Below are 57,002 nucleotides of genomic sequence, written 5' to 3'. Positions count from 1 at the left end.
GGCGCGTCCCTCGACGGATCCGGGCCGTCCGCCGACGGCGTGGCGCGGCAGCTCCGGGACCGGGCGCAGGGCGCGCTCGGCGAGGTCCTCCGCGGCTTTCAGGCGGCGGATACGCAGGGCGGCGACGTCGCGTGCGCCGGCTCCGCCGAAGGGCGGCGGCGCCTCCGCGCCGGCCTCGTGTCCGCGTTGATGCGGCTCATCTTCCTCCTCTACGCCGAGGCGCGCGGCCTGCTCGCCGGCGTGGAAGGCGGCGGCGCGCCGCTCGCTCGGCTCTTCGAGGATCTCCAGGAAGAACGGCGACGGCAGGGAGACGACCTCGAGCGCCGCCACGGCGCGTGGGCGAGGATCGCGGCGCTCTTCCGCGCGCTCCGCGATCGCGGTCCCGGGGGCGCGCGCGGCGGCCTCTGCGATCCGGACGCCCATCCCTTCCTGGAGGGGAGACCGTGGCTCAGCGACGGCGCGCTCCACCGGGTGCTCTCGGCGCTCCTCGCGCACGACGGCGTGCCGCTGCGCTACGGCGAGCTCGAGGTCGAGCACCTCGGCACGCTTTACGAGGGCCTGATCGCCTTTGACCTTGAGATCGCCGAGGGCGAGTCGATGGCGCTCTTGCCGTCGCACGTCGTCGTCGATCTGGAGGCGCTCCTCGCCCTCCCCGGCCGTGACCGGCTCGCGCGGCTCGAGGAGGCGGCGGACCTGAAGCTCGGCGCGCGGCCGGCAGCGCGCGTCGCCGCGGCCGGAAGCGTGGCCGAGCTGTCGCAGGCGCTCGCGCGACGCGCGTCCCCGCGGCACCCGGACCGGATCGCGCGGGGCGCGCTCTACCTGCAGCCGGGGCAGCTCCGGCGGCGCGCGGGCTCGTACTACACGCCGCGGGAGATCACGTCGCACGTCGTCGAGCGCACGCTGTCGCCGCTGCTCGACAGGGACGGCCGGCCGGCGGCGCCCGCGGATGTCCTCGCGCTCGCCGTGTGCGATCCAGCGATGGGGTCCGGCGCGTTCCTGGTGGAGGCATGCCGCCAGCTCGCCGCGCGCCTCGTCGAGGCGTGGCAGAGCGCCGGCGCGGCGCCGCCGCTCGCGCGCGACGAGCCGCCGCAGCCGCCGCTCGCTCGCGCGATGGCGCTCGTGGCGGAGCGCTGTCTGCACGGCGTCGACCTCGACCCGCTCGCGGTCGACCTCGCCAGGCTATCGCTGTGGCTCGTCGTGCAGGACGCGCGCCTCCCGCTGAGCTTCCTCGACGGCAAGCTCCGCTGCGGCGATAGCCTCATCGGCGCCGAGCGCGCGGAGGTCGGCGGCTTCCCGGCCGCCGCGAAGCTGCCCGGCGGCAGCGGGGAGCGGCAAACACGGCGGGCCCTGCTGCGGCAGGCTCCTCTACCCCCGCGGCCGGAGGGCGCGACGCCGGAGGGCGCCGAGGGAGCGCCCCGCAACGGGCCGGAGGGCGCCGAGGGAGCGCTCCGCAACGGGTCGGAGGGCGCCGAGGGAGCGCCCCGCGGTGGGCCAGAGGGCGCCGAGGGAGCGCCCTGCGGTGGGCCAGAGGGCGCCGAGCGAGCGCTCGGCGATGGGCTCGAGGGGGCGGACCAGGCGGCGCTCGACGCCTGGATGGCCCTGTGGTTCTGGCCGCCGGCGGGCGAGCTCGCGGCCCTGGCGCCGGCGCCTGCCACGTTCGCGCGCTACATGGCCGCCGCGCGCGAGCCGGCCGATCCGCGGGCGGCGCTGTCGCGGCGCATCGCCGAGGAGCGCCGGTTCCTGCACTGGGAGCTCGCGTTCCCCGGCGTCTTCGATCGCCCCGAGCCGGGCTTCGACGCCGTGATCGGCAATCCGCCGTGGGTCGCGTACGTCGGCCGCGCGGCGCAGCCGATCGCGCCCGAGGTCTTCCACCTCCACCTCCGGAGGAACCCGGCGTTCCACGGTTACCGCTCGCTGCACGGCCTGTTCGTGCACCGGGCCGCATCGCTGCTGCGGCCGGGCGGGCGGCTCGGCCTCGTCATCCCCACGTCGGTGTCGGATCTCGATGGATACGGCCCGACGCGGCGCGCGCACGACGCGCTCTGCGCCGTGGACTCCGACCTTCCGAGCTTCGGCAGCGGCGCCTTCGACGGCGTGTTCCAGCCGTGCATGGGCCTCCTCTCGACCCGCCTCTCCCCCGCCGCCCCGCGGGCGGCTGCGATCGCCTCGTGGCCGCTCGCGCGTTCGGATCTCGACGTCGTGTCCCGCCGGCTCCTCGATCGGCTCGGCGCGCTGCCCCCGCTGCCGGCGGCCCTGTTCGGCGAGCGCGGGTTCCAGACGACGACCGAGGACGCCGAGCGCATCCGGCGCGCGGACGCCCCGGAGCCGCCGTATACCTGCCCCATCCGGGAGGGCGCCGACGTGGGCGAGCTCGTCGCGCGCGCGCCGCGCCACCACGTCGATCGCGCCGGCGTGAAGGGCCGCTTCCGGAAGGACGAGGACTGGAAGGCGGTGCGGCTGCTCATCCGCCAGACCGCCCGCTATCCGATCGCCGCGCTGAGCGACGGCCTCCCGTTCCGCAACTCGATCCTGGCCGGCTTCTCCGACGCCACCTGGAGCGAGTTCGCGCTGCTCTGTTATCTCAACTCCTCTCCTGTCCGCTGGTGGCATTACACCCGTCACCGGGACGCGCGCGAGGGCATGCCGCAGGTGAAGATCGCGCACCTGCGCGCGATCCCTGCGCCCCCGCCGGCGGGAGCCGCCCTGATCGCGGCGCTCGACGCGCTCGGACGGGAGCTCGGCCCGGCGAACGCGGGCCTGCCAGCCGACGCCCGGCGCCACCTGGACGGGACGGTGGCGAGCATGCTCGAGATGACCGAGGAGGAGCGGGGCTGTGTCGCGCGCTGGGCGGCGGCGACCCCGCTCCCGCGGCCGGACGGCTGAGCGGCGGCCCCGGCGCGCGCAGGCGCGCCCCCTCGTCCAGTCCACGTCAGTCCTTGTCAGTAGCCGCCGTCGAAGCCGGGCGCGTCCTTCAGGTTGAACAGGACGCTGCGGAGGTCGTCCAGATCGAACGGCTTCTCGAAGACGGCCGAGGCGCCCAGGCTGCGTGCGGCTGCGTGGAGGTGCGGGTGGCCGAACGCGGTGATCAGGATGACCGGCGGCCGCCGCCTCACCTCGGCGAGGCCCTCCAGGATCTCCATCCCTGAGAAGCAGGGCATCTGGATATCGCTGACGATCGCGTCGATCGGCTTCGGGGGCTCGTTCCCACCGAGGCAGGGCGCCACCTTGTCGAGCAGCTCGAGGCCGTTTCGCGCCTCGGACACCTCGAACCCGTCGCTGCGGAGCGCCATGGCGATCGTGGACCGGAAGTCATCGTCGTCTTCGGCCAGGACGATATGCTGACCTTTGCCGAACAAGCCGCAAGGCGGGACCAGGGGCTTATCGCCAATCCAGCTTTCCGTCAGGTTCATGGCAACTTCTCCTTCTTCTGGCCCGCCAACGCTGTGTCGTTGGACCGTTTACCGCGGTCCTCGGAGCTCAGCCCCGCAGGATTTGCAGCGCCCGTGCCATGCTGTCCTGCCTTGCGGTGGAGCGGCCTCGACGGGTTCGACCCCGCTCCTTGGCGGGGCGCTGTTCGAGGCGTAGGCGGCGCCAGCGGGGGGCTCCCTTCGGGGCGGCAGGGGCAATTTGCCGCGGAAGGGGCAGATCACGCCCATACGGGGGCATACGGTGTCCACGCGCGTCGAGGAACGTTCCGTCCTGAGTACGAGGTGGCCATCCCGCCAGGCGCGGCGAGGAGGAGGCGGCGGAGGGCGGAGGGGAGGCTGGAAGGGGGAGGGGAGGCCGGGAGGGGGAAGAGGCTGGGCCAGCGTCGGCGGCTCTCCAGGCTGGTCGCTTGGAGCGGGCGCTGGCCCCGGGGGCGCTCGCGACTACGTCTCAGCGGCCGCAGCCGCGGTCATGGTCGCGATCGTTGCGGTTGTCCTCGCAGTCAAGGTCGTCGCGGTGGGGGGCGCAGAGATAGCCGTTGTTGTACTTGTCGAGTCTCTCGGCCAGGGGCTCGCCGGTCGCCCAGGGCGCGTTCCTGCTGCAGTTGTCCTTCACGTTGCTGCCGAGCGGGTACTTCTTGAGCCAGGCGTCGGCCTTGGCGATGGTGTCCTCGATGCAGCTCGACTGGTTGCCGATACCGACGTTGAGCTTGGCGACGATGAGGTGCTTCGCGATGATGTAGGTGACGTCGCCCCGCGTCGGACGGCTGATGATGTCGAGCAGCTGGGACTTCGTGTACGTCTTGCCGCCGATGGTCAGCTTCGTGATCTTCCAGGCGTTCGGGTGGTTCTTCCAGTAACCGGGGGAGCCGGTGCCGGGGGAAGAGCACTTGCAGACGCCGCAGTCGGCGGCGCAGCTCGAGCAGTTCTCGACGCCCGCCTTGCACACCCCATCGCCGCAGACCGGCGGGCAGGCGCCGCAGTCGCCGGCGCAGTTCGAGCAGGTCTCACCGACCGCGCAGACCTTGTCGCCGCAGACCGGCGGGCAGATGCCGCAGTCGCTCGGGCACTCGAGGCAGTTCTCGCCGGCCTCGCACCTGTCGTTGCCGCAGACCGCGGGGCAAGCGCCGCAATCGCCGGTGCAGTTCGAGCAGTCCTCACCGTTCTCGCAGACGTTGTTGCCGCAGACCGCGGGGCAGGCGCCGCAGTCGTCCGAGCAGGTGCCGCAGTCCTCGCCGGCCTCGCAGGTGCCGTTGCCGCAGACCGGCGGGCAGGCGCCGCAGTCGGCCGCGCAGGTGCTGCAGCTCTCGCTGCCGTTGCAGGTGCCGTCGCCGCAGACCGGCGGGCACACGTCGCAGTCGGCGCTGCAGCTGCCGCAGTCCTCGCCGATCTCGCAGGTGCCGTTGCCGCACTGGGGCGGGCAGACGCCGCAGTCGACAGCGCAGCTGGAACAGCTCTCGCCGCCGCCGCAGACGCCGTTGCCGCAGGAGAGCCGGTAGCCGAAGTCCGCGTCGAGGAGGTCTTGTGCCCAGCCGAGCGAGACCACGCCCACGTTGTCGAGCCCGCCGTCGGGGTCGGCCGTCGGCTCCTGCCCGGCGAGCGGACCGCTCGTCATGAAGTTGTCGGGCGTGATGACCACCGAGTAGGTGCCCGCCGGGAGCGTGTCGAAGAGGTAGAAGCCGGGCTGGCCGGTGTAGGGGCTCGTGCCGGTGATGGTGAAGTCGATCAGCTGGGCCCCCTGGAACAGCTCGACACGGACGCCGTTGACGCCGAGCTCGCCGGTCTCCGGCTCGTAGAGCCCGTCGGCGTCGCTGTCGAGCCAGACCGTGTCGCCGATCGACGAGTAGGTCACGTAGCCGAAGTCGGCGTTGGCCACGTTCTCGCCCGCGTCGAGGGACACGCCGAGCGGCTCGTCGTCGCTTGTCAGGATGTGGCCGAGCGGGAGCGTCGCGTCGTCGACGTCGACGGCGTAACAGCCCGCCTCGAGCTCGGTGAAGCGGTAGACCCCGTTCGCGCCGGTCACGGCCGTCTGGAGCAGGGCGCCGTCGGCGACACCGTCGCAGTTGGCGTCGCCGAAGAGGTCGACGACGACGCCGGAGATGCCGAGCTCGGAGGCGTCCTCGACGCCGTCCGCGTTCGCGTCGAACCACACCTTGTCGCCGATCGAGCCCTTCGGCGCGGTGTAACAGACCTCGAGGAGAGGGCGGTAGCCCAGGTCGGTGTGGGCGCTGCCCTTGTACGATGTCTTTCCGCTGGCGCCCTCCTCGAGGAGGATCCCGTAGCTCGGCGACGTCCCGTTCACCCAGTCCTGCACGATGCCGGTGAGATCGACCGTGCTCCACCCGGTGACGTTGGGCACGAACGAGGTGAACGCGGCGGGGTCCATGCCGCCGAAGTTGTTCCACGTCACGAGCTCCTCGCTCCAGGGGGCTAGTACCTGGTGGACGTACACGGTCTTCGCGGTGCTCGTGTACGTCAGGGCGTAGAAATTGGCCGACGTGACGAGAGAGCCGGCGGGGATGGAGCTCAGATCGAAGCGGAACAGGGCGCGCTTCTCTCCGACCGAGCTGGAGTACCCGGTGTTGACCTCGAACGGGGTCGGGACGTGGTAGCTCGGGGCGAGGCTCCAGATCTCGGCGTTGTAGACGTCGCCCAGGACACCCCGCTTGATCACGGTGCACGTGGGAGACGGAGCGGCGGTGTTGGCGAGGCCGGTGGCGGTGATGAACAACGTGGCGAGGGCGGCAGAAGATGCGATTGCAAACTGCTTCATGGGTAGCTCCTTGAGGTCCTCACGGGTGAACCATTGATGGAGCGCCATCCGAATAGCAGGCACCATGACACACGGGTCAGGCGAGGTCGGTTTCGCGGGCTCCGGTCGGAATGAGCCCCCGCGGGCTGATCAGGATCGGATCAAGTACGCGGGTGCTTTTGCTTCGATCGGAAAGCGGATGCGCAAGGTGACAGTGTTCAAGTTAGCAACTCAGAGATGAAAGTGTCCAGATCTTTTTGGCGATAGACGCGAGAAAGTTATCGAGTTGTACGGTGACAATTTTGGGTCGTGCGGTGACGCTTTTCGTCGTCTCGCGGCTGCTCGCCGTTTGCTCACGGTTCGTGGCGACGAGCGCAGTCTGGCGCATCGAGTTCGATCGCCAGAACACTCGCCAGCTCGACGGTCGGTGCGCAAGCTCGCGGCTCGCGGGGGGCTCTGGGCGTTCGGCGGCGTTCGGCGGCGTTCGGCGGCGTGCGGCGGCGTTCGGCGGCGTGCGGCGACGCTGAGCAGCCCTCTCCGACCCTTCGCAGGGGTCGAGGGACGAACAGGATCGGATCAGGTACGCGGGAGTGCCTGACGAGATTTGATGCAGAACGCACACAGGACCATTTTTAAAGATAACGAGTCTTTGCTTTGCCTGTCTAGATCCTTTTTCGGGGCGTGAGCATTTTGTGTGGCTCTTGGTTTCGGGTACGGGTGGGCCCGGGCGTTGCTTGTCACGCGGCGCTCGTTAGGCGGAGCGAGCAGGCTGCGTCGCGGTTCGCTGCGATCATCTGGCGTCAGTTGCACCCCGCGCACCCCGCGCACCCCGCGCACCCCGCGCACCCCGCGCACCCCGCGCACCCCGCGCATCCCGCGCCGCGCGGGCGGCGCTCCAAGCCTGCCGGCTGCCGCCCGCGCGCGGGCGCTGCTACGGTTCGGCTGTGCGACGCCCGCTGCTCGCCTCGTCCGCCCTGTTCCACGCGCTTCGCCTCGCGTCGCTCGCGTCGCTCGCGTCCATCGTCCTCGCCGTCCCCCGCGCGGGCGCCGCGCAGGACCTGCCGACGCTGAGCGGGTCCTGGACGGCGAGCGCGCTCACGGAACAGTGGTCGGTCGCCGCCTGGGGGCAGGCGTGCGGGCCCAGGCCGCGCCCGCAGGGCGCCCCGGGCGGCGCCGTGCAGATCCAGCAGCACGGCTCGGAGCTCTCGATCTCGGGCGCCGGACGGTCGTGGAGCACCGCCGAGTGCTGGGAGCAGATGCCCGGGCTCGCGCGGAGCAAGCACTCGGCCTCTGGCAACGCGCGCTCCTGGCAGACCCGCTGCACGACGCCGGCCAGCGACCCCCGCCGGGCCGTGGTCACCACCACGACGCAGGCGACCGACGCCAGCATCAACATGGTGGAGACGGGGCAGTACCAGTTCATCATCCAGGACACGACCTGCAGCGCGTCCGTGACGAGGACGCGGACCTACACGCTCGTCCGGCGCGAGGGCGAGGCGCCCCCCGCGGCGAGCGCCCCGCCGCCGGTGGCGAGCGCCCCGCCGCCGGTGGCGAGCGCCCCGCCGCCGGTGGCGTCCGCGGCGCCCGCTGCAGCCGAGAAGAAGCCTGCAGCCTCGCGCACCTGCGACGCCCCCGGCGAGCCGGCGCGCCTCGAGGTCACGCCGTCGCGCAAGCTCATGCGGCCGGGCGAACGCTTTCAGTTCCGCGCGCTGGTCATGGATGCGGAGGGGTGCGCGCTCCCGACGAGGCCCACGTGGTCGATCGCGCCGGGGCCGCTCGCGTCCGCCGCGACGGTCGACGCGACAGGCGCCCTCTCGCTCGGCGCCGGCGCGGGCGAGGGGGCGCTCGGGCTCGTCGCGTCCATCGCCGGAAAGGGGGTGACCGTCGCGATCGAGGTGACGAGCCCCGATCGTTACGACGCGCTCCTCGCGACGAGCGGCCTCAACGAGGCGGGCGAGAGCGAGCAGGCCGCCGTCGTGGTGATCGCGGCCGGCACCATCGGCGGGCGCACGACCTCGGGCGAGGATCTGGGACGCCAGCGCAAGAACCTGTTCGTGGCCATCGTGGGTGGGGTCGCGGCCTGCCTCGGATTTGCCGGGTTGATCCTGCTCCGCCGAGGCCGGCGGCGGACAGGAGGCGAGGTGGAAGGCCCGGCCTCCATGGCCGGCGCCGCCGGCGAGCACGACAGCGCAGGCGCCGAGGGAACCCCGGCGCCCGCAGAGGCCTCGTTCGGGGGCGTCGCAGGGCCAGCCGCGGCGCCGGTCCGGCCGACGCTGCGGGCTCGTGGAAAGATCTGCCCCACCTGCGGCGACCGCTATCCGAGCGAGGCGATGTTCTGCGGGAAAGACGGCACGCAGCTGCTCCTGCTCAATTGATCGCGCCACACTGCGCGCTGCGGCCGCGCGGGGACGTGGACGCGCGCTGCGTCATCGGGCGGCGCTGCGCCGGCGCGATCATAAAAGAAGTCGCCGCCTTGATCGGCCTCGCGCCGTCCCGCTATTCTGCGTCGACCGACCGGGCCGCGTGAACGTGCGCGTGTGTGGTCGTTGAACCCATGCCCGCATGCCGGAACGGGAAGGGCGACAGTCGCATGAAGATTACGTGTGAGTCGTGCCAGGCCAAGTACACGATTGCCGACGAGAAAGTCGCCGGCAAGACGGTCAAGATCAAATGCAAAAAGTGCAACCACTCCATGGTGGTCCACGGCGCGAATGAGGCTACCCCGGCCGCGCCGCAGGACGCGACCGCGGAGCAGCAGGGCGACCTGTCGGATGACGCCGAGGCGAAGCTCGTGGCCGACGCGGGCGGCGCGTCCCCGGCGGCGGCGCCCGACACGTGGACCGTCAACGTCGCCGAGGGCGACGAGCGGACCATGACGACCGCCGAGCTCGTGGCCGAGTACGCGCGCGGAGGCCTGAGCAACGACACGTACGTGTGGAAGGACGGGATGGGCGACTGGCTGCCGATCGCCAGCGTCCCGGAGCTCAAGGAGCGCTTCTCCTCGCGGGACGACGCGGCTCCCGCGGCCGCAGCAGCCGTCGCCGCGGCGGCGCCAGCTGCCGCGGCGCCCGCGATCGCGACGCCTGTGTCAGCTGCAGCTGCGCCTGCCGCGGCGGCCGTCCCTGCTGCAGCTGCGCCGGCGGCCGCAGCGGCGCCTCCGCCCGCAGCGGTCTCTGCGCCGGCCGCCGCTCCAGCGCCTGCGGCTGCGGCGGTCCCCACGGCTCCGGCGCCTGCTGGGCTCAGGTTCGGGCCCGAGGGGACCGTGGTCATGAAGGACTCGCGACGCGCCCTGAACCAAGCGGGGGCCGCGACCCCGGCGCCTGCAGCCGTCGCATCGGCGAAGGCCCCTGAAGCTGCGGCGCCGGCGAATCCAGCGGCCGCGGCGCCGGCGAATCCAGCAGCCGCGGCGCCGGCGAATCCAGCGGCCGCGGTGCCGGCGCCAGGCGGCGCAGCGGCGCCAGCGGCTGCGCGTCGCGCGGCCCGGGGGGCCGCGGTCGACGTCTTCAGCGCCGCGGAGCGCGCCGAGGACCCCGGCGCGTCCGCCCCGCCGCCGGGCCTCGATCGCCAGGTGGGCGAGCGCAACGAGAACTCGGTCCTCTTCTCGCTCTCGGCGCTCACCGCGACCGAGAACGCTGCGGCCAAGCAGAAGGAAGAAGACGAGCTCCCGTCGGGCCGACGTCCCTCGAACCGCCCCTCGAAGAACAACGGTCGAGCCGGATATGACGACCTGCTGAACCTCGGCGGCGGCCCCATCGCCTCCGCGCCGATGCTCGCGCCGCCGCCGTTGCTCGCGCCGGTGACGGACTCGCGGCCGCCTCCCTCGATGCCGTTTCCGTCCAAGGCGTCGGTGCCGCCCGCGTCGCTCTCGTCGCTCTCTCCGCTCGCGGCGCCGGAGGCCTCGCCCAAGAAGGGCCGCACCGGTCTCATCGCGGCCGCGGTCGCCGCGGTCGTGCTGATCGGCGGCGTCGCCTTCTTCTTCATGCAGTCGCCGAAGCCGGAGACGTCGACGGCCACGCCGGAGCAGGCGAACACCGCCCCCGCCGAGGTGCCGAGCCCTGCGCCGACGCCGACGCCCGCCGAGACCGCTGCGGCCGCAACGCCGTCCACGGCGGAGACGGCGGCGCCGTCCGCGGAGCCCACCGCCAGCGCCGAGGCGCCGAGCGCCGCGACGCCTGCTGCCGCCGCGGCGGAGAAGCCGGCGCCCGCGCCCGCCGCTGCGGCAGAGAAGCCGGCGTCCGCGCCCGCTGCCGCGGCAGAGAAGCCGGCGGCACCGAAGCCGGAGCCGGCGGCGTCCGGAGGCGCCGAGTTCAACCGTGGCGCCGCGAGCTCGGCGCTCGGCGCCGCCGCTGGTTCTGCCAAGAGCTGCAAGAAGGCCGGCGGACCGACCGGGACCGGGAGGGTCAAGGTCACCTTCGCGCCGAGCGGCAGCGTCACGTCGGCTGAAGTCCAGGGGGCGCCGTTCGCCGGGACCAGCGTCGGCGGCTGCGTCGCCAGGCTGTTCCGCGGCGCGCGGGTGCCTGCCTTCGGCGGGGGCCCGGTCTCCGTCAGCAAGTCCTTCACCATCAACTGATCAAGGTCGTCGCGGGAGCGGCACCCTGTAGGCGGCCGGGCTTCTGCTTGCGGTCCCTTCCGCGTAGCATCGTGCCCCGTGACGCTCGTCCTTAGGAGCAGCGCGCCGGACCTCCGCGATCTCGCCCAGGGCCGGCCGGTGCTCGCCGACGCGCGCACGGGCGCGCCTTCCGGGCTGCGCCTTGTGCGGTGGATCGGCGCGGGCGGCATGTCGGCAGTGTTCCTTGCCGAGCGGGATCCGACGGTTGGATCGAGGCACCTCTCCGACATCGCGCCGACGCTCCTCGCCGTGAAGATCGTCAAACCCGAGACGGAGCACTGGCTCGCTCAGCTCGGGATGAGCAGCATGGACCTCGCCCTCCGCGAGATCGAGGCCCTCGTGCGGGTGAGGAACCTGCGTCCACCGAGCGAGTTCGTCATTGGCCTTTACGGCAGCGGCAGTGCGCTCGTTCAGCTCGAGAACGATTCGGCGCTGTCCTTGCCCTGGATCGCGCTCGAGTACGTCGAGGGGTCGAATGCTGGGACGACGCTGGCCGAGCGAATCGAGCTCGCCGGGGAGAGCGGTGTCGACCCGGTGCGGGCTCACCGGCTGGCGCGCGGGATGATCGAGGGCGTGCGCGTGCTGCACCGGCTCGGCGTCATCCACCGCGATCTCAAGCCCAACAACGTCTTCGTCGCTGGCCCCGTGGACGTCGAGACCCCGAAGATTGCCGACTGCGGTATCGCGCGGGTCGAGGGGCTGCGGCTCGCCACGGTGCAGGCGATGACGCCGGGCTATGGCGCGCCCGAGCAGAGCCTCTCGGCGCTGCGACCCAGCCACCAGAACCCGCTGGTCGGGCCGTGGAGCGACGTCCACGCGCTGGCCGCGACGATCTTCTTCGTGATCGCCGGCGAGGACTGGTGCCGCTCGGAGCCGGCCTGGAACGCCGGCGAGCGCCGCAGCCTGCGCACGTCGCGGCGGCTGCACCGGGGGGGTCCTCGCGGACGGCGACCTGCTTGATGCCCTCGACCGGGCGCTCCGCGCGGGCGCATCGCCGAAGCTGCCGCCGGGGACGTGGGATCGGGAGGGCGCGAGCTTCTACGAGGGGCGCGCGCGCCAGCTCTTCGGTGCGTCGGTGTTCGGCGATGCGCCGGCGCGGTATGCGAGCGTCGACGAGCTCGCCGCGGCGATCTTGTCGCCGCTCGAGGCGGTGGCGGCGCGGTGGATCGAGCGCGAGAGCAAGGGGCAGCGGCCGGTGACGCAGTTCCGGCGGACTCGAATGGTCGCGTCGGACGAGGGCGCGCACGCCGCCGTGGAGGTGGTCCCGCCGTCGTCGATCCCCGGAGGTCGCGCGCTGCACCTCGCGCCGGGCGAGGTCGTCTTCCAGCCGGGGAGCTTTGCCTTCGCGTGCAGCGGGGGCGGGCTCTACTGCTTCTCCCAGCGGGAGCCGCAGCTGTTCGAGGTCGACGTGCCGGAGGAGGTGCTCTCGCACTTGGCCGCGACGAGGTGGCTCGCGCGCGGGCCGGGCGGCGGGGTCGCGCTGGTCGGCCCAGCACACGTGCTCCTGATCCGCGGCACCGAGCCCGCGCTCATGTCCCTGCCGTGTCGCCCGGGTGGGGGCGCGGTCGGACCCATCGTCGCCGTGCTTGGCGACGGTCGCACGTTCGGCGTCGTGACGGCGGAGACCGAAGACGGCGAAGGCGGCCCGGAGCTGTGGCTGTCGCAGGACGGTGAGCGCTGGAGCGATCCGCTGCTGTTGCTGCTAAAGGGCGAGGTTCACGCCGTCGCATCGGGGCCGCTCGGCTTCTTCGTGGCGGGAAGTTACCGGGGCAAGCGCGGCCGGGCGATGTGGCTTGGCTACGATGGCAAGGCGCAGGTGTTCGCGACGGGCATGACCGACGCGCCACCGCTGGAGGTGGCCGTCGCGGGCGCCGATGGCGCGGCGTGGGCCGCGGGCGCCGGGGTGGTCATGCGCTTCGATCAGAGCGGCGCCGCGATGGAGGCGTCGGAGGGCGGCAGCTGCCCGGTGGCGATGGGCCTCGACGAGGATGGGGTGCCGTGGCTCGTGACCGAGCGCGAGGTGCTGCGCCGGCACGGCGCGGGGGTGCCGGTCTGGAGGCGGTACCATGCGCAGCCAGAGGGGGCGCCCAGGCTGGTGGCGATCGGGTTCCATCCGACCGGTGTGCGCGTGGTCGACGCTCTCGGCGGCGGGGTGGTGCTGCGGCCGGCGGATTTCGCGACGACGCGGCCTTTCGGCGGGTGAGGGCTTATTCGCCCCGCCGGCGCCGCCGGTCCTGCATTTCCTCTTCGAGTTCGTCTCGCAGCTTCGCCCTGAGCTCCAGGCCGACCCCGGTCAGGTCGGGGAAGAGCACGCTCGCCGTCATTCCCTGACTCGCGAGCTGCTTGCGGATGCCGTCTGCCGCCGCCCGGGGAATGATCACCTTGGTGAGGAGCTCTCTGCCGGACGACGCCTCGGCGCCGAGGATTGGCGCCAGGTGATCGAGCGCGAAATCGTGGTCGTTCCTCTAGATAGACCGAGAAGATGCCCTGTTGCCGCTCGATGCGGGCCACGTCGAGCGGGGCCCGGAACACGACGAGCGCGGAGTCGACGGCGGGCGGCGCGGCCGTGGCGTCCTCGCGGGGCAGGATGCTCGACACGGGCGTGAAGAAGGGCGGTGTCCTGCCGCCGAGGAAGGAGCGGAGGTTCTCGATCCGGAAGGCGCCTTCCGGGAGGCGCCGGCCGAGCGCCGCGGGAAAGGGGTAGTCCGAGAGGTTGAGTCGATAGATGGCCGCGTCGTCGGGCGAGCGCTCCGAGAGCGCGAAGAACGCCGCGACGAGGGGGTTATAGGTCCAGTCGAGAAGGCGGGTCGGTACGCCGTGGTGCTGGGCGAGGCACAGGGCGCGCCACTCGTCGGCGAGGACGTCCGGCTCGCCGCGCGCCGCCAGCCGAAAGCGACGCGCGATGTCGCGCTCGCGCGGGCCGAGCCACTCGCCGTCGACGGGCGAAAGCGGGGGCGAGGTGCGCTCCACGTCGCGGTAGAGCGTCGGCACCAGGCTCCACGCGGCGCTCGTGTGGCCCCGGTAGCAGAACCGCGAGCCGGGCGCGGCTTCGAGGAGGGCCATGAGCTCCGAGAGGCGGGAGATGTGGAGGGTCTGCACCGGGGAGGAGGATACGGCAGGTGAGGCGGGCGTGATCAGGGCTGAGCGGAGCGGGCGATCTGGGCCCGAGGCGAACCGCTCCGAGGCGACCCGAACCAGGTTGGGTTGGCAGCACTGGCGTGCGCGAAAGACGATTGAGAGATGAGATGGTTTGCCTCGCCGTAATTGCGCGACACCGTTCGATGTCATCTCATGAATCGCATCCAAAAATAAATTTCCTTTTCATGGTCAATCCATCTGTGACTTGCTAGCGAATCGGCCTCGGAGACGGCGCGCCGCCGAGCCCGTGTTCGGCGGCGCAAGGCCGACGTTTGTCCTTCCGCGCCGCGGAGGCGCTTGCCCCATCACGACGGCCGGCTGCACACGTCGGCCAGCCGCGGAGCTCCGGGCTTACGCGATGGCCATCGGCCGTGACGAGGCGGCGATGCGCGAGATCGGCGAGCTCGCCGGCACGGAGAGCGCGGGCGGGGAGTGAGTCTCGATGACGCCGACCCCTCACGACGCCCTGTTCAAGTCCACGTTCAGCCAGCCGGAGCACGCGGCCGGGGCGCTGCGCGAGGCGCTGCCGGCGGCGCTTGCGGCCCAGATCGACTTCGGGTCGCTGACGCTGCAACCTGGCAGCTTCATCGACGAAGCGCTCGTGGCGAGCCACAGCGACCTGCTCTTCACCGCGAGGCTGGAGCAAGGGTCGCGGTTCATCTACGTGCTCTTCGAGCACCAGAGCACGATGCACCCGCTGATGGCGTCCCGGCTGCTCGCGTACATGGTGCGGATCTGGCAGGGCTACCTGGAGCGTCACCCCACGGCGACGCTCCTCCCGGGGATCCTGCCGGTGGTGCTGTATCACGGCGCGATTGCCTGGAACGCGCCGGTTTCGTTCCAGGATCTGCTGGATGTGCCGCCGGAAACGCTGGCGCAGATGGCCGAGCATGTGCCGCAGTTCTGTTTCGTGCTGGACGACATCAGCCACGAGACGGACGAGGCGCTGCGAGCGCGGGCGATGACGGCGCTGGGGCGGGTGGTGCTGTGGTGCTTCCGGCATTCGAGCGACTTCGACGAGCTGTGAAGCTCCTGCCGGCGTGGCGCGACGTACTCGAGGAGGTGCGTCGGGCGCCCAGCGGAGGGGCTGCGCTCGCGCGCTTGTGGCATTATATGTTCAGCATCGCCGACCTGCGCGACCCCGAGAAAGTGCTGAATGCGCTGCTCGCGGCAGCGGGACCGGAGGCCAAGGAGGAGATCGTGACCATCGCAGATTACCTTCGCGAAGAGGGGCGCCGGGAGGGCCGGCTGGCGGGCGAGCGAGAGGGCCGGCTGGCGGGCGAGCGAGAGGGCCGGCTCGAAGGGCAGCGGAGCACGTTGCTGAAGCAGCTCCGGCTGCGCTTCGGCGAGCTGCCGGAGCCGATCGAGGCGCGCATCGGCGCCGCGGATGCCGCGCAGATCGAAGGCTGGACCGAGCGCGTGATCACCGCGCCTACGCTCGACGACGCGCTGACCGAGCGCTGATGCGGTGCCCCCGCTCGACGACACGTTGGCCGAGCGCTGACGCGGCTCCCTAGTGCATGTTGTCTCCAGCGTCGCGTGTCGCCGGGACACCGCGGGGACGTTGGCGCTCGAATCGATGCGCGCGCCGTTGGTGGGCCGATGCTGATTGCACCAAGAGACGGCGTCTCCTGCATTGCCGGACGATCGATCAGAGCTACCGACGCTGGGCGGAGACTCGGGCGCCGCAGGTCCTCACGGCGCCCGAGGTGAGTCAGCTGCCGGGAGCTCTCCGGGACCCTCTCGGAGCAGCTCGGCCTCGCGCTCGACGCTCAGCGTGAACTCGGGCGCGCCGCCCGACGAGCGGTGCGCGCCTCCGGCGGCGCTCGAAGCGCGGGTGTTCTTGGCGTTCTTGGTCCTGGAGGAAGCAGCGGTGGGTGCGTTCGGTGCCATGGCGACGCGATGTCTCCTTGTCGAGGTCAGCGCCCCTCGAGCGGAGGGGCGGTCGCTCAATGGGGAAATCGGCGCCGCGGAGGATTCGGGTCACAGGAGAGCACGATACCGACGCTTTCGTCGCAAGGTCGCAAGGAGACAGAGGCGCCGCGCAAGCGGACGCCGAGGCTGCGCAGCAGCGGCGGCGACGGCCATGCGCGGGCGTCGAGTCATAGTAACGCAGACCACCAACTGGGCGCGCAGGAGGATGCCGGGGCTGCATAGGAGCCACATGATCATGAGATAGGACACAAAGATGGGCGCGCAGGAGGGCCGCGGGGGCCGCGCAGGAGGCGTGCGATCGTACGGTAGGACACAAAAATGAGTGCGCAGGAGGGTCGCGGGGGCCGCGCAGGAGGGCGCCGAGGCCGCGCAGGAGGGCTGCCGGGACCGCGCAGCAGGACCGCCGGGGTTGTGCAGGAGGGCGCCGAGGCCGCGTAGCAGGGTCGCGGGGGCTGCGCAGGAGGGCCGCCGGGGCTGCGCAGGAGGGCGCCGAGGCCGCGCAGCAGGACCGCCGGGGTTGCGCAGTGTACGAGCGGAGCCCTGGTAACACTTCTAACCGGGAGCTGCGGTGACACTTCCTTGAGCTACAGGCCCATGCTCCGGGAGGACTGGAAACAGGGACCGGATCCTCGTCGGCGCGACACGCTCGCCGCGCTTTCTCGGACCGCCTGGATCTAACCACGAACCGCTCTCCGTGGTCGCGGTACACACGAGCCTCTTCTCACGATCCGGCGTGAGTTCGCGCAGATCACCGCGCCCTGACCAGCTTCAGCTCCTTGTTCTTCAGGGTGACCTGCGTGAGCAGAACCGGGCCGTAGTACAGCTCCCAGACGTCATCGGCGATCGGAGTCAGCCCCACGGGCTCGCCGGCGAGCAGTGTGGAGACGTTGGTCTGCGCGCCCCCGAACAGCATCCGTCCTTGCTCGTCCAGGCGTCGAACGGCCATCGTGTCCGGGTACTCCGGCGACGAGGACTTGCTCGGCATCGAGCGGCGCGAGGGCGTGTAGCGCGAAGCCGGCGTCCTCTGGCCGAGCGCCTCGTGCGGACGCTGATCATTGTACTCGTGCCGAAACCGGTCGAAGACGCGCTGCTGCGCTGCCAAGTTGGCTTCTGGCGGCGATGTCGCCTCCGCCTTCAACGTCTTGTGCATTCGCTCGTGGCGGCCGTTCTGCTGCGGCTTGCCGGGCTCGATCCGCTCGGGATGAATGCCGAGCTTGATCCAGCTGACCGAGAGCGCCGAGAGCCCACCGATGCCAATCGTGGCGAACGGCGGGCCGTTATCGGAGCGGATGCGGTGCGGCAGCCCGAACTCGCGGAACGCGCGCTCGAAGTGCGGCCGCACCGAGGCCTCGTCCGGCTTCGCCACGCCCTCGCACTTGAGCAGGTACCGCGACGCCTGGTCCGTCAACGTCAGCGGGTGGCAGCGCGTCCTGTCGCCGAGCGCGAAGTGCCCTTTGAAATCGGCGCACCACGTGTCATTCGGCTGCTCCGCTGGAGCCAGCGGCGACGGCATCGCGGTCGTCGGCGTCACTACGCGGCGCCGACGGGGCCGGATCAGCCCGTGCTTCTTGAGCAACTCGCCGATGGTGCTCGTTGCTGGCAGCCCCTCGACGCCCAGGCTCTCCAGCCGCGCACGCAGCTTCTTCGGCCCCCACGTGGGGCACTCCTTCCGCAGCTCGATCAGCGCGTCGATGAGCGCCGCTGGCGTCGCATGCGGGAACGAGCGCGCCACGGGCCGCCGCTCCTCCAGCCCGCTCGGTCCGGCCTGCTCGTAGCGCTCCACCCACTTGTACCCCGTCTTCCGGCTGATGCCGAACCGCCGGCACAGCTCCGCGAACGTCTCGTCCGACTCGTTGACCTGCGCGATGAATCGAAGCCTCTCGTCCACTGAACATGTCTCTTTCCAGGGCACCGGCGCTCCTCCGTCGCCGGTCCTCTACGACATGTGTCACCTAAGCTCCCGGTCCGTCCGGGTGCTACCCAGGCTCCCGGTCTGAACCGTTACCCAGGCCACCGGTCCGTACCGCTCCCTCACGATCTGGAACGGGCCGATGCGGCCTGGATTCGCCCGATCGAGCAGCTTCTCGAGCGGCTTGCGCCGGTCGCGGTCGGCGTGGCTCATGGACTGCTGGAACCCCGGAAGGCCTTTGCGCGCGTCGAGCATCGAGCACCCCCCGAGCACCGCCGGTACGACGGTGAGCCTCCGACAACCCGCCGCTTCTCGGCGTCTACCCCCGGCTCCGGCATGCTGCATGTAGGATACCGGCCACGGCGCCAGAGGGGAAGGAGCCCCGCGGGAGAGGGGCGGGGTATGCCGCGCTCCGCGGGACGTGGCCCGGCGCGGCAGGTAGAACCGCCGGCTGGCCGCCGCCGTGCAATTCGCCGGAGCGAAGCGGCGCAGTGAGGCTGACACCGCAGTGGTAGCCTCGCGCGATGCGGCGTCCGCTGGGTGCGACCCTCTGGTTCTTTTTCTTTTGCAGCCTGCTGGTGCTGCTCCTCGCCTGCTCCGGATCTGCACCGCCGCAGCCGGTAGAGCCGTCCGCGGCCGGGACGGCGCAGCGTCCGCCACCACCGATGCCGCCAGATCCATGCCAGTCAGCCGGGGAGCTGCGCAAGCTCGTGCCCACGCTGCTCGGCAAGGGCCGGCTGGATCGGACGGTGCGTGTCATCGGAAAGGCCAACCGGCTGTGCCCCGCGACGGCCGCGGCGACGTGGGCCGCGGAGGTCGAGACGCTGGCGGAGCTTGGGCGTTACGCCGAGGCGCGGCGGGTGGCGCAGGAGATCGAGGCGGCGAGGTCGGCGCCGGAGGACGCCAGGAAGGCGGCGACGGCGGCGATGGAGAAGAGCGCGCGGCTCGACAGGAGCTTTGCCGAGACGGACGAGGCCAAGGCGGCGATGCGCCGGCTGTACGGGGAGGCCGACAGGCTGTACGCGAAGGGCGATGAGGCGTCGCTGCGAGGCGCGATGGAGAAGTTCGTCGCCGCGTGGGAGGCGTGGCGACCCAACGGGCAGGCGCTGGTTGCCGCGGGGGAGTGCGCGAAGAGGGTAGGGGCTCGGCCCATGGCGCAGCGGCTGTTCGATCGGGCGATGGTGGACCTGGAGAAGGCGACGGGGGAGGCGCTTTCGCTGGAAGTGCCCGATGGATTCTCGGGACCTGTCGCCTCGGTTGCCTGGTCGCCCGATGGGACGCGTCTGGCCGTTGCTCACGGAGGTGAGATTTCGATCGTCGATACCACGACTCGGAGGGAGCGAGCTCGCCTGCGGGCGCACTCCATGCTGGTGAATGCGGTGGCGTTTTCTCCGGACGGCAAGCAGCTCGCCTCGGGGGCCAGGAGCGGGGTCGTGCAGCTGTGGGAAGGGAGCACGGGAGCGCTGCTCAAGACCCTGGAGGGGCACACCGGCGGGGTGACAGCGGTGGCGTTCTCGCCGGATGGCAAGCGGCTCGCCTCGGGGTCTGGCGATGGGACCGTGCGGCTGTGGGAAGGGAGCACGGGAGCGCTGCTCAAGACCCTGCAGGGGCGTGGGGTGACAGCGGTGGCGTTCTCGCCGGACGGCAAGCGGCTCGCGTCGGGGTCCAGCAGCGGGGTCGTGCAGCTGTGGGAAGGGAGCAGAGGAGCGCTGCTCAAGACGCTGGAGGGGCACACCGGTGGGGTGATAGCGGTAACGTTCTCGCCGGACGGCAAGCGGCTCGCCTCCGGGGCTACGGACAATACCGTGCGGCTGCGGGAAGCGAGCACGGGCGCGCTGCTCGCCACGTTGAGCGGGCACCCCCGCCGGCTGCTCACGGTGGCGTTTTCGCCGGACGGCAAGCGGCTCGCCTCGGGGGCCACGGACAATACCGTGCGGCTGTGGGAAGCGAGCACGGGCGCGCTGCTCAAGACGCTGGAGGGGCACACCGATGGGGTGACAGCGGTGGCGTTCTCGCCGGACGGCAAGCGGCTCGCCTCGGGGTCCGGGGACAAGAGCGTGCGGCTGTGGGAAGGGAGCACGGGAGTTCTGCTCACCACCCTGAGGGGACACACAAGCCCTGTGACGGCGATGATGCTTTCGCCGGATGGCAAGCGGCTCGTCTCGGGATCTCATGATGGGACGGTGCGGCTGTGGGAAGGGAGCACGGGCGCGCTGCTCAAGATGCTGAAGGGGCACACAGATGGAGTGACGGCGGTGACGTTGTCGCCGGATGGCAAGCGGCTCACATCGGGAGCCTTGGACAATACGGTGCGGCTGTGGGACGTGAGCACGGGCGCTCTTCTCAAGGACCTGAAGGGGCACACAAGCCTGGTGAGCACGGTGGCGCTGTCGCCGGATGGCGCGCGGCTCGCCGCGGGGTCCTGGGATGCGACCGTGCAGCTGCGGGAAGCGAGCACGGGCGCGCTGCTCAAGACGCTGGAGGGGCACGCCGGCGGGGTGACAGCGGTGGCGTTCTCGCCGGACGGCAAGCGGCTCGCCGCGGGGTCCTGGGACAAGACCGTGCGGCTGTGGGAAGCGAGCACGGGCGCGCTGCTCAAGACGCTGGAGGGGCACGCCGACGGGGTGACAGCGGTGGCGTTTTCGCCGGACGGCAAGCGGCTCGCCTCGGGAGATCTGGACGCTACCGTGCGGCTGTGGGAAGCGAGCACGGGCGCGCTGCTCAAGACGCTGGAGGGGCACGACCGCGGGGTGACAGCGGTGGCGTTCTCGCCGGACGGCAAGCGGCTCGCCTCGGGGGCTGCGGACAATACCGTGCGGCTGTGGGAAGCGAGCACGGGCGCGCTGCTCGAGACGCTGGAAGGGCACACGAGCCGGGTGACCGCACTGGCGTTCACGCCGGATGGCAACGTGCTCGTGTCCGCTGCAGAAGACGGATCGGCGATGCTCCATCGCGTCGCCGGCGGGAGTCGACTCGCCACGCTCCGCGCCATCGAGGACAAGGACGCCGGCTACGTCTTCACCAGAGAGCACATCGATTTCACGGGGGCCGATCTGTGCGCCGCCCGCGTCTACCCGATCTGCCGCTTCGGTCCGCTGGCCTTCCCCATCGACGTGTGCGAGGAGCGCGTCTACGTCAAGGACCTGCTCGCGAAGGTCCAGGCCGGAGACACCTCCTCTGCCGAGCCGGAGTACGTCGCCGACCCGAGCCCATGCACGGCCGCTTCCGTCGCGTCGGAGTGACACACACGGCCGTGCGCCACGCGACGACCTCCTCGCCGCGTGCTACGCCCGCGACGACGCCCTCGCCGCGCGGCTACGCCCTCCGCCGCCGGCAGAGCAGACCCGCCAGCGCGAGCCCGGCGAGCCAGCCGGCGCTCCCATCCCGGCCTCGCGGGCTCGCCGCGCAGGGGCCGAGCATGCCGCTGCCGGCCGCATAGAAAGCCTCCGGCACCACGGCCACCTCGGTCGGCGGCGCGCCCGGGGCGTCGCCGTTGCCGTCCGTCGGATCGTCGCTGACCGGCGCGCCGAACGCGCCAGCAGCGGAGATCTTCGCCTGGTTCTTGATGAGGTCCGGCGCATCCGCGTCGACCGTCACCTCGAAGCGCACGGTGACGCTGCCGTCGACAGGGATGCTCCCGCCTCGCGCGCTGTCCGCCCCATCCCCGAGCCAGAACGTGATGGTCCGCGTCGCGGGATCGTACTGCCCGAGGTCGTCGCCAGGCGCGTCCGTCTGGGGACCGGCGTTCGGCCCGTCGACGATCGACAGCGAGCCAGGGACGAACGTCACGCCGGCAGGCAGCGCGTCCGTCAGCACAGCGCCCACGGCCTCGTCATTGCCCGTGTTCGTCGCCGTGATGCGGTACTCGACGGCGTCTCCGCGGTAGGTCGGCAGCCCGCCGAGATCCGTGGCCACCTTGCTCGATTTGCTGAAATCAGGCCCGTAGTTGGAGATCGACGTCACCCACCCCGCGAGGAAATAGAGCTCGTCCTTGCTCGTGGCGACGAGCGTGGCCCGATCGTCCCCCGGCTTGAGCTTCGCGCTGACATCGACGATGTCGATGTCGACCCCCGACATGCTCTGAGGCGTGCCCGGGATCCTCGGGAGATCGCCCTCGACCGACACCGCCTTTCCGAGCGCCGAACGGGTGCTGTTGAAGAAGTTGTCCGCGGGGTTCAGCTCGTCGCTCAGCGCCTCGGCCAGATCGGGCTTCCCCGGGTTCTTCGGGTTGAAGAACACGCTGTCGCCGGTGTTCGAGTTGTCGCCCTCGAACGCGACGATGCCCAGCTTCGCCACGAAGCCGGCGTCGGGCACCTTGAAGCCCGAGAGCTCGACCTGCTGCCATCCCACGTCGGAGACCCGGTCGAGCCCGTCGAACAGCGCGAGGTTGCGCATCGGCGATCTCGGCGCCTCGTAAAACACCACCATCCACCACGCGACGAAGACCACGTCGTCGTCGCTGTCCCTCACGTCGACGACGTCCACGCCGCCTACCCGGTAGGCCCCGGCGCCGCTCTCCTTCACGATCGAGGTGATGTCGGCGACGGACTGGTAGTTGTGCGACTCGTTGGGTTTCCCCTGGTTGATCACCGTCTCGACCGAGTCGATGGCGGTCACCGTGCCGTCGTAGCCGCCCTCGTGGTGGAGCTCCACGTCCGGATCGGCGCCGGCGGTGTTGCGCGCGGCCCAGTACAGGAACGCGTGGGTCACCGTCGCCCCCTCGGGCAGCGTCAGCACAGCGGTCGTGCGCGCCATCTCCGGGGTGATATCGAGGCTCGCCTCCGCCCTGCCGGCGGCAGGCGAGTCGGAGCGCCAGAAGAGATCGGGCCCCGACTCGACGGTCGACTGGCCGCATGCGCCCACCGTGCCCTCCGTGGGCCTCGGCGTCGCGGAGCGGCACTCCTGCCCGAGCGAGCTCCCGATGAGGGCGAAGTCGCCCTGCTGATCGACCTGTACGCGCAGCTTGGGCTCGGCCGTCGCGCTGGCGGTCGTGAGCCCGATCAGCGTGAGGGACGCGAGCCCCGTGATGCTCAACTGCCTTCTCATCGATCCTCTCCGGTCTCGGCCTGCGGCTTGTACGCGGCCTGCTTCATGATGTTGAACTGGACTCGTCGGTTCCGCTGCCTCCCGGCCTCCGTCGCGTTGTCGTCGATGGGCTGGTCCCGGCCGTAGCCCTGGGCCGTCAGTCTCGTCGAGTCGATGCCGCGGCGGACCAGCGCCGTCATGACGGAGTTGGCGCGGTTCTGCGACAGGACCCTGTTGTGCTCCACGGTGCCCCGGTTGTCGGTGTGACCCTGGATCTCGATGAGCTCGATCTCCGGGTGCTCCTTCAGCACCTCGGCGACCTCGTCGAGCAGCGGATCGCTGACCGGCTTGATGGTGGCCTTGTCCGTGTCGAACTGCACCTGCTGGAGGATCACGACGTGCTTCTCGGTCACCCGCACCGCCTTCGGGCAGCCGTTCTTCTCGGGGTCAGGATCCGCGAAGCCCTTCTCCCTCGGGCAGGCGTCCTTGTCGTCGCGGAACGAGTCGCCGTCCGTGTCGCGCGGGCAGCCGTTCTTCTCCGGGTTCTTCGAGCGGAACCCCTTGATGTCGGGGCACGCGTCCTCGGCGTCGGCCACGCCGTCGTCGTCCTGGTCCGGCGGGCAGCCGTTCTTCTTCGGGTCGTCGCTGCGCACACCGGCGACGGCGGGGCAGGCGTCCTCGGCGTCGACGATGCCGTCGGCGTCGCGGTCCGGCGGCGGCGGGCAGCCGTTCTTCTTCGGGTCGTCGCTGCGCACGCCGGCGACGGCGGGGCAGGCGTCCTCGGCGTCGACGATGCCGTCGGCGTCGCGGTCCGGCGGCGGCGGGCAGCCGTTCTTCTTCGGGTCGCCGCTGCGCACGCCCGGCACGCTCGGGCACGCGTCTTCGGGGTCGCCGATGCCGTCCCTGTCCTGGTCCGTCGGCTGCTCCGGCGTGAAGGCGGCCATCGCGACGGCGCGCACGTCCGGCGTCCCGATCCCCGAGGTGATCCCCGGACCGACGCCGATGCCCGCCTCCATGAAGGGCAGGAATCGATACCTCGCGTCGAGGAGGAGCTCCGCGTTGGTCGAGCGGCTGCTGAGGTCCTCCAGCACCATCGCGGCGCTGAGCTCCGGCCCCACCTGGAGCCGGCCGTCCGCGGCGAGGAACCCGACGCCGCCGCCCAGCGTGAGCATCGTCCCCTGCGCCACGCCGCCGAACGACTGGGAGCGCCGGACCTCCGTGCCCAGCGCGGTCGACCAGACGAGCCGCTCCATGCGGCCGCCCACAGCGACATACGGCATCGCCCGGACGCTCCCGTCGCTCACGAACGAGTCGTCCGCGCCGGTCGGCAACCAGAGGTACGCGCCGACGGCGAGCTGGAACGGGTCGTGGTACGTACCATGGAGCTGCACGCGCGCGCCGAGCCGCACGTCGCCGAGCGCCGCGCCGCTCGGCGACGGGAACTGCTGGCCGCCGCCGCTCGGGCTCTCGCCCGACTGCACCGCGGTGAGCGGCGCATCGAGGTCGAAGCTCACCTTGTTCCAGAGCGGGAGCGACGCGCCCAGGCGGAACGTGAGCTGATCGCTGACGACCGCGCCGATCTCCGCGCCGTCGCGCTCGCGCCGCAGGACCAGCGGGTTGCTCGCGTAATCTGCGAGCAGCATTACATGCGGCGTGAGGTGCCCTGCCGCGAACGGCGACGGCACGCTGAACATGCGGTCCCCGGCCGGCGCCGGCACGAAGCGGCTCAGGGCCATGCCTCCGGGGTTGACCGGCGCGTCCTGCGCGCGCGCAGGCGCAGGGGGGAGGAGGAGGGCGACGACGAGAGCGGCCAGCGCGGCGGTAAGCGAACGGAGAGCCCAAAGTCTCATGAGGTGGCACCCTGCATCGGCGGGTTTCGCATGACGATATAAGACGCTGTCGCGGACGAGTATACAGGTCGGCAAGTGCGGAGTCTTGAGCAACGAGCGACGTCGCCGGCATGTTCGTAGGACTTGCGCGCACCTCCCCGGACCATTCCCCGACCATTCCGCGCCACCCCCAGCGCATTCCCCGATCCGCTGAACGAACGAGAGGCTATCGCGCGCGGGCGGCGCGCGCTCCATCGCAGGGACGCTGCGGCGAGCGGGCCGTGCCGCTGCAGCGCGGCCGCGATCGCCGCGGGCCTCTGCCCGCGTGGCACAACAAGACAGGAAATCAGGCCAGTCGACCTCGGCGGAGAGCGGTTATCCCGCGCTGCCCGCCGGACGACTGGAGGAAGAGAGGGACCGTCGAGTCGACGAGAGGGCCGGGAGAGCCCCTCTCGTCGCGGCGGCCCCGGCGCGAGGCGGGCGCCTGGGCCGGCAGGCCGGGGTCGCCCGCGGCGCGGCGGCGCGTCGCACACCTCGCCCGGCGCATCCCTCGTGGCGCCTGCCCGCTGCCCGCCGAGCGCGCTCGGCGCACGCCGCACACCGAGCTCCTGGTGCGCTGGGCGCGCGAACCGCCGCGGCCCTCGAGGGCGCGCTTCGAACGGCGCAGGGTCGGATCGGGACGGAGGACCTGCCGGACGGGACAGGGGGCGCTCGGGCGCCTGCGCTCCGGACGCCGAGCGGCTATGGTTGGCGGGACATCGCGATGGGCACCCTCCTCAAGCGTGCGCTCGACCAGGCGGCGGTCTGGCATCGAGCCCAGAAGCGCAAGTATCCGAACGCCGACGTCCCCTACATCAGCCACCTCGCCGGCGTGGCGGTCCTGCTCGCGCGCCACGGCTTCGACGACGAGGTCGTCGCGGCCGGCGCGCTGCACGACGCCATGGAGGACCAGGGCGTCACGTTCGACGAGCTGAGCCAGCGCTTCGGCGATCGCGTCGCCACGCTCGTCCGCCACGTGACCGAGCAGGACAGGGCGCTGCCCTGGGAAGACCGCAAGCGGCTCTATCTCGAGGCGTTCCCGAAGAAGCCCTGGGAGGCGCAGGCGATCACGCTGGCCGACAAGATAGACAACTTCCAGTCGATCATCGTCTGCGCGCGCGAGCACGGCGATCCGTGGTCGATGTTCAAGCGCGGTCGGGACATGCAGATCGCGAGGTTCGAAGAGCTGCGCGCGATGTGCCGCGGCCTGCCGCCGCACCCGCTGCTCGACGAGTACGGGGCCGTGCTCGACGAGCTCCTGTCGACGGGCTGAGCGCCGGATCTGCGGGGCTCGACGACGCGCTCCGGAGCGTCGGCGGCGAGCGGAGCTCCGCCCGCGGGAGATCCCGAAGACCGAGGCCTCGGAGACACGGTGTGTCTCGAACGTGAACGAGGCGAGGGCGGCGCGCGCTGGATTCCGGAGTGGCCCTCTCGGGGATGCGCGATCGGCGAGAGCCAGCGTGAAGGGACCAGAGCTCCCGTGAGCCACACTGCCCCGCTCCGTGCCGGATCGGGCTCACTCGGGCCCTCCGCTCCCTTCCTGTGAGCACGACGAGCACCCCTCCTGCCCGTCCCGGGCGCGCGACAACCACGCTGATCCCGGGCGGCGCTGCGTTCCGGAGCGGCCGGGGCGCGCGCATCGACAGGCGCTCACCGGCACATGCGATGCACCGGCGCGAGGGGAGCTCCTCCAAGGAGGCACCGATGAAGCTCCTTTCTCCTCGCCACCATGGATACGTCGATTACGCGGTCGTCGTCGTGCTCGCGCTCGCGCCGCTCGCGCTCCGCCTCGATCCGGTGCCCACGGCGGTCAGCTACGTCGCCGCCGTCGCGCACCTCGTCGCGACGCTGCTGTCCGATCAGCCGCTCGGCGCCGCCAGGAAGATCCCGTTTTCGGTGCACGGCGCGCTGGAGACATCCCTCGCCGCCGCGCTCCTCGCGTCGCCCTGGCTGTTCGGGTTCTCCGCCGAGCTCCCGGCGCGGACCTTCTTCGTGGTCACCGGGCTCGCGCTGGTGCTCGTCGCCCTCGGCACGAGGTACGCGACCGGCGCCGCCTCCCGGCAGCAGCCCTACGACCGCTACGATCGCTGAGCCGCGCGGGCGGCGCTCAGCAGGCGGAGACGGCCGCCTGCGCCTCCCGCATCACCTCGGGCCAGGTCGGATCCGCGCGCGACACCTCCACGGCGATCGCCAGCGGATCCTCGCCGGCCGCGATGGCGAGGCGCGCGGCAGCAGAGCCGGTGAGCAGATCGAAGGCCGGGATCGTGTCGACGTACTCGTACCGCTCGGTGCGGAAGCGGAACTGCTCGGGCTGCTGCCTGAAGGCGAACGCGATGAGCGCGACGTACGTCGCGACCGGGCGGAAGGCGCGCGGATCGGTGACGTGGATCTGGACGCCGCCGCAGATCTTGCCGGCGTGCTTCTGGAAGGTGGGCCGGAAGGTGAGCGGCCGCGCGACGAAGCCCGGCAGCGCGGTGGACGCGAGGCGCGCGGCGAGATCGCGGCCGTCGAGCCAGGGAGCGCCCACGATCTCGAACGGGCGCGTCGTGCCGCGGCCCTCCGACAGGTTCGTCCCCTCCAGCAGGCAGCCGCCCGGGTAGACGAGCGCGGTGTCCGCCGTCGGCATGTTGGGCGACGGGAGGACGAACGGGCGATCCCACCCGGACGCGAGCGCCTCCCGGCGATGACCCTCGACCGTCACGACCTGCAGCCCGCAGGCGACGTCGCCGAGCGGGATGCCCTCGCGCCGCGCGAAGAGCGCGACCAGCTCGCCCACCGTGAGCGAGTGGCGGACGGGCACCGGCTCCAGGCCCACGAACGACAGGAACCCCGGCGCCTGCGTCGCGCCCTCGACGCTCTCCGCCGCGCCCCCGAGGGGGTTCGGGCGATCGAGCAGCACGACGTGCACGCCCGCCGCGTGAGCCGCCCGCAGCGCGAGGAGCGCCGTCCAGACGAACGTGTAGTACCGCGCGCCGACGTCGGCGAGATCGATGAGCAGCACGTCGATCTTCGCGAGATCCGCCGCGGAAGGCGAGAGATCCTCGAAGCTTTCGCCGTACAGGCTGACGATGCCCGCGCCGGAGCGCGCGTCGACGCTGCTCATCACCGTCGCCATGTCCTGCGCCTCGCCGCCGTAGCCGTGCTCGGGGCCGAAGAAGAGGCGCGGGCGCAGGCCGAGGCGCTCGAGGACGAAGGCGATATGGGTCAGCTCGCGATCGACGCTCGCCGGGTGCGCAAGGACCCCCAGGCGAGTCGAACGGAGGCGCTGGAGCTGCGGAAGATCCGGGAGGCGGTCCAGTCCGACGTGCACGTCGCTGTGCTACCAAGGCGAGCGCGGGCCGTCCATGCGTCCGCGTTGGATTCTGTGTGACGCGCGTGCGGCGACGGGCGGCGTCACTCCTCGGGGGCGCCCTCCGCGGGCGCGCCGAGGTCCGTCGGCGCGGCGTCGTCCGTCGAGCATCCGTCCGAAGGCCCCGTCGGCCAGGCATCCTGCCCGTCGTCACGCAGGTGGATGCGCTCGAGGTAGAGCCCGTCCGGCGGCGCCGTGATCCCTGCGTCGCGCCGATCCAGCGACGAGAGCGCGCGCGCGATCGCGCCGGGGGCGAGGTGGCCGCGCGCCACGTCCATCAAGGTGCCGACCAGGATGCGCACCATGTTGTGCAGGAACGCGTTGCCCTCGACGTCGATCCGTACGACGCGCGGGTCCGCGGGATCGAGCGACAGATCGACGCCGTAGAGCGTCCGCACCGTGGTCGTCCGCTCGTCCGCGCTCGTCCGGAACGCGGCGAAGTCGTGGGTGCCCTTCGCGGCGAGCGCCTCGGCGCGCGCCCGCTCGATCGCCTCGTCCGTGATGCCCTCGACCCGCCAGGCGCGACGGCTGAGGAACGGGTCGCGGACCAGATCCCGGAGGACCAGGTAGCGGTAGCGCTTGCGGAGGCTCTCGAAGCGCGGCGAGAACCCGAGGCGCACCACGGCCGCGCGCCGGATCACGATCTCTTCCGGGAGGTGGCGCGCGGTCGCGAGGACCCAGCCGCGCGGCGGCAGCGGCGCCGTCGTGTCGAAGGCGACGCGCTGGTCGCGCGCGTGGACGCCCGCGTCGGTGCGGCTCGCGCCGCGGATCTCGCGGATGCCGGGATCGATGACGCGCAGCGCACCGAGCAGCTCTCCCGAGACCGTGCGCTGGTCGCGCTGGCGGGCGAAGCCCGCGAACGGGCGCCCGTCGTAGGCGACCGAGAGCAGGATCCCCCGGCTCGAAGCGGTGCTCCTCGCCACGGCGCGATCGAGGCGCGCGGCCTAGCCGCCGCTCCCCCCGCCGCCCGAGCCGCCCGCGCCACCGGCACCGCCCGCGCCGCCGGCACCGCCCGAGCCGCCGCTTCCCCCATTGCCGCCCGAGCCGCCGTCGCCGCCCGAGCTGGCCGACGAGGTCCGCGACGCATATCCCTTGACGCACTCCAGGTTGACGAGCCCCTCCGCGTTCTTGCAGCACTCCTCAGGGGCCGACAGCTGGCCATTCACCACGCAGGACGGGAGCTGATAGCAACCGGCCGGGTCGTTCTCGATTCCCTGGTCGCCGTCGAGGTTGTTGTTGCAGAGTGCCGTGGTCCCTTCATCGACGTGGCACGCGGCGCTCTGCAGGACGAGCGGCGCGAGCGCGAGGAGGAGCAAGCTGGCCATCCGGGGGGGGAGCGTTCGCATCGGCTGCTTCCTATTGCTTGATGGTGAAGTTGATCGGAACGTTCACCACGACGCATCCGCTCTGCGGCGGAGGCAGTGATTTGCCGCGGAAACGTCCCAAGACGCAAGACGCAATCTCGCCCGAGCCCACCGTGTCGTTGAGGATCGAGGCGCTGCACACCGCGCCGTTGGAGGCGACCTGCACGCTCACCGTCAGCTTGCCGGAGACCTCCGAGGTGCGCAGCGCGCGGTTATAACAACCCTGCGCCGAGCGAGCGAGCCCCAGGACGGCGGAGTCGAGCGCGGGCGAGGTCGCGCCGTCGCCGCACTTGCCGGAGCAAGGCGACTTGCCGGTGGTGGCCGGGCCCTGCCCCGACGCGACCTTGCCGGCGTCCACGCCGGCGTCCTCGACCTCGTCGACGGGCGGCGGCGGCGGGGGCGCGAAGAGCGGCGGAGGCTCCGCGGGCTTCGTCTCGGCGGGGACAGCGGCGGTCGGCGCCACGGGCGGCGCGGCCGGCTCCGGGCGCAGCTTCCAGTAGAGCAGGCCCGCCATGAGCGCAGCAAGGACGACCATTCCTGCGATGTAAGGCCCAGGGCCGCCGGATTTTCCCGGGATCTGCTGGGACGACGGAGGCATCGATGCGGACACGTTGAGAAGTCCTCCCGGAGAGACGCGCGAGGTCCGGCCGCGTCGGCGGGACCGTCGTGCGCCGGAGCCGAGACGCGGGCGCGTCCGGCGGGGGCGAGTCTACAAGGGCGGGCAGGGAAGCGCGCCAGGAAACTGGATGCGCCCCGGATGAACACGACAGCGTTGCGCGGAGGGCTGCTCGGCGCAGCGGCGGGCGGCCGTGCGTCGCGTGGACGCGGGCGGCTGTCTGGCGCGTGCAGGCGGCTCGGCGCGCGCGGCTGGCGCGTGCAGGCGGCTCAGCGCGCGCGGCTGGCGCGTGCTGACGGCTCAGCGCGTGTAGAACGACACCGCGGTGTCACCGTAGGCGCGGCTCGCAGCGCAGGTGAGCCCGGCGATCTCCGGGGAGGGATCGCGGCGCGCGTGCTCGAGGACGAGGCGCCCTTCCGGGGCGAGCAAGCCGAGCGGCCCGACGAGGCGCGCGGCCGCGGCGGCGGCCTTGGCCAGGACGGCGTAGGGCGGATCGAGCAGGGCGAGGTCGAAGGGGCCCTCGTCGCGGAGCAGATCGAGCGCGCGCTCGACGGGGAGCGGGACGACCCGCGCCGCCTCGTCGAGGCCGAGCGCGGCGAGGTTCTCGCGGAGCACGGCGAGCGCGGGGCGGCCGCTCTCGACGAAGATGGCGCGCCGCGCGCCGCGCGAGAGCGCCTCGATGCCGAGCGCGCCGGTGCCGGCGTACAGGTCGCAGACGAGCGCGCCGGTGACGTCGCCGAGCGAGGAGAAGAGCGCCTCGCGCACGCGGTCCGCGGTCGGCCGCGTGCCCTCCCCGCGCGGCGCGGCGAGCCTTCGCCCGCCGAGCCGGCCGGCGATCACCCGCACGGTCGTCCCCCCGTCGTCGCGGGCAGAGAGGCAGAGCTCACCAGCGGTACGTCACGTCGACGCCGCCTGCGCCGAGGCCGACGCTGGGCTGCACGCTCCAGCCGGTGCGCTCCGCGGTCTGGCTGTTGTTCGTCACGAGCAGGTACGCGCCGACGCCCGCGGACACCACCGCCAGCGGGTAGAAGACGTACTGGAGCGCCATGAACGTGTCGGCCTTCTCGCAGAGCTCAATGCCCTTACGGGCCGTCTTCGCGTCGACAGTGAAGTCGTCCTGGATGGCCTTGCGGTTCTCCAGCGCGCAGACGTCATCGACGTTCTCCGTGAACAGCCCTCGGTAGGCCGTGTACCGCGCGTCGCTCTGGATGCTCGCGACCTGGACGGAGCTGATGACGGCGACGGACCCGAAGACCGCCCCCGCGCCGAGGCCGATGAACCCGCCCATGCGCTTCCAGTTGGTCTGCGTCGATTCGGCCGGCATCTGGCTGAGCGCGACGTCGGTCGTGGCGACGGGCAGGGCCACGACCGACGCCTGGGAGTCGAGGAAGCCGGCCGACTTGACGCGCACGTTGTGCGGCCCGGCCGTGACCGTGAAGGTCGCCTCGCCGTTGTGCACGTTGCCGACGGGCTTTCCGTCGATGTAGACGCTCGCCTGCGCGGCGCCGGTCCTCACGCGGAGAGCCCCGCTCGGCGGCCCGCCGGTCAGCCTCGCGATCGCCTCCGCGGCGATCTTGCGGAGCGGCTCGTCGTTGGCCTCGGTGAGGTTCGCGCTGTACTTCACCGGCACGCTCGATTCCGGCTTCCCGCGGGTCCAGAGGTGCAGCTCCCCCTCGACCTCGGTGTCGCTCTTGCGGAGCATGCCCCAGATGTAACGGTCGCTCTTGATCTGGTCGGCGATGCGGGCCTGGCAGGCCGCGTCGGGCCGATCGTCGCACTGGAGGGAGAGCGTCAGGACCTCGAGCGAGAAGTCCTCCTCGCTGACCGACCACCCCGGCGCCTCCTTGATGGCGGAGCGGAGCGCCTGGGTCAGCGCGCCGGCCTGGTCGTAGGCGTCGTCCGTCCGGAGAACGACGACGGTGATCGGCAGGGCGGTGGGCGACGGCTCCGCCGCCTGGGCGGCGTTGCTGCAGGCGAGGAGGGCCACCACGGCAGCGAGACCGGTCCTCTGTGCGCACGTCATCATGTGGTCCTGGGCTCCACGCGCCCAAGTTACCCGTCCGGCGGCCAGGAACGCAATCCGTGAGCCGGCGAGGCGGCGCGGCGGCGCGATCGCGATGTCGACGCGGTGAGGCGGCGCGGCGGCGCGATCGCGATGACGACGCCGGCGAGACCACGCTGCGCGCGCGGCGTTTTTCGTTCCGTCCACGATTGCGCTGTGTCAGAGCGTCCTGGGCCCCGCCCCGCCCCGCCCCGCAGCGCGGGCGACGCGCGCTACTCTCCTGGTCCATGAAGGTCCCCCGACACATCTTCCGCGAGTACGACATCCGCGGCGCCGCCGAGCGCGACCTGACGAGCGGGTTCGCGAGCGAGCTCGGCGCCGCGTTCTCCCTGCTCCTCGGCCGCGAGCTCGCCGCGGGGGCGCCTCCTCGCCGAGCTCGGCCGAAGGTGGCGGTCTGCCGGGACGGCCGCCTCTCGAGCGACCGGCTGTTCTCGGCCCTCACGGACGGCCTGCTCGCGGGCGGCGCCGACGTGATCTCCGCGGGGGTCGGGCCGACGCCGCTGCTCTACTTCGCGGCGCACCACCTCGACTCCGACGGCGCGATCATGATCACGGCGAGCCACAACCCGGCGCCGGACAACGGGTTCAAGCTCATGCGCGGCAAGGCCTCGTTCTTCGGCAAGGACATCCAGGCGCTCGCCGACCTCATCGAGGAGGGCGGCAGCGGCGGCCGCAGCGCCGCGGCGGCGCGGGGCGATCTCACCGAGGTCGACCTCTCGGGCGACTACATCGAGGCGGTGCGCGCCGCGTCCCGCCTGCCCGGAGCCGACGTCCGCTTCGTGATCGACGCGGGCAACGGCGCGGCCGGCCCGCTCGGCGTCCGCACGCTCGCGGCGCTCGGCTTCGCGCCGGACGCGCTCTTCTGCGACATCGACGGCCTCTTCCTGAACCACCACCCGGACCCGACCGTCCCCGAGAACCTCGAGGCGCTCCGCGCCCGCGTGCTCGCGACCGGCGCCGCGCTCGGCGTCGCGTGGGACGGCGACGGCGATCGGATCGGCGTTGTCGACGAGCGCGGCGAGGTGCTCTGGGGGGACAAGCTGCTGCTCCTGTTCGCGCGGTCGCTCCTCGCGGAGCGCCCGGGCTCGGCCGTGATCGGGGAGGTGAAGTGCTCCGAGACGCTCTACGCCGACATCGCCGCGCGCGGCGGGCGCCCCATCCTCTGGAAGACGGGCCACTCGCTCATCAAGACCAAGATGAAAGAGGAAGGCGCCCTGCTCGCCGGCGAGATGAGCGGGCACATGTTCTTCGCCGATCGGTGGTTCGGGTTCGACGACGCGATCTACGCGACGGTCCGCCTGCTCGAGATCGTCGCCCGGGCGCGGCGGCCCCTCGGCGAGCTGCTCGCCGACGTGCCGCAGACCTTCGCCACCCCCGAGATCCGCGTCGACTGCCCGGACGCCGTGAAGTTCGAGGTCGTCCGCCGCGTGACCGAGCACTTCCGCCGCGTCCGTCCGGTCGTGGACATCGACGGCGCGCGCATCGACTTCGGCGGCGGGGCGTGGGGCCTCTGCCGCGCCTCCAACACCGGCCCGATCCTGGTGCTGCGGTTCGAGGGGCGGTCCGTCGCGGACCGCGACGCGGCCCGCGCCGAGGTCGAGGCCGTCGTCTCCGCCGCGGTCCGCGACGCCGTCGCCGCCGCCCCGCTCCCGTGACCATGTCCGAAGGCGAGCAGCAGAGCGAGGCCTGGACGATCCGGCGCGTGATCACCTGGGCCACGGGCGACCTGAAGAAGCGCGGCGCGTCCTCGGCGCGCCTCGACGCCGAGCTCCTGCTCGGCAAGGTGCTGCGCCTCGATCGCGTCGGGCTGCTCATCGACGCCGAGCGGCCGCTCGATCGGGCCGAGCTCGCCGCCTACCGCGAGCTGCACCAGCGTCGCCGCGCCGGCGAGCCGGTCGCCTATCTCCTCGGTGTGCGGGAGTTCTACGGCCGCCCGTTCCGCGTCGATCCGCGCGTGCTCATCCCCCGCCCCGACACCGAGATCCTCGTCGAGGTCGGCCTCGCCCGGACGAGGCACCTCGCGCTCTCCGCGCGCGTGCTCGACCTGTGCACCGGGTCCGGCTGCGTCGCCGTCAGCCTCGCGTGCGAGCGGCCGACCAGCCGCGTCCTCGGCGTCGACATCTCGGACGGCGCGCTCGCCGTCGCCCGCGAGAACGCGCTCCGCCTCGGCGCGGTCAACGCGGGGTTCGTGCGCTCGGACCTCTTCGCCGGCGTGCCGTCCGGCCTTCGCTTCGACCTGATCACCGCGAACCCACCGTACATTCCGGACGAGGACGTCGCCGCGCTGCAGATCGACATCCGCGGCTACGAGCCCCACCTCGCGCTCGCGGGGGGCCCGGACGGCCTCGTCTTCACGCGCCGGATCGTCGCGGGCGCGCCGGCCTTGCTCTCCGCCGGCGGCGTGCTGGCGGTGGAGGTCGAGGCCGGCAAGGCGGGCGCGGTGGCCGAGCTCTTCGCCGCGGCGGGGTTCGGCGGCGTCTCGAGGCATCTCGACTACGGCGGGCACGAGCGCGTCGTCTCCGGCGCCCTGCCCTGATCGCCCGCCGCCCGGGAGGGCGGGGGCCGCCGCGGCCGCGCAGCGCGCGCGCCTCCGCGACCGCGAGGATGGGGCTGGCGCGCTGTATGCACAGCGACGCACGGCGAGGGGGGCGTGGCGCAGTCGGTGGCGGGGGCTCGGGGCGACCCGCGCGCCGCCGGCTGCCTGCGCCGCCCCCGAGCGCGTTCACGCCGCGAGGCGGAGAGGTGTCCCATGAGGCAGCTGGATCCCAGGCCGGAGAGCTCGACAGCAGATCTCGTGAAGGAGGCGATCGCCGAGGCCAGGGAGCTGATGCAGGTCGAGGTCGCGCTGGCGCGCGACGAGATGAACCAGGAGATCTCGCGGGCGAAGGCGTCGTGCGTCGCGCTCGGCGCGGCGGCGGCCGCGGCGCTGCTCGGGGTCGCGCTGGTGCTCGTCGCGATCGCGCTGGCCATCGCGCCGGAGCCGCTGCCGGCGCTGCTGATAGGGCTCGCGTTCATCGCGCTGGCGATCGTGGTGGGCGTGGTCGGCTACAAGAGCGCGCCGAGGAGGCCGCTCGAGAGGACCCGGGGCCGCCTCGGGGCGGACGTCCGGCTGGTCCGGGAGCTCGTATGAAGGGGCTGAACGGTCAACGCGCGGACTTCGAGCGGAGGGCGGACGAGCTGCGCGACCGGCTGATGCACACGATCGAGGCGCTCGATCGGCGGCGCCACGTGCTCGTCGACGTGCGGTCGCGGGTGCGCCGGCACGGCCCCGAGGTGCTCGCCGGAGGGCTCCTGCTCGCGATCGCGGGCGGCGCGGCGGCGATCGCGCTGATCAAGGAAGTGCGCGCGCGCAACGAGCGGCCGGGCGGCGAGCGCCTCCGCGCGCTCGTGCGCTTCTGGCGGCACCCGGAGCGGGTGGCGCCGCGCGGCAAGCCGAGCGTGTCCCGCGAGATCGGCCGGAGGATCCTGGTGGGCATGGCGTCCTTCGTGGCGATGCAGCTCATCCGGCGCGGCGTCCGGCTCACGCTGGCGCTGCCGGATCGGGACGCGCAGGCGCGGCGGGGCCCGCTCGAGCTCAGCGCCGCGGCGCCGGGGACCAGGAGGCCGTCCGGTCAGGGCCCGGTGTAGAGGGCGGTGCGCCACCCCAGGTAGAACCCTGGCTGGCGGACGGACGTGCTCCATGTGTAGTCGGCGTAGAGCCACGGGCCCATCGCCACCTTCCAGAGCCGGATCCCCTCGTAGAACACGCCGCCTCCGATGCGGGCCGGCAGGGCGCCGTCGATGACCTCCGCGCCGTCGGCGTCGGCGGTCGTGTACGCGACGCCCGTGCCGGCGTCGAAGGCGACGCCGACGTCCCTCCACCGATCCGCGAGCGAGAAGAGCGGGAAGACCTCGGTGTGGAGCATGAACCCCCCGGCGAGGGAGGCGTGGTCCGCGGCGCTCAGGCCGTGTCCGCCGAAGCCAGCGCCGAACGTGAGCCAGTCCGCGAGCGCGCCGCCGATCCAGACGTAGCCTCCGGCGCCGATCCCCACGCCGGTCTCGGTGTAATGGCGCTCGAATCCGATCTTCTGGACGTCGTTCGGGAAGCCGGCGGCGCTCCCGAGCGCCAGGCCTCCGGCGATGCCCGCGGCGAGCCCGCTGCGCCGCGCGGCCGATCTGGGCGCGAACAGCGGATCGGCGGCCGGCGTCTCTCCGGCCGCCGTCGGCTGCGCCGCGGCGGCCGCGGGGAGCAGGCTGAGGCCAAGGAGCGCCGGCAGCGCGGCCGCGCGCGCGCGTCGGAGGTGGGGACACGTCGCCATGGGCTCCCTTTCCTATACGATGACGCGGGGCTCGGCATCGCAATCCTGCCGCTCGGCGCGGACCGGCGCGGGCCTGACGGCGCGCCGTCGCACGGGAGGGATCGTCCGTGTTCGTGCCGTGTCCCCGCCGCGTCCATCGGCCTTCCTGTCCTCCGCGGCTCTGCCGCGGTGGGCGCGGCCCCCTCGGCGTTCGCGCTATGCTCCCGCCGTGACGCACGAAGCTTCCCTGGAGCGGGCGCCGGCGGGCAGGATCGTCCTCCGGTGGCTCGTCGGACTGCGCTGGGCGGTGTTCGCGCTGCTCGCGGCGACCCTGGCCGTCGACGAGGCGCTGTTCGGCTATCACGTCCGGTACGCCGTCGCCGTGCCCATCCTGGTGCTGGCCGCCGGGCTCAACCTCGCCCTCGACCGGCGGGTGCGGTCGGATCGGGGCGCGGATAGCGCCGTCGTCGCCGGCGTCGTGGCGCTCGATCTCGTCGCGATCGCCGGGGTCCTCGCCGCGTCGGGCGGCGCGGGCAACCCGTTCAGCGCCCTCTTCTTCGTGCACGTCGCCCTCGCCGCGGCGCTCCTGCCGCCGCGCACGACCTTCGCGCTCGCCGCGCTCGCGGCCTGCCTCTTCGCGGCGCTCTTCGCGCTCCCCGCCGGCGCGTGCTGCCCGAGCCACCCGGAGCACGGCGCGTTCTCCACCCACCTCTACGGGATGCTCCTCGCCTTCGTGCTGAGCGCGGCGCTCGTCGCCCACGTCCTCCTGAAGATCCGCCGCGCGCTCGACGAGAGCGCGGCCGAGAACGCGGCGCTGCGCCGGCGCGCGGAGGAGGCGTCCCGCTTCCAGGCGCTCGGCGCGCTCGCGGCCGGCACCGCCCACGAGCTCGGCACCCCGCTCGGCACGATCGCGGTGCTCGCCGGGGAGAGCCTTAGCGACCCCGGATCGAGCGACGCCGCGCAGCGCCGCGCCCGGACGATCGCGGAGCAGGTCGAGCGCTGCCGCGTGGTGATCGCGCGCATGCGGGCGGACGTCCGGGCGAGCGACCTGCGCGCCGGGGTCGAGGTCGGCGAGGCGGCCCGGCGCGGCGTGCAGGCCTGGCAGGCGGCGCACCCCGGCGTCGCGGTCGAGGTGCGCGGCGATCTCGCGCCGCGCCGCACGGTGCCGCTCGACGCGGCCGACGTCGAGGCGGCGCTGTTCGCGCTGCTCGACAACGCGCTCGAGGCGCTCGGGCCGAGCCCCACGATCGCGGAGCCGATCGTGGTCACCGTCGGGGACGAGGGCGGCGCGCCCGTGATCAGCGTCGAGGACGGCGGCGCGGGCGTCGCGCCGGGCCTGGAAGGGCGGCTCGGCGAGCCGTTCGTGACCACCAAGGCGCCCGGCGAGGGCATGGGCCTCGGGCTCTACCTCGTGCGGACGCTCATCGAGCAGGTCGGCGGCTGCCTCACGGTGTCGCCGAGGCAGGGGTCCGGCGAGCGCGGCACGCGCGTCGCCCTGCGCCTCGCGCCGGTGGACTCATGAGCTCCGAGGCCGCCGGCGAGCCGACGCTGCTCATCGTCGATGACGACGCGACCTTCCGGACCGCGCTCGGGCAGGCGCTCGGCAAGAGCGGGTTCGCGGTGTCCCTCGCCGCCAGCGCCGAGGAGGCCGCGGCGATGGCGCGAGGGCACGTGTTCGAGTACGCGCTCGTGGACGTCCGGATGCCGGGGCAGAGCGGGATCGACCTCGTGGGGATGCTGCGGAGCATGGATGACGGCATCCGTATCGTGGTGTTCACCGGATACGGCACGATCGCGAACGCGGTGGCGGCGATCCGGGCCGGGGCGGTCGATTACCTGACCAAGCCGGTGGACGCGGCCCGGTGCGCGCGGTCGCTGCTCGGCGTCGCCCCTGCCGCGCGGGGCGACGAGGACCTGCCGTCGCTCGAGCGGGTCGAGTGGGAGTACCTCCAGCGCGTGCTCGCCGACTGCGAGGGGAACATCTCGGAGGCGGCGCGCAAGCTCCGGATGCACCGCCGCTCGCTCCAGCGGAAGCTCTCGCGCCTGCCGCCGAGATCGTGAGGGGCGCGAGGGGCGTGACGGGGTAGAGCGGAGGGTCCACGAGAGGCGGGTTCCGCTCGACCGAGCGAGCCCTATGGAGAGGCCATGCCCTACAAACCCATCGAGTCCTACGGCGTCATCGGCGACATGCACTCCGTCGCGCTGGTCGGGATGGATGGATCCATCGACTGGTGCTGCCTCCCGAATTTCGACTCGCCGAGCGTGTTCGCGGCCATCCTGGACGACGAGCGCGGCGGCCGCTTCGCGCTCTCCGCGGCGAACGGCGCGTCGCGCAACAAGCAGATGTACATGCCCGACACCAACGTCCTGCTCACGCGGTTCCTCGACGTGGAGGGCGTCGGCGAGGTCTGCGATTTCATGCCGATCCACCGGGACACGTACGGCGCTTACCGCCGCGGGATGCACCAGATCGTCCGCGTCGCGCGGGCCGTCCGCGGCGCGGTGCGCTTCCGGCTCGCCTGCCGCCCCGCGATCGACTTCGCCCGCCGCCCCCACCGCCTGATCCTCGACGATCCGCGCGGCGCCGTCTTCGACTCCGATGGCATCGACCTGGCGCTCATCAGCCCGGTCCCCCTGTCGAGCGACGGCGCCGGCGGCGTCACCGCCGACTTCGTGCTCCAGCCCGGCGAGTCGGCCACGTTCTCGCTGCGCCAGGTCGAGGACTGGACGGCCAGCGCCGATCTGCTCGCCACGCCGATCGACGGCGACGACGCCCTCCGGCGCACGGTCGCCTTCTGGCGGTCGTGGCTCGCCCGCTCGCGCTACAAGGGGCGCTGGCGCGAGATGGTCGATCGCTCGGCGCTCGTCCTGAAGCTGCTCACGTTCGAGCCGACCGGCGCGATCGTCGCCGCGGCGACGACCAGCCTGCCCGAGGAGATCGGCGGGGTCCGCAACTGGGACTATCGCTACGTCTGGGTGCGCGACGCCGCGTTCACGCTCTACGGCTTCCTCCGGCTCGGCTACACGGAGGAGGCCGCGCGCTTCATGGAATGGCTGAGCGCCCGCGTCTCCGAGGAGGACGGCCCCACCGGGCCGCTGCAGCTCATGTACGGTATCGACGGACGCCACGAGCTCCCCGAGGTCGCGCTCACCCACCTCGACGGCTACCGCGGGTCCCGGCCGGTCCGCGTCGGCAACGGGGCGACGACGCAGCTCCAGCTCGACATCTACGGCGAGCTCATCGACTCGGTGTATCTCTTCGACAAATACGGATCTCCCATCTCTTATGATTTCTGGCGTGAGCTCCGGCGCATGGCCTACTGGGTGTGTCAGAGCTGGGAGCAGGAGGACGAGAGCATCTGGGAGGTGCGCGGCGGCAGGCAGCAGTTCGTCTACTCGAAGCTCCAGTGCTGGGTCGCGCTCGACCGGACGCTGCGGCTCAGCAGCAAGCGCTCTCTGCCGCTCGACCGGCAGCGCGTCGCGTGCGCGCGCGACGACATCTACGAGGCGATCATGGCGCGCGGCTGGGACGCGCAGCGGAGGACGTTCGTGCAGGCCTTCGGCGGGGCCGCGCTCGACGCGAGCAACCTGCTCATGCCGCTCATGCGCTTCCTCTCCCCCACCGACCCGCGCATCCTCGGCACGCTCGATCGCACCCTCGAGGAGCTCGCGAGCGACACGCTCGTCCACCGCTACGAGCTCGGCAAGGGCGCGGGCGACGGCCTGACCGGCAAGGAGGGCACGTTCAGCATCTGCACCTTCTGGCTCGTCGAGGCCCTCGCGCGCGCTGGCCGCCTCGACGACGCGCGCTTCATCTTCGAGAAGATGCTGACGTACGCCAACCACCTCGGGCTCTACTCCGAGCAGATCGGGCCGAGCGGAGAGCTGCTCGGCAACTTCCCCCAGGCGTTCACCCACCTCGGCCTGGTCAGCGCGGCGTTCTACCTGGATCGCGCGCTCGGTCAGGGCGGCTGAAGTCGGAGCCGGGTCCTCGCGCGCTCCCCGCCGGCGAGCGGCGGGGCGTGGCTCGTGCGCGAGCGGTGGAAGGGAGAGGCGGCTACCGGCAGCCCGGGATATCCAACCCCAGGCGGCCGGCGCTCACGAGCTCTGTAGGTGTGTCGTGCAGGTGTGTAGAAGGAGGGGGCTGGCGCGGCGCCGAGGGATCCTGCGACGCGGAGTCCCTGGCGCCGGCCAGCACGATGGGGTCAGATCAGAACCCGAAGCCGCCGAAGCCGCCGCAGCCGCCCCAGCCGCCGAAGCCGCCCCACGGGACGATGGCCGTCGTGCAGTTCGTGAACGACGAGACGACCGCGCCGCCGCCGAAGCCGCAGCCGCCGAAGCCGAGGCCGCCCCAGCCGAAGCCGCCCCAGCCGAAGCCGCCGAAGCCGCCGAAGCAGCGCTCGCCATCACGCTGCCCGGTCTCCTGCCCGACCACGCCCGTCTGCCCGAGGCCGGCCTGTCCGATCTGCGCCGGGCCCGCCTGTCCGATCTGCGCCGGGCCCGCCTGTCCGATCTGCGCCTGGCCGAGCTGAGCCTGGCCGAGCTGCGCCGGGCCTTGCTGCGCGTATCCGCCCTTGGTCGGGTAGCCGCCCTTGGTCGGGAGGCCACCCTTGCTCGGAAACTCACCCTTGCTGGGCAGGAGCCCGCCCTTGCTGGGGAGCATCGGAACACCCTTCGAGGGCAGACCCAGACCCTTGCTGGGGGGCAGACCGAGCTTGCTGGGTCCCATCTGGCCGATCTGAGCCTGATACGGGTCCTCGCGCGCCTCAAGCGCGCTGTCCGCGGAGTCGACGCCCTCGTCATCCGTATTGAAGTCGTCGTCCGCGCCGATCGCGCACCCGGCACCGAGCGCCAGCATCATCGCGAGACCCATCGTCTTGTGAATCGAGATCATTGGTCCTCCCCGGTGTCCCTGATGAGCCTTGCGGCCCCCGAACACCTTGGTGCACCCAAGAGCAGGCTGTGTGCCTCGCTCTTCTGTGCAGAGGCTGCCGCTTCGAGCAGCATGGATTCGCGGGATGGCGCCCTCGAATCGGGCGCTCCTCGCATCTGCGCTCCCCTGGGATTTCTCCGCGATTCAATCGTGGTGGATCCGGGCGAGCGCGGCGCGCGCTGGAGCGGCGTCGCGCTCACGATGGATAGGATAGAAGGTGTCCCGCCGCGCGGCCGCGGGGCCGCGCGGGAACAAGGAAGACGCGAAGGCGGTTCCCCGCGGCGTGGATCGCGCGGTGGTCGTGGCGAGCGGAGGTGTCCTCGAACAGGTAAAACCTCCCTCCGGATCCAGAAAAGAGCGGCCTCACGAAGCGTCGACACCACAAGACGCAAACGGACGTGATCGAACCCAAACGGACGTGATCGGACGTGATCGGACGCAGGTGGATGTGATTGGACACAAAGGGGCGTGATCCGGTGACTTCGATGGCGCCGTCCAGGCGAGACACGCGCCCTGCGCCCTGCCTGCTCAGCGCCTCGCGTTCCGACACGTTTGTGCATCCCGTCGCCCGTGAGAGCGGAATTGTCGCTTCTGGTCGGAATTGGCCGCCGGCGCGCGACGCGATGCGGCGCGCGCCGGCGACGATGCCGCCCGCGTCGCAACAGGCCCCTCCCGCTGCGCCGCTTTCCTGCTCCGGCGGCGGACGGAGCCGAATCGGCTGTTATTCCCACTTGCGCAGGACGTTCTGTAAATGGTCCAGTGGAGGATGTCGGTGACGGGGAGGGAGCATCCGGTTGTGTAGTTTGCCCCACGGCTCTCGACGACTCGGTGGCGGGTTGTCTCATGTCGTCCGGGACGCTGGCTCTCCAGCGTGCTCGGCGCTGGCCGAACGGCGGTGGTGGAGCGCCGGATCGAGCTGCCCTGGCCAAGGTTCGCAGGAGCGGCGCGCGTCGGTCGCGGCGCCGTAACAGAGCAGAAACATGTTCCAGCGTCGCATCGCGGCTGTCGCCGCCTATCTGCCGGAGCGCGTCGTCACGAACCAGGAGCTCGTCACCAGCTACGGTCTCCCTCACTCGGTGGACTGGCTGCACGAGACGACGGGCGTCGCGGAGCGGCGCTTCGCCGGCGCCGCGGAGACCACGCTTTCCATGGCCGCGGCGGTGCTGCGGGAGCTCATCGAGGTGGGGCGGCTCCGCGATCCCTTCGTCGATGTCCTCATCATGACGACCGACGACGGCGGGGGAGGGGACGCCGGCGAGGCGGCCTTCGCCGCGTGCATGGCCGGCCTCGTGCCCGCGCTGACGATCGATCTCACGCCCGCTCAGGGCGGTTTTTCCGCGGCCGTCGAGCTGGCGAATCGGCACCTCGACAGGGGTTGTCGGCGCGTGCTCATCGTGGCGAGCGACGTGCGGTCGCGGCGCCTGCGCGCGGGGCAGCCGTGGGGCAACCACCAGATCTCGGAGATCCTGGGAGACGGCGCCACGGGCGTGCTGCTCGAGCGGGTCGACGGCCTCGGGGCCGAGGTCCCCCCGCGCTGCGCCGAGGCGCCCCCGCCTCGCAGCTCGCGGCCTTCCCGCGCCGCGGCTCACGCGAACCGCGGATAGACCTCTTCCTCGAACAGCGCCTTCACCTGGTCCCCGGGGGCCTCTGCCACGAACTCCTCGTAATCCTCCCGCACCGGCACCCTGTATCCGCCCCTCCACGGCGCGACCGCGTTGAGCCACGCCGTGTGCAGGGTCAGCCCTGGCCGGAACGCCGGGTGCCCCAGCTTGCAGAGCGGACCTCGCGCCAGGTTCGTCGCGTCGAAGATCCAGACCTCCGCGCGGCGCGGCGCCGCGACGATGGCGACGACGTACCCGTCCGTGTCGGCCCCGCTGCCGCCGCGCCGCGGGACGAACTGCAGCGAGCTGAGCCAGCACCCCACGTCGCGCCGCGGGAACTCGTAGCGATCCTCGATCCGCATCGCGCGGTGGTTGAACCGGAACAGGCTGTCGGGGTGGCCGCCCTCCGCGCGCATCCGGCGGAGCGCCGGGAGGGGGAGCGACCTGTGCGGGTGCGCGGCGTAGAGCCTGTCGATGAACTCGGTCGACAGCTCATCCCATATCCCGCCGCCGCGCCAGTAGACGTTCTCGAGGCGATCGGGCGGCATCCACGACGCGCCCGTCTCCCGGTACGCATAGAGGCCGACGCCGAGCGCCCGCGCGGCATCGGCGAACACCGCCTGATCCACGACGCGCTCGGCCGCCGCGTCGAGGGTATATCGGCCGATCCGGTTCACGTCCGCCTGCCCGAGCGGGAACAGGCCGCGCAGGCGCGGCGGCGCCGGCGTCTTGTCGGCGGCGTGCCGATCGCAGGGCCGGAGCCACTCCCCGTGATCGGTCGCGCAGTTGTGCGCCGCGTGCACGGTGACGCGGTCCCCCGCGTCCTCGTAGTCGACGAGGAAATGGAGAGTCTCCAGCGGGACGACGACCCGCTTCACCACGACCGGCCCGCCGCCCGGCCGCAGCGCGTCCCGCCGGACCAGGTAGAACGTCGTGCTCGGCTCGTGGGGCATCGTCAGGAGCGACCGCACGAGGCGCTCGACCCCGGGGCTCTCCTTGGAGCCCCGGAACGCCACGCTCTCCAGGCCGATCCTGAAGGCCGTGTCCGCGAGCACGACCCAGCGCCGCGAGAGCCCGATCTGGTGCACGCTCTGCTCGATGCGCACCGGCGCGCCGCTCGGCAGGACCAGCGCGTGCCGCTCAGGCTCGTTGTGGCCGTCCCATCGCAGGAGGTGCACGAAGTCGCCCGCCGGCTCGTCGAGCGCGACGCCGCCGAAGCGCGCCGCTTGCCGCGCGAGCAGGTCGCCCGGCCCCGGCGGCGCGCTCGAGCGGAGGCGCGCGGGCAAGAGCTCGAGCGCCCGCTTGGCGAACGCCTCGATCCGATCCGCCCTCGGGCGGACGAGCTGCTGCTCGATCATCGACGCGGCCGCCGCGGCGAGCCGATCCCAGGAGCGCGGGAGCTCGTCGAGCCGCGGCAGCGACGCGACGAACAGGGGGAGGAGCGAGCGGCCGTAGTTGACGGTGAGGAGCTCGCCCCGCTCCGCGTCGAAGCATGGATGCGCGCTCGAGAGCGTCATCGGAAAGGGGTGATCGACGGGCGCGGCCGGGTACCACGTGCTGTTGCGCCCGACCGGCGTGACGAGCTCCAGCGTGGCCGGGTCGATCTCGTAGGGCCTGCCCGTGTCGCTCGTGACGAGCAGGCGCGCCGGGGCGCGCGGCGCGTGCAGGGTCACGAACGCGGTGTTGAGGTGGTTCCGCAGGCCGAGGTGCGGCGAGAAGCGGAGCAGCCCTGCGTCACGGAAGCCCAGCGCCTCGAAGCGCGTGCCGGGGCGCGAGGCGGCGTCCGCGTGATAGCAGGGTGTGCGCGCGATCTTCGAGGTCAGCCGGACCGCCCCGCCGCGGCCGAAGTCGAGCCGGTAGATCATCCCATTGCCATTGAGGATCGGCGCGCCGTCCGATCTGGGCAGGTCGCCGTCCACCGAGCCGACGGGCCCGATCGCGAACACGTGGCCCGTGAGGTCCCTGGGCACGCCGCCCGAGTGCGATGAGTCCAGGACCGCGAGCTCGACCTTCGTCAGCTCTTCCGTGCTCGCTGCCATCAATGCATCGGGGACGCGCTGGCGCATGACGACCTCGGTCACACCAAGCTACGCCAATCCGCGCGCGGCGTGGGCGCCGCGCTGCGCCGCGCGTCACCGAACGCGCTCCTCGCCGTGATTCCCGCCTGGGACGGACGCGCGCTGGCGCCCTCGCAGCGCCGCGCGCCTCTCTGCAATGTGTGGCGGCGCTGCGAGGCGCCTGGTCTTCCGCGCATTGGCGCCGTCTCGGCGGCTTGCGAAGGTGCTTGTCGGCCCCATCTGTACCCGTGGATCAGGAGGCACATGTTCGACCAGGGGCTGACAGTCCTGCGGATCCGTGGAATCCCGATACGGCTGCACATCACATTGCTGATTTTCCTGCCGTACGTGGCGTGGGCGGCGTCGTCGCAGTTCTCGTTGATCGCGTCGTCGCTCGGGATTCCACGCGAGGAGATGCGCCTGCCGCCGCTCGCCTGGGGGGCGATCCTGGCTGTCGGGCTGTTCGTGGCGGTGCTTGTGCACGAGCTGGCCCACTCGTTCGTCGCGCTCAAGAACGGGATCCGGGTGCGCGCGATCACGCTGATGATGCTGGGCGGCGTCTCGCAGATGGAGCGCGACGATCCCGAGCACGAGGCGTGGATGGCGTTCGCCGGGCCGCTCGTGAGCTTCGGTATCGCGCTCGTCAGCTACGCCGCGTATCGGCTGCTCCCGGCCCCGGCGGAGATCGGCGCGGCGCTCGTGGCCTTCGCGATCACGAACGCGCTCCTCGGCGCGTTCAACCTGCTGCCGGCCTTCCCGATGGACGGCGGCCGGGTGCTGCGCGGGCTGCTCCTGCGCCGCCTCGGGCGGGCCCGCGCGACGCGCATCGCGACCGCGACCGGCAAGGCGATGGCGGTGGCCTTCGGGCTCTTCGGCTTGCTGTCGTGGAACATGATCCTGGTGCTCATCGCGATGTTCGTTTACATGGGGGCGTCGGCCGAGCAGGCGCGCTCCAGCACGAACGAGCTCCTCCGCGGCATCCCGGTCGCGCGGCTCATGACCGATCGGCTCGGCGAGGCGTATGCGGACGAGAGCCCTCGCGCGGTGGCCGAGCGGCTCCTGCGCCACAACCTGGTCGGCGCGCGGGTGATCGACGATCCCCGGGATGGCGAGGGGCGCCGCGAGATCGGCGTCATCACGGTCTGGGATCTCGCGCGCCTGCTGCAGGGCGGCGTCGCGCCGGCGACGGTCGGCGCCGTGATGCCCGTGGATGTGCCGAGAGCGCACGCGGACGACGACGCGTCCCGCTCGTTCGACGCGCTGGCGAGCGGCGAGGCGAGCGTTGTCGCGGTGCTCGACGAGGGCGAGCGCGTGATCGGCCTGGTGACGTCGGCGGAGATCCAGCGCGCGCTCGCGCTCGCCGGCGCGCTCCGCGCGGCGCGCTGAGCGCTGAGCGCCGCGCCGGCGGAGATCCGGAGATCTCGAGTCGCGCCGCGCTGGCACTCGCGTTGCTGAGTTGCGCTCCGAGGAGCAATGACGTGAAGCAGAGCAACAACGTGACTCCGCCCGTGCGAGGGCGGTCCAGATCTCTCTGTGTGACGAGGGCCTCGCTCGCCGCGGCTGCGCTCGCGGTCGGCGCCTCGCTGCTCATGGGGTGTATGGGCACGGTCGGGACCGAGGGTGGGTTCGTCGTGTCCGGCGTTCCGGCGGTGCGCGCCGAGATCGTCCCGGTGGAGATCGCCGCCTATCCGCGCGTCTACTTCCGCGGGACGTATGCGTACCTGGTCGACGGCCGCTGGTATTACCCCACGAACCGGGGCTGGGTCATCTTCGAGGAGGAGCCCACGGAGCTCCAGCACTACAGGCAGACGTACCGGACGTCGCCGCGGTACGTGCCGGAGCGTGAGCTGAGCTATCCGCGCGAGCGGGGGCGCCGTTACTACACACCGCGCTGACGGCGAGGTAGCAGCGAAAGGACGGGTACGAGGATGAATCAGGAGAAGAGCGTCTTTCCCCTCTGCGGCCTCGCGCTATCGAGCTTCCTGGCCCTGGGGTGCATACTCGACGTGGAGCCGAGCGCCCAGCGCCGGCCGCCGCCCGTGCAGGCCGTCGGGAGCCTGACGATGGAGTGGACCGTGGCCAACCGGGTGGATTCGCGGGCCTGCTCCCAGCACAGCCGCGGAGGGGCGGATTTCGAGCTGATCATCTACCGGGGCAGCCGCGAGGTGGCGAGAGACTACGCGCGCTGCGACGACTTCAGCATCACCGTGGATCTCCCGCCCGATGACTACACGGCCACGGCGACGCTCGTGGAGCGTGGCAACGACCGCCCCGTCACCACGACGCTGCAGGTGGAGGACATCCATATCGTGCGCGGCGCCACGCTCAACCTCGACGTCGATTTCCCGCCGAGCTCGTTCCTGCGATAGCAGGCGAGATTTCAACGCAAAGACGCAAAGACGCAAAGGAAGAACAGATTCATGCCTTTTTGCGACTTTGCGCTCTTGGCGCCTTTGCGTTGAATCTCTCTCCGCTCGCGAGGCAGAGCCGTGGCAGGATTTCTGCCACGAGGCGCTACCCCGATCGCGGGATCGTGAGCCGCACCCGCGTCTCGCCGCGCGGCCCGTCCTCGATGGCGATACCGTAGTTCGTATGGGCGGCGATCGCGTGCGCCGCGATGAGCGGCAGCGCCGGCGGGCGGCCCTGCGCGACCGCCTCGAAGTCGCGGCTCAGCACGACGCTCCGCGCCGCGGCCGGGAGCGGCGGCCCGGCGTCGTCGAAGGTGATCTCGACCCCGCTCGGGCCCTCGGTGAGCGAGACGAGCACCTCGCTGCCCGGCGGCGACGCGCTGATGGCGTGATCGAGCAGCGCGTGCAGCAGCACCGTCAGCGCGCCCTGCGGCACCACCTCCTGCGTGGTCTCCGGCGCCTCGACCACGACGCGCACGTCGTGGCGGGCCGCGCGCGCGAGATCGTCCTTCACAACGTCGCGGAGCACGTCGGCGATGTCGCAGTGGCGCGGGAACTCGTGGAGCGGACACGCGCCCAACCTGGCGAGATCACTGACGATTTCTGACGCCGCGGTCACGTGGCGCCCCACCGACGAGGCCGTCTCGCCCGCGTCGCCGCCGTGGGTCCGGAGCGGCGCGATGTCGCGGCCGATGGCCGACAGGATGCCGCGCAGCTGCGTCCCGAGCACGCGCACCGCGGCGACGAGCACCGCGAGGCTGTCGCCGCTCGGGGGCAGGTGCGACACCGGCTCGCTGCCGCCGAGCCGCGAGAGGACGCCGGACAGCGACCCGCGCTCGCGCTCGCCCTCGGCCCGCGAGAAGACCGCGGCGAGCTCGCGCGCGTAGGCCTCGCCCTGCGCCTGCGCAGCGGCGAGCTCCTTCCTGAGGCTCTCGACCTCGAGGCGCTGGAGATCGACCTCGGCGGGCAGCGTCAGCGTCTGCATCTGGCCGTCGAGCTCGAGCCGGCCGCCGTAGCGCAGCGCCATGCGCGACAGCCACACCCGCTCGGTCTCGAAGTTCACGGGCGTCTCCGGGCCGAGGTTGACCCGGACGCTCACCTCGTCGCCGACGCGGTGGATGCTCACGTCGGGCGCCCCGGTCAGGCTCGTGGGGTCGCCGCCCTGCGCGATGAGCACCTGGAGCATCCGCCGGAGCTCGGTCTCGTCGCCGAACACGGTGGTCCCTTCGCCCATCTCGATCTGCACCCGCGCCTCGGGCGCGACCTCCCAGAGGAGCGCGGTCAGGTCGACGCGCCCGCGCCGCCCGCGCGGCATGGGGCGGCCGTGGAGCGAGGCGAGCATGCTCACCGCCTCGTCGAGCCGGTTGAGCGTGCTCTCGACGCCGCCCGAGCCGTCGTCCGGCGACGGCGTCGGCGGCGGCGCGCTCTCGGTCGCGATCATCCCCACGCCCTGGCGGAGCTTCTGGGCGGCGCTCCGCGCCTCCTGCGCCAGCAGCCACGTCAGCTCGGGTCGGGTCAATCTGTCGCTGGTCACCCTGTTTTTCCCTCTATCCGCGACGCTCGGCGGAATCGCGCGCCATGATGCCAGACGTGGCGGTGCCCTGCTACGCTCATTGCCGCTCACCTCGTTCGATGCGGACTCGCACTTCCTCCTTCTTGACGCCTTCCTCCTTGACGCGTCTCGCTCTCCTCTGGGGGGCGATCGCTGCGGCGGCGCTCTCCGGCGCCGCCTGCGCGTCGAGCGCCCCGAGCCCCTTCCCGTCGGCCGCCGGTGGAGCGGGCGGCGAGGGAGGTGAAGGCGGCGCCGGCGGCGAGCAGGCTCCAGCGGACCCGACGCTGGGCGGCCCGTGCGTCGACGACGATCAGTGCGAGGACGGATTTCCCTGCACCTTCGATGCGTGCGACACCGCCCTCGGGCGGTGCCGTTTCACGCCGGACGACAGCGCCTGCCAGAACGACGTCTACTGCGACGGCGTCGAGCGCTGCAACCCGCGGCTCGGCTGCGTGCCCGGCGCGCCGATCGCGTGCGACGATCAGAGCACCTGCACGATCGACGCCTGCGACGAGGCGACCAAGGCGTGCAAGAGCGCGCCGCGCGACGCCGATCTCGACGGCGATCCCGACGAGCACTGCGGCGGGGGCGACTGCGACGACGCCGATCCCACGGTGTCGTCCGCGCAGCCCGAGGTCTGCGGCAACGATCGGGACGACGACTGCGACGGGCGCGCCGACGAGGCCGGCTGCGTGTCTCCGGAGCACGACACGTGCCTGGACGCGCTGGAGATCTCCGCGCCGGGCTCGTACGCGATGACGACGGCGGGCGCGGGCTTCCACTACGCGAGCTCGTGCGGCCTGCCCCGCCCTGCGAGCACGCACGACGTCGTGGCCGCGGTGATCTTGCCGCCGGGGCCGCCGGTCGACGTCGAGGTGACCGCGCGGACGGAGGCCCCCGACGAGGAGACGGAGGCCACGGACGTCGCCGTGACGCTCGCCGGCCAGTGCGGCGACGCCGCGACCGAGATCGCGTGCGGGGGGCCCCACGATACGGCGGACGGCGGCAAGCTCGCGAAGCTCCGGGCCCGCGGCCTCGGCGATCCCGAGCGGGCCACGGTGCTGCCGCTGTACGTGACGACGAAGGTGGGCGCGCCGGTCGTCGTCGACGTGGCGTTCCTGCCGCCGGCGCCGGCGCCGGAGAACGAGACGTGCGGCACGGCGGCGCCGCTCTCGCCGGGCGCGCCGGCGCTGGCGACGATCCTCGACGCCGCCCGGGATCTCGGGAGCGCGTGCGAGACCGGGCTCGGGGAGCTCGTGTACACGTTCGAGCTCGCCGAGCCCCAGGACGTCGACCTCTACGCGATCTCGACCGACGGCGACGGCGACCCCTCGCTCTCGCTGCGGAGCGCCGCGTGCGCGCTGCCGGAGGACGAGCTCGCCTGCCAGACGGCGGCGGCGCCGCACCTCTTCCGGCGCGCGCTGCCTGCGGGGGCGTACGCCGTCGCGGTCTCCGCGACGGCGCCGACCTCGGCGCTCGTCACGCTGGAGCTCTCGCCGCCGACCGAGCCGCCGCCGGACGAGCGGTGCGAAGGGGCGGCCGAGCTCGCGCCGAACCGGACGGTCTCCGTGTCGCTGCTCGGTCACCAGGACGACGTCGATCTCGGCTGCGGCCCGGCGGCCGTCGACGCCGTGTACGCGCTCGAGCTGCCGGTCGCGTCCGACGTGCTGCTCGTCGAGAAGCTGTCGGCCGGCGACTCCGGCGCGATCGCCCTGTCCGCGCCGGCGTGCGGCGGCGAAGGCGATCGGCTCGCGTGCGGCGTGGGCGAGGTCACGCCGCTCCGGAGCGCGCGGCGCAACGTCGCGCCGGGGTCGTACCGCGTCGTGGCCGAGGCGCAGCTCGGCCAGCCCGTGAGCGTGACGGCGTTCGTCCGGCCGGCGGTGCCGCCGACGCTGGTGCCGTTCTCCGACGCGTGCGCGGGGGCGCTGGAGATCCCCGAGCGCGGCGGCTTCTTCCAGGGCAACACGGCCAACGCCGCCGCGGACTTCAATGCCGGCTGCGACCGCGCCGGCACGGAGGAGGGCGGCGCCCGGGACCAGCTCCTCCGGCTCACGCTCACCGGGCGAAGGCGGGTCGTGCTCGACATGGCCGGATCGAGCTACGAGACGCTGCTCTCGGTCCGCCGCGGCCCGGGCTGTCCCGGGGTCGAAATGCCGCTTTCCTGCACGATCGGTACGGATCCCCAGCGGAGCTTCCTCGATCTCGTGCTCGATCCCGGCGTCTATTACCTCCAGATCGACGGCCACGCGCTCGCGCAAGGCCTGTGGTTCCTGGACGTGCGGGTCGTCGACCCCGGGGACGACGCCGGCCCCTGACCCGCGGCTCCTGACCCGCGGCCCTTTCAAGCGCCCCCCGTCCCTTGCTAACGTCGCCCCGATGTTCGGCCGCATCTCTGCGATCGCCCTCAACACCTACCGGGAATCGCTTCGGGCGCGCATCCTCATCGGCCTCGCGGGCGTCGCCTTCGCGGTCGCGTTCTACTCGATCATCGTCGGCGCCTACACGCTCCGCAACGGGGCGCGGGTCGTCAGCGATCTCGGCGTCGCGTCGATCTCGCTCTTCAGCATCGCGGTCGCGGTCATCATCGGCGCGACGTCGCTGTACCGAGAGCTCGAGCAGAAGACGATCTTCCCGATCCTGGCCCGCCCGGTGCGCCGCGGCGAGCACCTCGTCGGCAAGTACCTCGGCACGTTGCTGACGCTCGCGGTGTTCATCCTGGCCGACGCCGGGCTCGTGCTGCAGATCAGCGCCGTGCTGGCCGGCCGCTCGCTGGCCCTCGTGGCGGGCGCCGGGGCCGCCTCGCTCGCGGCGCTCGGGGTCGTGGCGTGGCGCTCGCCCCCGGCGCGCACGTACGGGTTCATCCCCTGGGCGGCGGTCTTCCTCGTGCTCGGCGTGCTCTTCTCGGGCGGCGCGCCGACGGAGCGGCGCGTCGTGCTCGCGGGCAGCGCGCTCGCGTTCCTCGAGGTCGGCATCGTCGCCGCGGTGGCGACGCTGTTCTCGTCGTTCTCGACGCCGTTCCTGTCGTCGCTGCTCACGCTGGGCGTCTTCCTCATCGGGCGCAACGCCGACTCGCTCGCCCGGCTGCCGGTGAAGTACTTCGGCCCCCAGATCAGCGCCGCGGCGCACGCCTTCTCCAAGGTGGTCCCGAACCTTCAGATCTACGTGCCGCCGCGCCCGTTGCTCGCGGGTGAGGTCGCGGACGCGAACCTCCTCGTGTACCTGGGCTGGGCGGCGATCACGTGCGCCGGGTGGGCGCTCATTCTCCTTCTGGTGGCGGCGTTCGTCTTCAAGAGACGCGACTTTCTGTGAGGCTCTCTGTCGTGCTCGGCGCGCTGCGCGGCCTCGCTGTCGCCGGCTTCCTCGTCGGCGCGGCGTCGCTGCGGGTGGTGGCCGCGGGCGAGCGGGAGATCGCGGAGAGCACGGACGCCCTGCGCGCCGGCGACGCGCACGCGGCGGCGCTCCACGCGCGGCGCGCGGCGGGCTGGTACGCCCCCGGGGCGCCGCACGTCCGCGTGGCGTACGAGCGGCTGATCGCGCTCGCGACGGCCGCGGAGGGCCTCGGCCAGGCCGACACGGCGCTCTTCGCGTGGCGCGCTGTGCGCACGGCCGCCCTGGAGACGCGGTGGCTCACGACGCCGCACGCGGAGGACCTCGAGCTGGCCAACGCGGCCATCGCCCGCCTGTCGGCGGCCGCGCCGCGCCCGCCGGGCACCCGGACCGAGCCTGCCGCGGCGGTCGAGCGGCAGCACCTCGCTGCGCTCGCGCGCGACGAGGCGCCGCGGGTCGGCTGGGTCGTCGCGCTCGTCGGGGCGTTCGCGGCGTGGGTCGCGGGCGCCGTCTGGGTGGTGCGGCGCGCGGTCACGGTGACGGGGCAGTGGGTGTGGCCGCGGGCGGTGCCGGGGCTCGCTGTGTGCGCGGCGGGGGTCGCGGTGTGGCTCCTGGCGATCTGGCAGGCCTGATCGCTGGCCTACCCACCTCGTGGCCACCATCCATTGGGACAGTCCTCGTCGGCGTCAGCGGCCTTCAATCGAAGGACACACCCGCACGTCGAGCGCCCCTGCTCCCTGTGGATCTCGAGCAGCTTGCCGCACGTGTAGACGTCGTCCCCGCGCATGACCGCGAGGCCGCCGGGGCACGCGCGGCACACCGCCAGCCTCGCCTCGACCGCTCGGCGCGGTAACAGGCCCACCCCAAGCGACGTCCTCAACGCCGACAGGGCTCCATGCGCCGCGGCCCGACCGCGCTCGATCGCCCGCGCGAACCGGCTCACCTCGACGTCCGTGTCCCACGGAATGCCGTGCGGGCACTCGAAGTCGGCGGTGCCCCCCGGCACCTCGAAGTCTTGCAGGACGAGCAGGCGGAATTTGCGCCCCATCTCCGGATCGCGGCAGATGCGGCAGTGCCCTCCAGACTGGCATGCTTCCGTATCAGCGTATCTCATGGAACGTCCTCCGCGCTGGCTTCGAACGGGGGCGGAGGGCGAGGGACCGGGGCGCTGTCGCGCGCTCCGATCCTCGCCCTCCTCGCTCGTGCCGCCCGGCCCCCCGGGCGGAGCGTCAGACGTTGTCCTTGAGGCCGATCGTGATCGAGTCCTGTTTGCCGGGCAAGAAGATCAGATCGACCTTGACCGCCCCGTCCTTGTGCCCGTCGCCCTGCTGGAAATGGTCGTGCGGTATCGCGATCGTCGTGGTGGACAGCGTATATCGCGGATCCGGCACGTCGCCTCGCATGACCGTGAAGCTCAGCTCGAAGTACCCCGTGTCGGTGGCGCACAGGTCGCCGCCGGTCGACGTGTTCTTGTCCTCGATGTACCCGCCGTGGCTCTCGCCGTGCGGGAGCCGGACGTTGAAGGCGTCGATGCCCGGCGCGCCGTAGCCGTTGGGGCTCTGCGGGTAGATGCAGTGCTTCCGCACCACCGCCACCTGGATGTCGTAGGGAGAGAAGTTGTTGACCGTCATGTTGGCGCCCTGTCCCATGGTGATCTCCTCGTGGTTGATGAGTGAACCCGACTTGCCGGCTCACGTTCGCTTCGTGTCGATTTGCCGTGAGAGGCGGCGAGCCGCGGTGAGTGTCAATCGCGTTGATTGCGTCGCTTAGGTCGATTGCAGCAGCCGTGCCAGCGCGCTCACGGGGGCGGAGCGCTGGTTCTCGGCTGCTCTTCGCGGCCGCCGCGAGCGCCGCTGTCGCGCGCGCCTCGACGACCCCGCCGTGCGCCACAGCCGTCCGCACAGCGTGCGCCACGGCGGCCGCACAGCGTGCGCCACAGCTGTGCGCACGGTCGATCCTCGCGCGCCGGCCCATGAGGTCGGGCGCCCGGAACCCGGAACCGGAAGAGGACAAGGCGACAGCACGAGGAGCAACGGGCGGCATGGGGATTGCCGTGCGACGGACGATGAGCGATGGCGGATGACGATCGCGAAAGCCGGCGCGTCGCTGCACGATGGTCGCGCTGCCCCGGGGCGCGGGAGCGCTCCTCGCCCGCGGGCCACGCAGCGCATCCAACCCACATGGAGAACCCCATGATCGAGAAGGACACCGCAGTTCACCCCGGCCTTCCGGACGCCGTGAAGCCCGCGCTCGCCGCCGCCAGGGAGGTTGTGTCGAGGCTCCGCGGCGGCGCCCTGCTCGTCGGCGTCGAGGACTACAAGGCGCACGACGCGGCGGGCGGCAAGGACCTGCTGGCGGGCCGCAACGACGTGCTCGCCTACTGGAAGGTGTGTCGCCGGCTAGGCTTCACGCACATCCGGGTGCTCACGAGCCCGGCGCTCACAGAAGACGAGATCGTCCGGGCCGAGCTGGAGCTGGTCCCCGAGCTCTCGCCCGGTGAGACCGAGGATCAGGTCAAGGCCCGTGTCAGGCGGTGGCTGGCGAACGAGGAGGCGACCGCGCGCCCCGAGATCCGGGGCGAAACAGCGGGAGAGGTCGCGGACGCCATCGCGCGATGGCTGGCGAGCCTGCGGCAAGAGCCGGAGGCGCTGAGCGTGGTCCTGCGGGAGGCCACCTCGTCGGAGCTGAAGGAGGGCGCCCGGTGGCTGGCCAGGGGGCTCATGATCCGGTTGAAGCTGTCGTGGGGCGACTTTCAGGTCGACGAGGCGTGGATGACGTTGCCGGGGATCATGACGTATTCCGGGCACGGCGCGCAGGTGGAGGGCGATCTCGCCCTCTGCCCGACCGACACAGGCCCCGGCCTCGAGAACGCCGTACCTTTCACGGAGCTGCGCGGGATCTTCGAGGAAGAGGACGGCTCCGCTCTCGGCAAGCGCTCTACCGATAACCTCACCGTCATCCTCGACTGCTGCTTCGCGGCTGCGAGCGACCCGACCGGCAGGGCCGAGCGGGCGGCCACCCTCACGCCGGCGAGGTCGGCCTCGGCGATGGCGCCTCGGGCGCACAAGGAGATCGGGAGCCGGGTGTTCTGCGCGTCGAGCCGCGACGAGCCGTCGTACCAGGCCATGCTGGGCGGGCACTGGCACGGCGCGTTCACGTGGGCGATCACCGTGGCGCTGGAGCAGTGGAAGATCAAAGAAGACGGCCAGTTCAGGCGAAGCACGATGTCGCACACCGAGCTCCTCTTCCGGTCGAGGATGCTGCTCCAGGCGCTGTCGTTCCGGCAGCACCCGATCCTCGTGGACGAGCTGGGGAGCCTGCCGGTATTTCATCATGGGCCGCCCGACGGCGCAGCGACGAGCGCGCGACCCGACGCGGCGCGGACGGGCGGACAGCTCGACCCTTCGGTCAAGCTCGCCAACAGCTACGTCGAGTATGTGATGAAGGACAAGATAACGAAGGCCGTGCTGGCGAAGGTCCTCGTCACGAATACCTCTGTCCAGGACAACTGGACTCCGAACACCGAGCACTGGAGCATCGCGGGTGCCAGGTTCGATTCAACGGCATACACCGGTGGAATCGAGGTGACCAGGACGGAGAAGCTCTGGGCCAATGGGCCTTCCTTCCCGATGAGCGACGTGAGCTTCAGGTGCGCCGTGTATCCGGCCTGGTCGCTGCCGTCTGTTCGAACTGCCACTTTTCACGTCTGCTACAACCAAGGGATCTGGGTGTGCGGCTTCAGGATCGATGTGACAAGACTCAATGGTACCTGGTCCGGAAGGATCTCGTGGGCCAAGCCGCCGACCGATAGCAACGTTGTGTTCAAGGTGCTCGGTGACACGCTGCCCATGCGTTTTCAAGATTCATCGTTGTCGGTCTGGTCCACGTCTGTATCTGGACCTTGAGGTCGGCTCCCCGTCTCGTCACGCGAAAGGCGCGCGCCGCACGACCCGCAGCCCCACCACGGGCCGGCGGACATGGGGACGGCCGCCGAAGCGGGCAGCGGCGCGGCTGTACATCATCGTGCTGGCCCACGCGCCGCCCTTGATGACCATGAAATCCGGCTCGTCCGGCGCCGCAGCGTCCGGCCGGAGCCGGTCTCCTTCGACGGCGGGCCCCTCGTGCTTCCAGACGTTGTTGCACCAGTCCCGCGTGTTCCCGGCGAGGCCTCGCACCCCGTACGGGCTCTCGTCGAACGGGTGGCCGTTCACGCCCTCACGCGCCGGTTCTCCCGCGGTCGCGTCGACGACACACGCGAACGTCGGATCGACGTGATCGCCCCACGGCAAGAAGCGACCGTCGACGCCGCGCGCGGCCTTCTCACGCTCGAGCTCGTTGGGCAGCCGCCACGGCAGGCCGGTCCGCTCGCACAGCCAGCGCGCGTAGGCCGTCGACGCATTCCAGTCCACGAGGACCACCGGCCAGTCCAGCCGCCAGGACAACCCCTCGCGATCCGGAGGCAGCCCGAAGAGACCACGCTCGTCCCGGAGCAATGCCAGCTCATCGCCCCCCTCCGCGAGGCCGAGCTGCGCCCTCGGGCAGGCGGCGAGCGCCTCCGCCTCGCGTCCGGTCGCGACCAGGTCGTTCAGAAAGGCGATGTATTCGCCCGTGGTCACCGGGAAGCGGCGCATCACGAGCGCGTCGACCCAGACCCGGCGGCGCGGCAAGCTGTCGGGGGTGACCGCATCCCCGCCGATCCAGCACCACCCCGCCGGCACGTACACGTCGTCCGCCCCGAGCTCCCCCTCCCGCGGCAGGATGATCGGATACGGCCTCTCCTCCCCCGGAGCCCTGC

General features: G+C 72.1%; 47 protein-coding genes and 1 pseudogene (2 of these 48 only partly in view). 26 read left to right on the top strand and 22 right to left on the bottom strand.

The features are described 5' to 3' along the window. Window positions 1–2,883 carry the 3' portion of an Eco57I restriction-modification methylase domain-containing protein gene (locus WMF19_RS45450; RefSeq protein WP_437896050.1) on the top strand. It extends 60 nt beyond the left edge of the window, so only the last 2,883 of its 2,943 coding nucleotides appear in the window; the start codon falls outside the window, past its left edge; the stop codon is at window positions 2,881–2,883. A gap of 56 nt (window positions 2,884–2,939) precedes the next feature. Here WMF19_RS45450 and WMF19_RS45445 read toward each other — a convergent pair whose 3' ends face one another. Together WMF19_RS45445 and WMF19_RS45440 are read right to left on the bottom strand one after the other, a co-directional pair. Beyond that, window positions 2,940–3,410 carry a response regulator gene (locus WMF19_RS45445; protein ID WP_437325833.1) on the bottom strand — a complete coding sequence of 157 codons (471 nt, stop codon included), beginning with the start codon at window positions 3,408–3,410 and terminating at the stop codon, window positions 2,940–2,942. Between the two features lie 466 nt (window positions 3,411–3,876). Next, window positions 3,877–6,198, bottom strand: coding sequence for an SdrD B-like domain-containing protein (locus tag WMF19_RS45440; protein ID WP_437896049.1), 2,322 nt, complete (start codon window positions 6,196–6,198; stop codon window positions 3,877–3,879). A gap of 923 nt (window positions 6,199–7,121) precedes the next feature. Between WMF19_RS45440 and WMF19_RS45435 the strand changes: the two genes are divergently transcribed. From WMF19_RS45435 to WMF19_RS45420, 4 genes are all read left to right on the top strand, one after another. After that, entirely contained in the window at window positions 7,122–8,552 is a 1,431-nt protein-coding gene (locus WMF19_RS45435) for a hypothetical protein (protein WP_437896048.1), read from the top strand. A gap of 215 nt (window positions 8,553–8,767) precedes the next feature. Next, a complete protein-coding gene (locus tag WMF19_RS45430) occupies window positions 8,768–10,747 on the top strand; it encodes a zinc-ribbon domain-containing protein (RefSeq protein ID WP_437896047.1) in 1,980 nt (659 codons plus the stop codon). A gap of 78 nt (window positions 10,748–10,825) precedes the next feature. Then, window positions 10,826–11,746, top strand: coding sequence for a protein kinase domain-containing protein (locus tag WMF19_RS45425; RefSeq protein WP_437896046.1), 921 nt, complete (start codon window positions 10,826–10,828; stop codon window positions 11,744–11,746). Between the two features lie 115 nt (window positions 11,747–11,861). Next, entirely contained in the window at window positions 11,862–12,989 is a 1,128-nt protein-coding gene (locus WMF19_RS45420) for a hypothetical protein (RefSeq protein WP_437896045.1), read from the top strand. Window positions 12,990–12,993: 4 nt separating this feature from the next. Here WMF19_RS45420 and WMF19_RS45415 read toward each other — a convergent pair whose 3' ends face one another. After that, window positions 12,994–13,167, bottom strand: a complete 174-nt coding sequence (locus WMF19_RS45415; protein ID WP_437901790.1) for a hypothetical protein — start codon at window positions 13,165–13,167, stop codon at window positions 12,994–12,996. Between the two features lie 101 nt (window positions 13,168–13,268). On the opposite strand from WMF19_RS45415, the gene WMF19_RS45410 reads away from it, so the two are divergent. Next, window positions 13,269–13,490 (top strand): hypothetical protein, encoded by a 222-nt coding sequence (locus WMF19_RS45410; protein ID WP_437901789.1) that lies wholly within the window; start codon window positions 13,269–13,271, stop codon window positions 13,488–13,490. 41 nt (window positions 13,491–13,531) lie between these two features. Here WMF19_RS45410 and WMF19_RS45405 read toward each other — a convergent pair. Next, window positions 13,532–13,849, bottom strand: a pseudogene (locus tag WMF19_RS45405) (FRG domain-containing protein); the annotation flags it as partial. Window positions 13,850–14,366: 517 nt separating this feature from the next. Here WMF19_RS45405 and WMF19_RS45400 point away from each other — a divergent pair. Next, complete coding sequence (locus tag WMF19_RS45400; RefSeq protein ID WP_437896044.1) at window positions 14,367–14,951, top strand: Rpn family recombination-promoting nuclease/putative transposase; 585 nt, start codon at window positions 14,367–14,369, stop codon at window positions 14,949–14,951. Beyond that, window positions 14,948–15,388 (top strand): DUF4351 domain-containing protein, encoded by a 441-nt coding sequence (locus tag WMF19_RS45395; protein WP_437896043.1) that lies wholly within the window; start codon window positions 14,948–14,950, stop codon window positions 15,386–15,388. Before WMF19_RS45400 ends, WMF19_RS45395 begins: the two co-directional genes overlap by 4 nt. 231 nt (window positions 15,389–15,619) lie before the next feature. On the opposite strand, the gene WMF19_RS45390 is transcribed toward WMF19_RS45395, so the two are convergent. The 3 genes from WMF19_RS45390 to WMF19_RS45380 all read right to left on the bottom strand — a co-directional run bounded on the left by WMF19_RS45390 (window position 15,620) and on the right by WMF19_RS45380 (window position 18,023). Further along, complete coding sequence (locus tag WMF19_RS45390; protein ID WP_437896042.1) at window positions 15,620–15,817, bottom strand: hypothetical protein; 198 nt, start codon at window positions 15,815–15,817, stop codon at window positions 15,620–15,622. Window positions 15,818–16,607: 790 nt separating this feature from the next. Further along, the gene (locus WMF19_RS45385; RefSeq protein WP_437896041.1) at window positions 16,608–17,771 is read right to left on the bottom strand and encodes an integrase core domain-containing protein; all 1,164 of its coding nucleotides are present in this window, start codon (window positions 17,769–17,771) and stop codon (window positions 16,608–16,610) included. A gap of 36 nt (window positions 17,772–17,807) precedes the next feature. After that, window positions 17,808–18,023, bottom strand: coding sequence for a hypothetical protein (locus tag WMF19_RS45380; RefSeq protein WP_437896040.1), 216 nt, complete (start codon window positions 18,021–18,023; stop codon window positions 17,808–17,810). A gap of 455 nt (window positions 18,024–18,478) precedes the next feature. Here WMF19_RS45380 and WMF19_RS45375 point away from each other — a divergent pair, with 455 nt between their 5' ends. Continuing rightward, a complete protein-coding gene (locus WMF19_RS45375; RefSeq protein ID WP_437896039.1) occupies window positions 18,479–21,010 on the top strand; it encodes a hypothetical protein in 2,532 nt (843 codons plus the stop codon). Between the two features lie 73 nt (window positions 21,011–21,083). Here the strand turns inward: WMF19_RS45375 and WMF19_RS45370 are convergent, their stop codons facing one another. Together WMF19_RS45370 and WMF19_RS45365 are read right to left on the bottom strand one after the other, a co-directional pair. Further along, entirely contained in the window at window positions 21,084–22,814 is a 1,731-nt protein-coding gene (locus tag WMF19_RS45370; protein WP_437896038.1) for a DUF11 domain-containing protein, read from the bottom strand. Continuing rightward, the gene (locus tag WMF19_RS45365; RefSeq protein ID WP_437896037.1) at window positions 22,811–24,643 is read right to left on the bottom strand and encodes an OmpA family protein; all 1,833 of its coding nucleotides are present in this window, start codon (window positions 24,641–24,643) and stop codon (window positions 22,811–22,813) included. The genes WMF19_RS45370 and WMF19_RS45365 overlap by 4 nt, the downstream gene beginning before the upstream one ends. Window positions 24,644–25,385: 742 nt before the next feature. Here WMF19_RS45365 and WMF19_RS45360 point away from each other — a divergent pair. Both WMF19_RS45360 and WMF19_RS45355 read left to right on the top strand, forming a co-directional pair. Continuing rightward, window positions 25,386–25,934 carry an HD domain-containing protein gene (locus tag WMF19_RS45360; RefSeq protein ID WP_272102011.1) on the top strand — a complete coding sequence of 183 codons (549 nt, stop codon included), beginning with the start codon at window positions 25,386–25,388 and terminating at the stop codon, window positions 25,932–25,934. Between the two features lie 431 nt (window positions 25,935–26,365). Then, window positions 26,366–26,752 (top strand): SPW repeat domain-containing protein, encoded by a 387-nt coding sequence (locus WMF19_RS45355; RefSeq protein ID WP_437896036.1) that lies wholly within the window; start codon window positions 26,366–26,368, stop codon window positions 26,750–26,752. 16 nt (window positions 26,753–26,768) lie between these two features. Here the strand turns inward: WMF19_RS45355 and WMF19_RS45350 are convergent, their stop codons facing one another. The 6 genes from WMF19_RS45350 to WMF19_RS45325 all read right to left on the bottom strand — a co-directional run bounded on the left by WMF19_RS45350 (window position 26,769) and on the right by WMF19_RS45325 (window position 32,016). Then, window positions 26,769–27,971, bottom strand: coding sequence for an exo-beta-N-acetylmuramidase NamZ family protein (locus WMF19_RS45350; RefSeq protein ID WP_437896035.1), 1,203 nt, complete (start codon window positions 27,969–27,971; stop codon window positions 26,769–26,771). Window positions 27,972–28,054: 83 nt separating this feature from the next. Next, window positions 28,055–28,933: a tRNA pseudouridine(38-40) synthase TruA gene (gene truA, locus WMF19_RS45345; protein ID WP_437896034.1), complete on the bottom strand. Its 879-nt coding sequence runs from the start codon at window positions 28,931–28,933 to the stop codon at window positions 28,055–28,057. 21 nt (window positions 28,934–28,954) lie between these two features. Continuing rightward, on the bottom strand, window positions 28,955–29,356 hold the full coding sequence (locus WMF19_RS45340) for a hypothetical protein (RefSeq protein ID WP_437896033.1): 402 nt from the start codon (window positions 29,354–29,356) through the stop codon (window positions 28,955–28,957). A gap of 10 nt (window positions 29,357–29,366) precedes the next feature. Continuing rightward, the gene (locus WMF19_RS45335) at window positions 29,367–29,909 is read right to left on the bottom strand and encodes an AgmX/PglI C-terminal domain-containing protein (protein WP_437325812.1); all 543 of its coding nucleotides are present in this window, start codon (window positions 29,907–29,909) and stop codon (window positions 29,367–29,369) included. 381 nt (window positions 29,910–30,290) lie between these two features. Further along, window positions 30,291–30,836 carry a 16S rRNA (guanine(966)-N(2))-methyltransferase RsmD gene (gene rsmD / locus WMF19_RS45330; protein ID WP_437896032.1) on the bottom strand — a complete coding sequence of 182 codons (546 nt, stop codon included), beginning with the start codon at window positions 30,834–30,836 and terminating at the stop codon, window positions 30,291–30,293. Window positions 30,837–30,873: 37 nt separating this feature from the next. Next, window positions 30,874–32,016, bottom strand: coding sequence for a PEGA domain-containing protein (locus WMF19_RS45325; RefSeq protein ID WP_437896031.1), 1,143 nt, complete (start codon window positions 32,014–32,016; stop codon window positions 30,874–30,876). 263 nt (window positions 32,017–32,279) lie between these two features. On the opposite strand from WMF19_RS45325, the gene WMF19_RS45320 reads away from it, so the two are divergent. The 4 genes from WMF19_RS45320 to WMF19_RS45305 all read left to right on the top strand — a co-directional run bounded on the left by WMF19_RS45320 (window position 32,280) and on the right by WMF19_RS45305 (window position 35,679). Next, window positions 32,280–33,707 (top strand): phosphomannomutase/phosphoglucomutase, encoded by a 1,428-nt coding sequence (locus WMF19_RS45320; protein ID WP_437896030.1) that lies wholly within the window; start codon window positions 32,280–32,282, stop codon window positions 33,705–33,707. Between the two features lie 2 nt (window positions 33,708–33,709). Further along, window positions 33,710–34,588: a peptide chain release factor N(5)-glutamine methyltransferase gene (prmC, locus tag WMF19_RS45315; RefSeq protein ID WP_437325808.1), complete on the top strand. Its 879-nt coding sequence runs from the start codon at window positions 33,710–33,712 to the stop codon at window positions 34,586–34,588. A gap of 213 nt (window positions 34,589–34,801) precedes the next feature. After that, window positions 34,802–35,182, top strand: coding sequence for a phage holin family protein (locus tag WMF19_RS45310; protein ID WP_437325807.1), 381 nt, complete (start codon window positions 34,802–34,804; stop codon window positions 35,180–35,182). Next, a complete protein-coding gene (locus tag WMF19_RS45305; protein WP_437325806.1) occupies window positions 35,179–35,679 on the top strand; it encodes a hypothetical protein in 501 nt (166 codons plus the stop codon). The genes WMF19_RS45310 and WMF19_RS45305 overlap by 4 nt, the downstream gene beginning before the upstream one ends. Here WMF19_RS45305 and WMF19_RS45300 read toward each other — a convergent pair. Beyond that, complete coding sequence (locus WMF19_RS45300; protein ID WP_437896029.1) at window positions 35,664–36,350, bottom strand: hypothetical protein; 687 nt, start codon at window positions 36,348–36,350, stop codon at window positions 35,664–35,666. The genes WMF19_RS45305 and WMF19_RS45300 overlap by 16 nt on opposite strands. 208 nt (window positions 36,351–36,558) lie before the next feature. Between WMF19_RS45300 and WMF19_RS45295 the strand changes: the two genes are divergently transcribed. From WMF19_RS45295 to WMF19_RS45285, 3 genes are all read left to right on the top strand, one after another. Further along, window positions 36,559–37,851 carry an ATP-binding protein gene (locus tag WMF19_RS45295; RefSeq protein ID WP_437896028.1) on the top strand — a complete coding sequence of 431 codons (1,293 nt, stop codon included), beginning with the start codon at window positions 36,559–36,561 and terminating at the stop codon, window positions 37,849–37,851. Then, complete coding sequence (locus WMF19_RS45290) at window positions 37,848–38,390, top strand: response regulator transcription factor (RefSeq protein ID WP_437896027.1); 543 nt, start codon at window positions 37,848–37,850, stop codon at window positions 38,388–38,390. The genes WMF19_RS45295 and WMF19_RS45290 overlap by 4 nt, the downstream gene beginning before the upstream one ends. Before the next feature lie 84 nt (window positions 38,391–38,474). After that, window positions 38,475–40,304 (top strand): glycoside hydrolase family 15 protein, encoded by a 1,830-nt coding sequence (locus WMF19_RS45285; protein WP_437896026.1) that lies wholly within the window; start codon window positions 38,475–38,477, stop codon window positions 40,302–40,304. Window positions 40,305–40,539: 235 nt separating this feature from the next. Here WMF19_RS45285 and WMF19_RS45280 read toward each other — a convergent pair whose 3' ends face one another. Continuing rightward, window positions 40,540–41,223 (bottom strand): hypothetical protein, encoded by a 684-nt coding sequence (locus WMF19_RS45280; RefSeq protein ID WP_437896025.1) that lies wholly within the window; start codon window positions 41,221–41,223, stop codon window positions 40,540–40,542. A 1,019-nt stretch (window positions 41,224–42,242) separates the two neighbouring features. On the opposite strand from WMF19_RS45280, the gene WMF19_RS45275 reads away from it, so the two are divergent. Beyond that, complete coding sequence (locus WMF19_RS45275) at window positions 42,243–42,866, top strand: hypothetical protein (RefSeq protein WP_437896024.1); 624 nt, start codon at window positions 42,243–42,245, stop codon at window positions 42,864–42,866. Here WMF19_RS45275 and WMF19_RS45270 read toward each other — a convergent pair. Continuing rightward, entirely contained in the window at window positions 42,848–44,929 is a 2,082-nt protein-coding gene (locus tag WMF19_RS45270; protein WP_437896023.1) for a carotenoid oxygenase family protein, read from the bottom strand. The two genes, WMF19_RS45275 and WMF19_RS45270, sit on opposite strands and share 19 nt — an antisense overlap. A 255-nt stretch (window positions 44,930–45,184) precedes the next feature. Between WMF19_RS45270 and WMF19_RS45265 the strand changes: the two genes are divergently transcribed. The 3 genes from WMF19_RS45265 to WMF19_RS45255 all read left to right on the top strand — a co-directional run bounded on the left by WMF19_RS45265 (window position 45,185) and on the right by WMF19_RS45255 (window position 47,289). Beyond that, entirely contained in the window at window positions 45,185–46,306 is a 1,122-nt protein-coding gene (locus tag WMF19_RS45265; RefSeq protein WP_437896022.1) for a site-2 protease family protein, read from the top strand. 92 nt (window positions 46,307–46,398) lie between these two features. Next, window positions 46,399–46,815, top strand: a complete 417-nt coding sequence (locus WMF19_RS45260; RefSeq protein ID WP_437796307.1) for a hypothetical protein — start codon at window positions 46,399–46,401, stop codon at window positions 46,813–46,815. Between the two features lie 33 nt (window positions 46,816–46,848). Beyond that, window positions 46,849–47,289, top strand: coding sequence for a hypothetical protein (locus tag WMF19_RS45255; RefSeq protein WP_437896021.1), 441 nt, complete (start codon window positions 46,849–46,851; stop codon window positions 47,287–47,289). Between the two features lie 145 nt (window positions 47,290–47,434). Here WMF19_RS45255 and WMF19_RS45250 read toward each other — a convergent pair whose 3' ends face one another. Then, the gene (locus WMF19_RS45250) at window positions 47,435–48,862 is read right to left on the bottom strand and encodes a sensor histidine kinase (protein ID WP_437896020.1); all 1,428 of its coding nucleotides are present in this window, start codon (window positions 48,860–48,862) and stop codon (window positions 47,435–47,437) included. A 137-nt stretch (window positions 48,863–48,999) separates the two neighbouring features. Here WMF19_RS45250 and WMF19_RS45245 point away from each other — a divergent pair, with 137 nt between their 5' ends. The 3 genes from WMF19_RS45245 (at window position 49,000) to WMF19_RS45235 (ending at window position 52,839) form a co-directional block, all read left to right on the top strand. Further along, window positions 49,000–51,195, top strand: coding sequence for a MopE-related protein (locus WMF19_RS45245; RefSeq protein WP_437896019.1), 2,196 nt, complete (start codon window positions 49,000–49,002; stop codon window positions 51,193–51,195). 61 nt (window positions 51,196–51,256) lie between these two features. After that, the gene (locus WMF19_RS45240) at window positions 51,257–52,189 is read left to right on the top strand and encodes an ABC transporter permease (RefSeq protein ID WP_437896018.1); all 933 of its coding nucleotides are present in this window, start codon (window positions 51,257–51,259) and stop codon (window positions 52,187–52,189) included. Further along, window positions 52,186–52,839 (top strand): hypothetical protein, encoded by a 654-nt coding sequence (locus WMF19_RS45235; protein WP_437325792.1) that lies wholly within the window; start codon window positions 52,186–52,188, stop codon window positions 52,837–52,839. Before WMF19_RS45240 ends, WMF19_RS45235 begins: the two co-directional genes overlap by 4 nt. 8 nt (window positions 52,840–52,847) lie before the next feature. Here WMF19_RS45235 and WMF19_RS45230 read toward each other — a convergent pair whose 3' ends face one another. Continuing rightward, the gene (locus WMF19_RS45230; RefSeq protein WP_437896017.1) at window positions 52,848–53,321 is read right to left on the bottom strand and encodes a hypothetical protein; all 474 of its coding nucleotides are present in this window, start codon (window positions 53,319–53,321) and stop codon (window positions 52,848–52,850) included. Window positions 53,322–53,436: 115 nt separating this feature from the next. After that, window positions 53,437–53,856: a hypothetical protein gene (locus tag WMF19_RS45225; RefSeq protein ID WP_272102039.1), complete on the bottom strand. Its 420-nt coding sequence runs from the start codon at window positions 53,854–53,856 to the stop codon at window positions 53,437–53,439. Between the two features lie 543 nt (window positions 53,857–54,399). Between WMF19_RS45225 and WMF19_RS45220 the strand changes: the two genes are divergently transcribed. Beyond that, complete coding sequence (locus tag WMF19_RS45220) at window positions 54,400–56,112, top strand: caspase family protein (protein ID WP_437896016.1); 1,713 nt, start codon at window positions 54,400–54,402, stop codon at window positions 56,110–56,112. A gap of 18 nt (window positions 56,113–56,130) precedes the next feature. Here WMF19_RS45220 and WMF19_RS45215 read toward each other — a convergent pair whose 3' ends face one another. Beyond that, window positions 56,131–57,002, bottom strand: partial view of a bifunctional serine/threonine-protein kinase/formylglycine-generating enzyme family protein gene (locus WMF19_RS45215; RefSeq protein WP_437896015.1) — the 3' end only. The gene runs 1,675 nt beyond the window's last position; only the last 872 of its 2,547 coding nucleotides appear in the window; the start codon falls outside the window, past its right edge; the stop codon is at window positions 56,131–56,133.

It is taken from the genome of Sorangium sp. So ce124 (genome assembly GCF_051525235.1).
Lineage (GTDB): Bacteria > Myxococcota_A > Polyangia > Polyangiales > Polyangiaceae > Sorangium > Sorangium atrum.
This window is presented reverse-complemented; position numbering and strand designations above follow the sequence as displayed.

Coding starts and splice junctions, on each gene's coding strand:
- WMF19_RS45445 (WP_437325833.1), bottom strand. CDS start 3,410: ATGAACCTGACGGAAAGCTGGATTGGCGATAAGCCCCTGGTCCCGCCT.
- WMF19_RS45440 (WP_437896049.1), bottom strand. CDS start 6,198: ATGAAGCAGTTTGCAATCGCATCTTCTGCCGCCCTCGCCACGTTGTTC.
- WMF19_RS45430 (WP_437896047.1), top strand. CDS start 8,768: ATGAAGATTACGTGTGAGTCGTGCCAGGCCAAGTACACGATTGCCGAC.
- WMF19_RS45410 (WP_437901789.1), top strand. CDS start 13,269: ATGCCCTGTTGCCGCTCGATGCGGGCCACGTCGAGCGGGGCCCGGAAC.
- WMF19_RS45400 (WP_437896044.1), top strand. CDS start 14,367: ATGACGCCGACCCCTCACGACGCCCTGTTCAAGTCCACGTTCAGCCAG.
- WMF19_RS45390 (WP_437896042.1), bottom strand. CDS start 15,817: ATGGCACCGAACGCACCCACCGCTGCTTCCTCCAGGACCAAGAACGCC.
- WMF19_RS45380 (WP_437896040.1), bottom strand. CDS start 18,023: ATGCTCGACGCGCGCAAAGGCCTTCCGGGGTTCCAGCAGTCCATGAGC.
- WMF19_RS45370 (WP_437896038.1), bottom strand. CDS start 22,814: ATGAGAAGGCAGTTGAGCATCACGGGGCTCGCGTCCCTCACGCTGATC.
- WMF19_RS45365 (WP_437896037.1), bottom strand. CDS start 24,643: ATGAGACTTTGGGCTCTCCGTTCGCTTACCGCCGCGCTGGCCGCTCTC.
- WMF19_RS45360 (WP_272102011.1), top strand. CDS start 25,386: ATGGGCACCCTCCTCAAGCGTGCGCTCGACCAGGCGGCGGTCTGGCAT.
- WMF19_RS45355 (WP_437896036.1), top strand. CDS start 26,366: ATGAAGCTCCTTTCTCCTCGCCACCATGGATACGTCGATTACGCGGTC.
- WMF19_RS45340 (WP_437896033.1), bottom strand. CDS start 29,356: ATGCGAACGCTCCCCCCCCGGATGGCCAGCTTGCTCCTCCTCGCGCTC.
- WMF19_RS45335 (WP_437325812.1), bottom strand. CDS start 29,909: ATGGTCGTCCTTGCTGCGCTCATGGCGGGCCTGCTCTACTGGAAGCTG.
- WMF19_RS45325 (WP_437896031.1), bottom strand. CDS start 32,016: ATGATGACGTGCGCACAGAGGACCGGTCTCGCTGCCGTGGTGGCCCTC.
- WMF19_RS45320 (WP_437896030.1), top strand. CDS start 32,280: ATGAAGGTCCCCCGACACATCTTCCGCGAGTACGACATCCGCGGCGCC.
- prmC (WP_437325808.1), top strand. CDS start 33,710: ATGTCCGAAGGCGAGCAGCAGAGCGAGGCCTGGACGATCCGGCGCGTG.
- WMF19_RS45310 (WP_437325807.1), top strand. CDS start 34,802: ATGAGGCAGCTGGATCCCAGGCCGGAGAGCTCGACAGCAGATCTCGTG.
- WMF19_RS45305 (WP_437325806.1), top strand. CDS start 35,179: ATGAAGGGGCTGAACGGTCAACGCGCGGACTTCGAGCGGAGGGCGGAC.
- WMF19_RS45300 (WP_437896029.1), bottom strand. CDS start 36,350: ATGGCGACGTGTCCCCACCTCCGACGCGCGCGCGCGGCCGCGCTGCCG.
- WMF19_RS45290 (WP_437896027.1), top strand. CDS start 37,848: ATGAGCTCCGAGGCCGCCGGCGAGCCGACGCTGCTCATCGTCGATGAC.
- WMF19_RS45285 (WP_437896026.1), top strand. CDS start 38,475: ATGCCCTACAAACCCATCGAGTCCTACGGCGTCATCGGCGACATGCAC.
- WMF19_RS45280 (WP_437896025.1), bottom strand. CDS start 41,223: ATGATCTCGATTCACAAGACGATGGGTCTCGCGATGATGCTGGCGCTC.
- WMF19_RS45275 (WP_437896024.1), top strand. CDS start 42,243: ATGTTCCAGCGTCGCATCGCGGCTGTCGCCGCCTATCTGCCGGAGCGC.
- WMF19_RS45270 (WP_437896023.1), bottom strand. CDS start 44,929: ATGCGCCAGCGCGTCCCCGATGCATTGATGGCAGCGAGCACGGAAGAG.
- WMF19_RS45265 (WP_437896022.1), top strand. CDS start 45,185: ATGTTCGACCAGGGGCTGACAGTCCTGCGGATCCGTGGAATCCCGATA.
- WMF19_RS45255 (WP_437896021.1), top strand. CDS start 46,849: ATGAATCAGGAGAAGAGCGTCTTTCCCCTCTGCGGCCTCGCGCTATCG.
- WMF19_RS45240 (WP_437896018.1), top strand. CDS start 51,257: ATGTTCGGCCGCATCTCTGCGATCGCCCTCAACACCTACCGGGAATCG.
- WMF19_RS45230 (WP_437896017.1), bottom strand. CDS start 53,321: ATGAGATACGCTGATACGGAAGCATGCCAGTCTGGAGGGCACTGCCGC.
- WMF19_RS45225 (WP_272102039.1), bottom strand. CDS start 53,856: ATGGGACAGGGCGCCAACATGACGGTCAACAACTTCTCTCCCTACGAC.
- WMF19_RS45220 (WP_437896016.1), top strand. CDS start 54,400: ATGATCGAGAAGGACACCGCAGTTCACCCCGGCCTTCCGGACGCCGTG.